General features: G+C 33.8%; 56 protein-coding genes (2 of these 56 cut by a window edge). 21 read left to right on the top strand and 35 right to left on the bottom strand.

The window, feature by feature from the left end; all coding sequences use genetic code 11:
• The 9 genes from dnaJ to EV145_RS08575 form a co-directional block, all read left to right on the top strand.
• On the top strand, positions 1-897 hold the 3' portion of the coding sequence (gene dnaJ / locus EV145_RS08615; RefSeq protein ID WP_133524806.1) for a molecular chaperone DnaJ. Its footprint begins 213 nt before the window's first position; only the last 897 of its 1,110 coding nucleotides appear in the window; the start codon falls outside the window, past its left edge; its stop codon occupies positions 895-897.
• Positions 898-1,059: 162 nt separating this feature from the next.
• On the top strand, positions 1,060-1,980 hold the full coding sequence (locus EV145_RS08610) for an ABC transporter ATP-binding protein (protein WP_133524805.1): 921 nt from the start codon (positions 1,060-1,062) through the stop codon (positions 1,978-1,980).
• 90 nt (positions 1,981-2,070) lie between these two features.
• The gene (locus EV145_RS08605; RefSeq protein WP_133524804.1) at positions 2,071-3,387 is read left to right on the top strand and encodes an ABC transporter permease; all 1,317 of its coding nucleotides are present in this window, start codon (positions 2,071-2,073) and stop codon (positions 3,385-3,387) included.
• 99 nt (positions 3,388-3,486) lie between these two features.
• Positions 3,487-4,650 carry a sigma-54-dependent transcriptional regulator gene (locus tag EV145_RS08600; RefSeq protein ID WP_133524803.1) on the top strand — a complete coding sequence of 388 codons (1,164 nt, stop codon included), beginning with the start codon at positions 3,487-3,489 and terminating at the stop codon, positions 4,648-4,650.
• Between the two features lie 101 nt (positions 4,651-4,751).
• The gene (locus tag EV145_RS08595) at positions 4,752-5,414 is read left to right on the top strand and encodes a DEAD/DEAH box helicase (protein ID WP_133524802.1); all 663 of its coding nucleotides are present in this window, start codon (positions 4,752-4,754) and stop codon (positions 5,412-5,414) included.
• An 82-nt stretch (positions 5,415-5,496) separates the two neighbouring features.
• Positions 5,497-6,306, top strand: a complete 810-nt coding sequence (locus tag EV145_RS08590; protein WP_243739226.1) for an alpha/beta hydrolase — start codon at positions 5,497-5,499, stop codon at positions 6,304-6,306.
• Between the two features lie 20 nt (positions 6,307-6,326).
• Positions 6,327-6,545 carry a putative signal transducing protein gene (locus EV145_RS08585; protein ID WP_026727963.1) on the top strand — a complete coding sequence of 73 codons (219 nt, stop codon included), beginning with the start codon at positions 6,327-6,329 and terminating at the stop codon, positions 6,543-6,545.
• A 130-nt stretch (positions 6,546-6,675) separates the two neighbouring features.
• On the top strand, positions 6,676-7,479 hold the full coding sequence (locus tag EV145_RS08580) for a Cof-type HAD-IIB family hydrolase (RefSeq protein ID WP_133524801.1): 804 nt from the start codon (positions 6,676-6,678) through the stop codon (positions 7,477-7,479).
• 6 nt (positions 7,480-7,485) lie between these two features.
• A complete protein-coding gene (locus EV145_RS08575) occupies positions 7,486-8,013 on the top strand; it encodes a GNAT family N-acetyltransferase (protein ID WP_133524800.1) in 528 nt (175 codons plus the stop codon).
• A 76-nt stretch (positions 8,014-8,089) separates the two neighbouring features.
• Here the strand turns inward: EV145_RS08575 and EV145_RS08570 are convergent, their stop codons facing one another.
• Positions 8,090-8,608, bottom strand: coding sequence for a hypothetical protein (locus EV145_RS08570; RefSeq protein ID WP_133524799.1), 519 nt, complete (start codon positions 8,606-8,608; stop codon positions 8,090-8,092).
• 473 nt (positions 8,609-9,081) lie between these two features.
• Here EV145_RS08570 and mtaB point away from each other — a divergent pair, with 473 nt between their 5' ends.
• The gene (gene mtaB / locus EV145_RS08565; RefSeq protein WP_133524798.1) at positions 9,082-10,416 is read left to right on the top strand and encodes a tRNA (N(6)-L-threonylcarbamoyladenosine(37)-C(2))-methylthiotransferase MtaB; all 1,335 of its coding nucleotides are present in this window, start codon (positions 9,082-9,084) and stop codon (positions 10,414-10,416) included.
• A 102-nt stretch (positions 10,417-10,518) separates the two neighbouring features.
• Here the strand turns inward: mtaB and EV145_RS08560 are convergent, their stop codons facing one another.
• The 9 genes from EV145_RS08560 to EV145_RS08520 form a co-directional block, all read right to left on the bottom strand.
• Positions 10,519-11,028, bottom strand: a complete 510-nt coding sequence (locus EV145_RS08560) for a hypothetical protein (protein ID WP_133524797.1) — start codon at positions 11,026-11,028, stop codon at positions 10,519-10,521.
• A 68-nt stretch (positions 11,029-11,096) separates the two neighbouring features.
• Complete coding sequence (locus EV145_RS08555) at positions 11,097-11,813, bottom strand: 3-ketoacyl-ACP reductase (protein WP_133524796.1); 717 nt, start codon at positions 11,811-11,813, stop codon at positions 11,097-11,099.
• 112 nt (positions 11,814-11,925) lie between these two features.
• Positions 11,926-12,513 carry an LURP-one-related/scramblase family protein gene (locus EV145_RS08550; protein ID WP_133524795.1) on the bottom strand — a complete coding sequence of 196 codons (588 nt, stop codon included), beginning with the start codon at positions 12,511-12,513 and terminating at the stop codon, positions 11,926-11,928.
• Between the two features lie 50 nt (positions 12,514-12,563).
• Entirely contained in the window at positions 12,564-14,738 is a 2,175-nt protein-coding gene (locus EV145_RS08545; RefSeq protein ID WP_133524794.1) for a vWA domain-containing protein, read from the bottom strand.
• Between the two features lie 70 nt (positions 14,739-14,808).
• Positions 14,809-15,771 (bottom strand): hypothetical protein, encoded by a 963-nt coding sequence (locus EV145_RS08540; RefSeq protein WP_133524793.1) that lies wholly within the window; start codon positions 15,769-15,771, stop codon positions 14,809-14,811.
• A gap of 2 nt (positions 15,772-15,773) precedes the next feature.
• Positions 15,774-16,274: an RNA polymerase sigma factor gene (locus EV145_RS08535; RefSeq protein ID WP_133524792.1), complete on the bottom strand. Its 501-nt coding sequence runs from the start codon at positions 16,272-16,274 to the stop codon at positions 15,774-15,776.
• Positions 16,275-16,441: 167 nt separating this feature from the next.
• Positions 16,442-17,119, bottom strand: coding sequence for a CPBP family intramembrane glutamic endopeptidase (locus EV145_RS08530; RefSeq protein WP_133524791.1), 678 nt, complete (start codon positions 17,117-17,119; stop codon positions 16,442-16,444).
• A gap of 83 nt (positions 17,120-17,202) precedes the next feature.
• Entirely contained in the window at positions 17,203-18,039 is an 837-nt protein-coding gene (locus tag EV145_RS08525) for a DUF6929 family protein (RefSeq protein ID WP_133524790.1), read from the bottom strand.
• A gap of 16 nt (positions 18,040-18,055) precedes the next feature.
• Complete coding sequence (locus EV145_RS08520; protein WP_133524789.1) at positions 18,056-18,529, bottom strand: hypothetical protein; 474 nt, start codon at positions 18,527-18,529, stop codon at positions 18,056-18,058.
• Between the two features lie 245 nt (positions 18,530-18,774).
• Here EV145_RS08520 and EV145_RS08515 point away from each other — a divergent pair, with 245 nt between their 5' ends.
• The 3 genes from EV145_RS08515 to EV145_RS08505 all read left to right on the top strand — a co-directional run bounded on the left by EV145_RS08515 (position 18,775) and on the right by EV145_RS08505 (position 23,177).
• Positions 18,775-19,656, top strand: a complete 882-nt coding sequence (locus EV145_RS08515) for a PPK2 family polyphosphate kinase (protein ID WP_133524788.1) — start codon at positions 18,775-18,777, stop codon at positions 19,654-19,656.
• Positions 19,657-19,847: 191 nt separating this feature from the next.
• Positions 19,848-21,299 carry a hypothetical protein gene (locus EV145_RS08510; RefSeq protein ID WP_133524787.1) on the top strand — a complete coding sequence of 484 codons (1,452 nt, stop codon included), beginning with the start codon at positions 19,848-19,850 and terminating at the stop codon, positions 21,297-21,299.
• 93 nt (positions 21,300-21,392) lie between these two features.
• Positions 21,393-23,177 carry a cytochrome-c peroxidase gene (locus tag EV145_RS08505; protein WP_133524786.1) on the top strand — a complete coding sequence of 595 codons (1,785 nt, stop codon included), beginning with the start codon at positions 21,393-21,395 and terminating at the stop codon, positions 23,175-23,177.
• Between the two features lie 244 nt (positions 23,178-23,421).
• Here the strand turns inward: EV145_RS08505 and EV145_RS08500 are convergent, their stop codons facing one another.
• Positions 23,422-23,940, bottom strand: coding sequence for a hypothetical protein (locus EV145_RS08500; protein ID WP_133524785.1), 519 nt, complete (start codon positions 23,938-23,940; stop codon positions 23,422-23,424).
• A gap of 190 nt (positions 23,941-24,130) precedes the next feature.
• Between EV145_RS08500 and EV145_RS08495 the strand changes: the two genes are divergently transcribed.
• The 3 genes from EV145_RS08495 (at position 24,131) to EV145_RS08485 (ending at position 28,058) form a co-directional block, all read left to right on the top strand.
• Positions 24,131-25,516: an MATE family efflux transporter gene (locus EV145_RS08495; protein WP_133524784.1), complete on the top strand. Its 1,386-nt coding sequence runs from the start codon at positions 24,131-24,133 to the stop codon at positions 25,514-25,516.
• A 158-nt stretch (positions 25,517-25,674) separates the two neighbouring features.
• Positions 25,675-25,902, top strand: a complete 228-nt coding sequence (locus EV145_RS08490; protein WP_056196313.1) for a hypothetical protein — start codon at positions 25,675-25,677, stop codon at positions 25,900-25,902.
• Between the two features lie 224 nt (positions 25,903-26,126).
• Positions 26,127-28,058 carry an LTA synthase family protein gene (locus EV145_RS08485; RefSeq protein ID WP_133524783.1) on the top strand — a complete coding sequence of 644 codons (1,932 nt, stop codon included), beginning with the start codon at positions 26,127-26,129 and terminating at the stop codon, positions 28,056-28,058.
• Positions 28,059-28,200: 142 nt separating this feature from the next.
• On the opposite strand, the gene meaB is transcribed toward EV145_RS08485, so the two are convergent.
• The 3 genes from meaB to EV145_RS08470 all read right to left on the bottom strand — a co-directional run bounded on the left by meaB (position 28,201) and on the right by EV145_RS08470 (position 30,665).
• Positions 28,201-29,295 carry a methylmalonyl Co-A mutase-associated GTPase MeaB gene (gene meaB, locus EV145_RS08480; protein WP_133524782.1) on the bottom strand — a complete coding sequence of 365 codons (1,095 nt, stop codon included), beginning with the start codon at positions 29,293-29,295 and terminating at the stop codon, positions 28,201-28,203.
• 263 nt (positions 29,296-29,558) lie between these two features.
• A complete protein-coding gene (locus EV145_RS08475; protein WP_133524781.1) occupies positions 29,559-30,200 on the bottom strand; it encodes an NAD(P)-dependent oxidoreductase in 642 nt (213 codons plus the stop codon).
• Positions 30,201-30,257: 57 nt separating this feature from the next.
• A complete protein-coding gene (locus EV145_RS08470) occupies positions 30,258-30,665 on the bottom strand; it encodes an RrF2 family transcriptional regulator (protein WP_133524780.1) in 408 nt (135 codons plus the stop codon).
• 241 nt (positions 30,666-30,906) lie between these two features.
• Here EV145_RS08470 and EV145_RS08465 point away from each other — a divergent pair, with 241 nt between their 5' ends.
• Positions 30,907-31,818 carry an AEC family transporter gene (locus EV145_RS08465; protein WP_133524779.1) on the top strand — a complete coding sequence of 304 codons (912 nt, stop codon included), beginning with the start codon at positions 30,907-30,909 and terminating at the stop codon, positions 31,816-31,818.
• A 111-nt stretch (positions 31,819-31,929) separates the two neighbouring features.
• A complete protein-coding gene (locus EV145_RS08460) occupies positions 31,930-32,568 on the top strand; it encodes a peroxiredoxin (RefSeq protein ID WP_133524778.1) in 639 nt (212 codons plus the stop codon).
• Positions 32,569-32,704: 136 nt separating this feature from the next.
• Here the strand turns inward: EV145_RS08460 and EV145_RS08455 are convergent, their stop codons facing one another.
• The 4 genes from EV145_RS08455 to EV145_RS08440 all read right to left on the bottom strand — a co-directional run bounded on the left by EV145_RS08455 (position 32,705) and on the right by EV145_RS08440 (position 38,966).
• Positions 32,705-34,957, bottom strand: a complete 2,253-nt coding sequence (locus tag EV145_RS08455) for a cation:proton antiporter (protein ID WP_133524842.1) — start codon at positions 34,955-34,957, stop codon at positions 32,705-32,707.
• 237 nt (positions 34,958-35,194) lie between these two features.
• Positions 35,195-36,541, bottom strand: coding sequence for an adenylosuccinate lyase (gene purB, locus EV145_RS08450; RefSeq protein WP_133524777.1), 1,347 nt, complete (start codon positions 36,539-36,541; stop codon positions 35,195-35,197).
• A 214-nt stretch (positions 36,542-36,755) separates the two neighbouring features.
• A complete protein-coding gene (locus EV145_RS08445; protein ID WP_133524776.1) occupies positions 36,756-37,451 on the bottom strand; it encodes an SIR2 family NAD-dependent protein deacylase in 696 nt (231 codons plus the stop codon).
• A 207-nt stretch (positions 37,452-37,658) separates the two neighbouring features.
• The gene (locus tag EV145_RS08440; protein ID WP_133524775.1) at positions 37,659-38,966 is read right to left on the bottom strand and encodes a BNR repeat-containing protein; all 1,308 of its coding nucleotides are present in this window, start codon (positions 38,964-38,966) and stop codon (positions 37,659-37,661) included.
• Between the two features lie 217 nt (positions 38,967-39,183).
• Here EV145_RS08440 and EV145_RS08435 point away from each other — a divergent pair, with 217 nt between their 5' ends.
• Positions 39,184-39,819: a hypothetical protein gene (locus EV145_RS08435; protein ID WP_133524774.1), complete on the top strand. Its 636-nt coding sequence runs from the start codon at positions 39,184-39,186 to the stop codon at positions 39,817-39,819.
• Entirely contained in the window at positions 39,812-40,474 is a 663-nt protein-coding gene (locus tag EV145_RS08430; RefSeq protein WP_133524773.1) for a TrmH family RNA methyltransferase, read from the top strand. The genes EV145_RS08435 and EV145_RS08430 overlap by 8 nt, the downstream gene beginning before the upstream one ends.
• A gap of 185 nt (positions 40,475-40,659) precedes the next feature.
• Here EV145_RS08430 and EV145_RS08425 read toward each other — a convergent pair whose 3' ends face one another.
• The 11 genes from EV145_RS08425 to EV145_RS08375 form a co-directional block, all read right to left on the bottom strand.
• The gene (locus tag EV145_RS08425; RefSeq protein ID WP_133524772.1) at positions 40,660-41,571 is read right to left on the bottom strand and encodes a YARHG domain-containing protein; all 912 of its coding nucleotides are present in this window, start codon (positions 41,569-41,571) and stop codon (positions 40,660-40,662) included.
• Positions 41,568-42,134 carry a DUF2306 domain-containing protein gene (locus EV145_RS08420; RefSeq protein WP_133524771.1) on the bottom strand — a complete coding sequence of 189 codons (567 nt, stop codon included), beginning with the start codon at positions 42,132-42,134 and terminating at the stop codon, positions 41,568-41,570. The genes EV145_RS08425 and EV145_RS08420 overlap by 4 nt, the downstream gene beginning before the upstream one ends.
• Before the next feature lie 167 nt (positions 42,135-42,301).
• A complete protein-coding gene (locus tag EV145_RS08415) occupies positions 42,302-43,261 on the bottom strand; it encodes a transporter (protein WP_133524770.1) in 960 nt (319 codons plus the stop codon).
• A gap of 322 nt (positions 43,262-43,583) precedes the next feature.
• The gene (locus tag EV145_RS08410) at positions 43,584-44,624 is read right to left on the bottom strand and encodes a cytochrome-c peroxidase (RefSeq protein WP_133524769.1); all 1,041 of its coding nucleotides are present in this window, start codon (positions 44,622-44,624) and stop codon (positions 43,584-43,586) included.
• 158 nt (positions 44,625-44,782) lie between these two features.
• Positions 44,783-45,586, bottom strand: a complete 804-nt coding sequence (locus EV145_RS08405) for an MbnP family protein (protein ID WP_133524768.1) — start codon at positions 45,584-45,586, stop codon at positions 44,783-44,785.
• Positions 45,587-45,703: 117 nt separating this feature from the next.
• Positions 45,704-46,048: a hypothetical protein gene (locus tag EV145_RS08400; protein WP_166638426.1), complete on the bottom strand. Its 345-nt coding sequence runs from the start codon at positions 46,046-46,048 to the stop codon at positions 45,704-45,706.
• 284 nt (positions 46,049-46,332) lie between these two features.
• Positions 46,333-49,674 (bottom strand): preprotein translocase subunit SecA, encoded by a 3,342-nt coding sequence (gene secA / locus EV145_RS08395; RefSeq protein WP_133524766.1) that lies wholly within the window; start codon positions 49,672-49,674, stop codon positions 46,333-46,335.
• Between the two features lie 89 nt (positions 49,675-49,763).
• Positions 49,764-49,985 (bottom strand): DUF2795 domain-containing protein, encoded by a 222-nt coding sequence (locus EV145_RS08390; RefSeq protein WP_007138072.1) that lies wholly within the window; start codon positions 49,983-49,985, stop codon positions 49,764-49,766.
• Positions 49,986-50,204: 219 nt separating this feature from the next.
• The gene (locus tag EV145_RS08385) at positions 50,205-50,774 is read right to left on the bottom strand and encodes a cob(I)yrinic acid a,c-diamide adenosyltransferase (protein WP_133524765.1); all 570 of its coding nucleotides are present in this window, start codon (positions 50,772-50,774) and stop codon (positions 50,205-50,207) included.
• 46 nt (positions 50,775-50,820) lie between these two features.
• Complete coding sequence (locus EV145_RS08380; RefSeq protein WP_133524764.1) at positions 50,821-51,327, bottom strand: hypothetical protein; 507 nt, start codon at positions 51,325-51,327, stop codon at positions 50,821-50,823.
• A 64-nt stretch (positions 51,328-51,391) separates the two neighbouring features.
• On the bottom strand, positions 51,392-52,099 hold the full coding sequence (locus EV145_RS08375) for an ABC transporter ATP-binding protein (RefSeq protein ID WP_133524763.1): 708 nt from the start codon (positions 52,097-52,099) through the stop codon (positions 51,392-51,394).
• A 304-nt stretch (positions 52,100-52,403) separates the two neighbouring features.
• Here EV145_RS08375 and EV145_RS08370 point away from each other — a divergent pair, with 304 nt between their 5' ends.
• Positions 52,404-53,063: a DUF6565 domain-containing protein gene (locus tag EV145_RS08370; RefSeq protein WP_133524762.1), complete on the top strand. Its 660-nt coding sequence runs from the start codon at positions 52,404-52,406 to the stop codon at positions 53,061-53,063.
• Positions 53,064-53,111: 48 nt separating this feature from the next.
• Here EV145_RS08370 and EV145_RS08365 read toward each other — a convergent pair whose 3' ends face one another.
• The 6 genes from EV145_RS08365 to EV145_RS08340 all read right to left on the bottom strand — a co-directional run.
• Positions 53,112-53,891, bottom strand: coding sequence for an O-methyltransferase (locus EV145_RS08365; protein WP_133524761.1), 780 nt, complete (start codon positions 53,889-53,891; stop codon positions 53,112-53,114).
• A gap of 22 nt (positions 53,892-53,913) precedes the next feature.
• A complete protein-coding gene (locus EV145_RS08360) occupies positions 53,914-54,384 on the bottom strand; it encodes an FKBP-type peptidyl-prolyl cis-trans isomerase (protein WP_133524760.1) in 471 nt (156 codons plus the stop codon).
• Between the two features lie 110 nt (positions 54,385-54,494).
• Entirely contained in the window at positions 54,495-54,860 is a 366-nt protein-coding gene (locus EV145_RS08355; protein WP_133524759.1) for a four helix bundle protein, read from the bottom strand.
• 95 nt (positions 54,861-54,955) lie between these two features.
• Positions 54,956-56,818 carry an ABC-F family ATP-binding cassette domain-containing protein gene (locus EV145_RS08350; RefSeq protein WP_133524758.1) on the bottom strand — a complete coding sequence of 621 codons (1,863 nt, stop codon included), beginning with the start codon at positions 56,816-56,818 and terminating at the stop codon, positions 54,956-54,958.
• 143 nt (positions 56,819-56,961) lie between these two features.
• Positions 56,962-57,201, bottom strand: coding sequence for a hypothetical protein (locus tag EV145_RS08345; RefSeq protein WP_133524757.1), 240 nt, complete (start codon positions 57,199-57,201; stop codon positions 56,962-56,964).
• 465 nt (positions 57,202-57,666) lie between these two features.
• Positions 57,667-57,671 carry the 3' end of a thiopeptide-type bacteriocin biosynthesis protein gene (locus EV145_RS08340; protein ID WP_133524756.1) on the bottom strand. Its footprint extends 853 nt past the window's final position, so only the last 5 of its 858 coding nucleotides appear in the window; the start codon falls outside the window, past its right edge — the gene reads right to left on this strand; it ends in the stop codon at positions 57,667-57,669.

The following is a 57,671-nucleotide window of genomic DNA, read 5'->3' as shown; positions in this document are numbered from 1 at the left end:
GCTTTTGATGGTTCTGGCGGATTTGGCGGTGGTCATGGTGGTATGAATATGGACGACATTTTCAGCCAGTTTGGTGATATTTTTGGTGGAGGATTTGGCGGATTTGGCGGAGGCGGAGGCGGTCCTCGTCGCGCTAAAGGAAGCAATCTTCGAATTAAAGTAAAGTTGACTTTAGATGAGATTGCAAATGGAGTTGAGAAAAAAGTAAAAGTAAAACGTAAGGTTCAGGCTAAAGGCGTGACATACAAAACTTGTTCGACTTGTAATGGTCAAGGTCAGGTAATGCGTGTTACAAACACAATTTTGGGAAGAATGCAATCAGCATCAACTTGCCCTACTTGTGGTGGTTCTGGACAAATTTTAGATAAAAAACCTTCTGAGGCAGATGGTCAGGGTATGGTGGTAGAAGACGAAACAGTTTCTATCAAAATCCCAGCTGGCGTTGTTGACGGTATGCAATTAAAAGTTTCTAATAAAGGAAACGATGCGCCAGGAAACAGTATTCCAGGTGATTTAATTGTAGTAATTGAAGAAGTTGAACACGAATTTTTAAAGCGTGAAGGTGAAAATATTCACTATGATTTATATATTAGTTTCCCAGAAGCAGTTTTAGGAGCTTCAAAAGATATTGAGGCAATCAACGGAAAAGTTCGTATTAAACTGGAAGAAGGAATTCAATCAGGAAAAATATTAAGATTAAAAGGTAAAGGTATTCCAAGCATCAATGGTTACGGAAGCGGAGATTTATTGGTTCACGTAAATGTTTGGACACCAAAAACATTAAACAAAGAGCAAAAACAATTCTTTGAAAATGCTTTAAACGATGAGCATTTTGTACCGAGTCCTGAAAAATCAGAAAAATCATTTTTCGAAAAAGTAAAAGATATGTTTTCATAAGCTGAACTTTTTAAAAAATGTTTAAATAAATATAAAACCCATTCTAACATAAATTTAGGATGGGTTTTTTGTGTATTAGTACTCAGATTCGCCGTGAATTATTTACTTTTACAGGCGCAAAGCCACAATAGTCAAATTGACGCAGAAAATCTAAAAAATCGCATGAGCAACTTACTCGAAGTACATAAAGTCGTAAAAAAATATGGCGATTATGTAGCGCTTAACGAAGTTTCATTAAATGTGCCAAAAGGCAGTATATATGGACTTTTAGGTCCTAATGGAGCTGGAAAAACTTCCCTTATCCGAATTATCAATCAAATTACACTGCCTGATAGCGGTGAAGTGATTTTAGATGGTGAAAAATTACAGCCAAAACATGTACAGACTATTGGTTATCTTCCTGAAGAAAGAGGGTTGTATACTTCAATGAAAGTGGGAGAACAATGTTTGTATTTAGCACAGATGAAAGGACTTTCTAAAGCCGAGGCGAAACTGCAATTAGAATATTGGTTTGATCGTTTGGGAATCCAAGGTTGGTGGAACAAGAAAATTCAGGAACTTTCTAAAGGAATGGCACAGAAAATTCAGTTTGTGGTTTGCGTTTTGCACAAACCTAAATTATTGATTTTTGATGAACCTTTTTCGGGTTTTGATCCCGTAAATGCAAATGTCATTAAAGACGAAATTTTGGCATTGAAAGAACAAGGAGCAACCATTATATTTTCAACGCACCGAATGGAAAGCGTTGAAGAACTTTGCGATCATATTGCTTTAATTCATAAATCGAATAAATTAATCGAAGGAAAAGTAAGTGATGTAAAACGCCAATTTAAAACGAACAGTTTTGAAGTTGGAATTTTGACTGACAATGTTGAAGGCTTAATGTATGATATTACACAGAAATTTACTGTTGCACCGGCAAATTTTAAATCTTTGAATGATGATTTAAAATTAGACATCCAAATAGGAAATGCGACACCAAATGAATTGCTGCATCTTTTGACACAAAGAGGGCAAGTAACTCATTTTGTAGAAAAAATTCCGAGTGTAAACGATATTTTTATTCAAACAGTAACTGGATAGATCTTTAGATCGTTAGAATGGTTTAGATCTTTAGACTATGCCAACAATCTAACAATCTAAGAAGTCTAAAAATCTAACAATCTAAAATAAATGAGTATAATTTCATTAATTATAAAAAGAGAATTTATTGCCAAAGTTCGCAATAAATCTTTTGTTGTCATGACTTTTTTGAGTCCGCTTTTATTTGTGGCGATAGCTGTTTTTATCGGCTATTTGAGTTCAATGAAGGCTGAAACAAAACGTATTGCAATTCACGATGAAACCGGACTATTTGCCAATGATTTTGTAAAACAAAACAAGAAAAACGGAGAGTATAAATATCTGAATCTATCTGAAATCGATATAAAAGCCTTAAAAGACAGTATTACAAAAGAAAATTTCAGCGGTTTAATTGTGATCCCGAAAACAAATAGTTCAAAAGATTTAGAAAGTAAAATTGAATTTATTTCCAATAATAGTCCGAGTATTTCTTTTATAGAAAACACGCAGGACATCATCGGAACAAAAATTACAAAGTTAAATCTCGAAGAAGCAAAACTAGATACTTTAGCTATTCAAAAAGCGCAGTCAAATGTAAACATTCATTTGGTTAAAGCTTCGGGAGAAGAAAGCTTAAAAGGTTTAAATGAAATAAAAATTGGAATAGGCGGCGCATTTGGTTATTTGATTATGATGTTCATTATTATCTACGGAAATATGGTAATGAGAAGTGTAATTGAGGAAAAAACAAACCGAATTATCGAAATCATTATTTCATCTGTAAAACCATTTCAATTAATGATTGGTAAAATTGTCGGAACTTCATTGGCCGGAATTTTACAGTTTATGATTTGGGCAATTATTGGTTTAGGATTAATGTTTGCGGCTTCGGCATTTTTTGGCGTAAATGTTGGACCAACAGCGAGAATTTCTCCAGAATTAATGCAATCTGCTCAACATGAACTTTCAGGTTCAGCACAAATGTATATTGCCGAATTATGGAATCTGCCAATTGCCAGTATTATAATTGGTTTCGTAGTTTATTTTATTGGAGGCTATTTTCTATACAGTTCATTTTATGCCGCAATTGGAGCAGCGGTTGACAATCAAACAGATTCGCAGCAGTTTCTTTTGCCAATATTAATGCCTTTAATTTTAAGTGTATACATCGGATTTTTCACGGTTGTAAATGATCCGCACGGAACTGTTGCAGTTGCATTTTCAATGATTCCGCTTACGTCGCCAATAGTTATGTTAATGCGTATTCCGTTTGGCGTGCCGTGGTGGCAAATTGCAATTTCGGTATCATTATTGTTTGCTACCTTTTTCCTTGTGGTTTGGTTCGCTGCAAAAATTTACCGAGTAGGTATTTTAATGTACGGTAAAAAACCAACTTGGAAGGAATTGTATAGATGGCTTAAATATTAACCTTAGAGATTCTAAGTTTCTAAGATCCTGAGATGCTAAGATTTTAGCTTAAAAAAACTCAGAATCTCAGGGTCTTAGCATCTTAGTATCTTAAAAAAAATGAGTAAAATACTAATTATTGAAGACGAAGCAGCGATCAGACGCGTTTTGGTAAAGATTTTATCAGAAGAAAATGATTCGTATCAGGTAGATGAAGCAGAAGATGGTGTTGCCGGACTTGACAAAATAAAAAACAACGATTACGATTTGGTTTTGTGCGACATCAAAATGCCAAAAATGGATGGTGTTGAGGTTTTAGAAGAAGTAAAAAAGATAAAACCAGAAATTCCTATGGTCATGATTTCGGGTCATGGCGATATGGAAACGGCAATTCATACCATGCGCTTAGGGGCTTTTGATTACATCTCAAAACCGCCAGATTTAAATCGTTTATTAAATACGGTTCGTAATGCTTTAGACAAAAAACAATTAGTTGTTGAAAATAAAATTCTGAAGAAAAAGGTTAGCAAAAATTACGAGATGATAGGTGAGAGCGAATCTATAAATCATATTAAAGTGATGATTGATAAAGTAGCTCAAACCGAAGCCAGAGTTCTAATTACAGGGCCAAACGGAACTGGAAAAGAACTAGTAGCGCATCAATTACACGAAAAAAGTGAGCGCGCTAACTTTCCTTTAATCGAAGTGAACTGCGCGGCGATTCCGAGTGAATTGATCGAAAGTGAATTGTTTGGGCACGTAAAAGGTGCTTTTACATCGGCTGTGAAAGATCGCGCTGGAAAGTTTGAAGCAGCTGATAAAGGAACTATTTTCTTAGATGAGATTGGTGATATGAGTCTTTCGGCGCAAGCAAAAGTTTTACGTGCGCTTCAGGAAAGTATGATTACCAGAGTTGGTGCCGATAAAGATATTAAAGTTGATGTACGAGTAGTTGCCGCGACCAATAAAGACTTAAAAACAGAAATTGCCGAAGGTCGTTTCCGTGAAGATTTATACCATCGTTTGGCTGTAATTCTAATAAAAGTCCCACCTTTGAATGAAAGACGCGATGATATTCCGGCTTTGATCAGACATTTTGCAGAGAAAATTGCTTCGGAACAAGGAAATGTAATTAAGGTATTTTCGGCGCAAGCCATACAATTATTGCAAGAATACGATTGGACTGGAAATATTCGTGAACTTCGAAATGTTGTTGAAAGATTAATCATTTTAGGAGGAAACGAAATCTCAGAAAATGACGTAAAAATGTTCGCAAGCAAATAATGCTTCGCGCTTTAAGCTATAAGCTTTAGGCTTTAAGCTTTTGTAGAAACTAAATAATTTTGGCCTAAAGCTTATAGCCTAAAGCCTAAAGCTAAAAAAAAATGAAACTAAAAAAAATAAACGAGAAACTACAGGACGGACTAATTGAAAATGGTTTAACAGAAGCAAATGTTTTGCAGATGGAAACTTTTTCGACTATAAAAAGTGGTGCTGATTGTATAATTATTTCTCCTGAAAAAAGCGGAAAAAGTACAACAATTGTATTAAATGTGATTCAGCAATTAGCAGGAAAAACAGAAGAATCTCCGCGTGCTTTAATTATTGTTGAAGACAAAGAAAAGGTGTTGGCAATGGAAGAACTTTTTGAGAAGTATGGAAAATATACCAATCTAGAAGTTTATGGTGTTCATGACAAAGGTGATATGGACTATGATAAAAACTATATTTCAACAGGAATTGATGTTTTAATTGGAACACCAATTAAACTAAACGACATGTTCAGTACGGCTGGTTACAATGTAAATCGTCTTAAAATGTTTATTTTAGATGATGCTGATCCTATTTTGAAATTACGTCATGATACTAAAATTATGCGTATTTCGAACAGTATTGCAAAAACACAGCGAATTATTTTTGCTGAAACGCTGACAGAAAGAATTGAAATTTTGGCAGATAAAATGCTGGTCGAACCTTATTTATTTGATATGGATGAAGAAGGTGAGGAAGAACTTGATGAAGAGGAAGAGGACGTAGAGGAGGAATAAGTTGTCAGTCGCAGTCTCAGTTTACAGTGCTGGACTGAACACTGAAAATGGAGACTGGAAAAACTAATCTGGATGTATATAAATGATAAAAACACTTAAATTTTTGACGATTGCACTTCTGGTATTTTTCGCAATAATTTATGTAATTATAGTTTCTTACGTATATTTTAATCAGGTTGGAATGGTTTTTCAGAATACAGCGCTTCCAAAAGAATATAAATTTGAGTATGAAAGTCCATTTGAAGAACTGAATGTCAAATCTTTCGATGGCGTAAATTTAAATGGCTTGTTGTTTAAGGCTGAAAATTCGAAAGGTCTTGTGTTTTATCTTCATGGAAATGCCGGAACACTTGAAACTTGGGGTAAAATTGCGAAAACCTATACCAATTTAGGATATGATATTTTTATTTTAGATTATAGGAGTTTTGGGAAAAGCGAAGGCGAAATTGAAAACGAAGAACAGTTAAATAAAGATGTTGCAGCAGTTTATAAAAAATTAGCTGAAAGGTATCCCGAGAATAAAATTATTATTGCGGGTTATTCTATTGGTTCAGGATTGGCGGCTATTTTAGCTTCAGAAAATAAACCGAAAGCACTAATTCTTCAGTCTCCTTATTTTAGTTTCACGGAATTATCTCGAACTCGAGTTCGATTTTTTCCTGATTTTATGAAAAAGTTTCATTTAGAAACCTATCAATATCTTCCAAAACTCAAAGCGCCAATTTATATTTTTCATGGATTAGATGATCAATTGATTCCAGTTCAAAATTCGGTCAGACTAAGTAAAATTTTAGATTCTAAAGGTCATTTGTATCTTTTAAAAGGGCAAGGTCATATTGGAATGAATGAAAATGAAAGTTTTCAAGAACAATTAAAAGTAATATTACAATAAATAATAAAAAATATAATGTCATGGGATTAATGAAGGTGTTTTCAGGAAGCGAAGTTTTAGCAATTGCTTTGCAAGAAAGATTAGAAGAAGCTGGAGTAGAAACAGTAAAAAAAGATAATATTCAATCAGCTCGTTTAGGAGGTTTTGGCGGAACAGATTTAGCCGTTGAGGTTTTTATTCAAGAAACCGATTTTGCAAAAGCAAATCCGGTTATCGAAGATTTCAGAATGAGTATTTAGGAAAGTCTTCAGTCTCAGTTTTCAGTCTCAGTACAGAAAACCGATTGATGTAAAGTAAGTAAAAGTAATCAGTCTTAGTTAACAGTTGCAATACTGTCAACTGAGACTGCGACTGAAAACTAAAAAAAATATGCAATACAAAATGTTAGTGCTCGACATGGATGATACCTTGTTGACAGACGATCATAGAATTTCAGATTTAAATAAAAAAGTATTATTAGAAGCTCAGGCAAAAGGAGTTTATGTGGTTTTAGCTTCTGGCCGGCCAACTTCGGCAATGACAGCTTATGCAAAAGAGCTTGAACTGGATAAAAACGATTCGTACATGATTTCGTTTAACGGGGCAATTATCAGCCGCGTAAAAGATGATCTTGTTTTATTTGAACAGAAATTAACCGTTGAACAAATTCACGAATTGTATGATTACAGCGTGAAAATGAATACACATATCATCACCTATTTAGACGATGAAATTATTAGTGAAACCGATTCTGAATTCATAGAAATTGAAAAAGAGATCACCGGTATGCCCCATTTGATGGTTTCTAGTTTTAAGGATTATGTAGACCGGCCAGCTGTAAAATGTATTTTGTTGAAAGAACCTTCTGAATTAAAGGAATTAGAAAATGATTTGAAGGCTAAAATGCCACATTTAAGTGTTTCAATGTCAAAACCTTTTTTCCTTGAAGCGGCACAGCAAGGAATTGATAAAGCAGCAAGTTTGAAACTTCTGGCAGATAAATTAGGGATTCTTCAAGAAGAAATTATTGCTGTTGGAAATGCAGGAAATGATTTGACAATGATCGAATATGCAGGCCTTGGCGTTTGGGTTGATAATGTAACACCCGAATTGCGCGACAGAGCAGATTTGATCGTAGCCTCAAATAATGATGATGGAGTTGCTGAAGTTGTACAACGCTATATTTTAAATTAATTTTTGATGAAAAATCCAATCGAAACAGAACGTTTGTTATTAAGAGAAGTACAGATGTCTGACGTTGATGGAATGTTCGAATTGGATTCTAATCCAAATGTTCATATTTACCTCGGTAATAAACCCGTCACCACTATTAAACAAAGTGAAGAATACATCGAAAATCTTAAGCAACAATATAAAGATTTTGGAACTGGGCGCTGGGCAGTTATTCTAAAAAACACCAATGAATTTATTGGATGGTCAGGTATAAAATTCATTACTGATGAGGTTAATAACCATCAAAACTTTTATGAAATTGGTTATCGCTTTATTGAAAAACATTGGGGTAAAGGTTATGCTACAGAAGCCGGAAAAGCTTTTATAGACCATGCATTCAACGAAATGAAAGTTGAAGCCGTGTATGCCTACGCAGATGAAGGTAATCAAAATTCAAGAAAAATTCTCGAAAAATTAGGTTTACAGTTTGTAAACTCTTTTGAATATGAAGGAGAAATGGAAGTTTGGTACGAAATCAAAAATCCAAACTTATAATTATCTAAGAAATCCGTTCCAAATCTTTGTAAACTTTAAAAAGATTGCAAAGATTTGGAAAACGTAGTTTCTTAAATTATTTTTTAGCTACAGAAACGAAATATTTATTTCCGTCACCCATTGTTAGTTTTACGCGCTCGTCACAAAGATCGATTGCATAAGCAGCACTTTCATAGCAGCTACAAGTTGTGTTTTTGTCTTTAGACATTTCTGTTTTACAGTTGTTGTTTTTGAAAGTTGCTAATTGCGGTGTGTACAAACTAACTAAATCTGTAGAAGCTGTAACTAGCGAAATAATACTTGCAGAATTATTATTTGTAATTCTGTAAACAATTCTGTCCGTATAATTTACTTCATTTACTGTTACTTTACGAATGTAAGTATAAGCAGTTGATTCTGCACCTGGTTCTTTCACTTCAAATTTAAAACCTACACCACGAATGGCAACATCAAATTGCTGCTGAGAGTTTAAACTTGCCCAAGTCGTTAAAGTACTAATTGATGGAAATGGATTTGTTGCTGGAGCATTAGTTTGCGCTTGTGAGCTAAAAATGGTTAAGAACATCAAGCAGATTGTGGGTAAAAATGCTTTCATAAAGTGTGGTATTTGTATTTTGATTTTGCCTACTCTCTTTGGTTTTCGGCTTTCCCATTTCATTTTGTAACACAAAACAACAACATAACGATTGAAATTCAAAATTGTTATGTCTGATTTATTATTAAATTAATCAACACGTTCTATGATTTCTAAATTAACTTAAATTCTAATGAAGAATCAAGTCATAGTAAATGTAAGATTTTTTCAATTTAAATTGCAAAAAAATGTATTTAATCGATAAAATTTGCACTTAATCGATATTTTTGTCATTTAATTCTTATTGAATTGTATAATGTAAAGTTCGAAAAAAATATTGTTTATCAAAATATTTACAAACTTTATGTACATTTTATTTTTAATAAGGACAAATTGTTGAAACGAAGTCGATTATTGATTTTCTTTTACAAATATTGTTTGTAAATTTGCAGCCTTAAATTTTTTGACAACGATTTCATTAATTTAAGAAAATTATGGAAAATAGAAAGAAAGTTGCCTTTTATACGCTGGGTTGTAAACTGAATTTTTCAGAGACTTCTACAATCGCCAGAAATTTCAATGACGAAGGTTTTGACCGCGTCGATTTTGAAGAAGTTGCCGATATTTATGTAATAAATACTTGTTCTGTAACTGATAATGCTGATAAACAATTCAAACAGGTTGTAAAAAAAGCCATGAAGCTTAATGACAAAGCTTTTGTCGCAGCGGTTGGTTGTTATGCGCAGTTAAAACCAGAAGAATTAGCAGCTGTTGATGGTGTCGATTTGGTTTTAGGAGCGACAGAAAAATTTAAAATCACCGATTATATTCATGATTTAAGCAAAAACGATATGGGTGAAGTTCACTCGTGCGAAATTGCTGAAGCCGATTTTTATGTTGGAAGTTACTCTATTGGTGACAGAACCCGTGCTTTCTTAAAAGTTCAGGATGGATGCGATTATAAATGTACGTATTGCACAATTCCACTGGCAAGAGGAATTTCTAGAAGTGATGCTTTAGAAAATGTTCTTAAAAATGCCAAAGAAATTTCAGCTCAAAATATTCGTGAAATTGTTTTAACCGGTGTAAATATTGGTGATTACGGAAAAGGAGAATTTGGTAATAAAAAACACGAACATACTTTTCTGGATTTGGTTCAGGCTTTAGATAAAGTGGAAGGAATCGAACGTTTAAGAATTTCGTCGATTGAGCCGAATTTATTAAAAAATGAAACCATCGAATTCGTTTCTAAAAGTCGCACTTTTGTACCGCATTTTCATATTCCGCTACAATCAGGAAGCAATGATATTTTAAAATTAATGAAACGCCGTTATCTGCGTGAAGTTTATATTGACCGAGTAAATAAAATTCGTGAAGTAATGCCTCATGCCTGTATTGGTGTTGATGTTATTGTTGGTTTTCCTGGTGAAACAGATGAGCATTTTTTAGAAACCTATCATTTCTTGAATGATTTGGATATTTCTTATTTGCATGTTTTTACGTATTCAGAAAGGGATAATACAGAAGCGGTTGAGATGGATGGAGTTATTCAAGCAAATGTTCGTGCAAAACGAAGCAAAATGCTTCGTGGCTTATCAGTTAAAAAACGTCGTGCTTTTTATGAAAGCCAATTAGGAACTAAAAGAACGGTTCTTTTTGAAGGAGAAAATAAAGAAGGATACATTCACGGTTTTACTGAAAATTACGTAAAAGTAAAAACACCTTGGAATCCAGAATTGGTAAATACTTTACAAGAAATCAATTTAACTAAAATTGATGAAGACGGAAGTGTTCGTATGGAGTTTGTAAATAAATTAGCGGAAGCTTAATTTTTAAGGTATTCTGAAGTTACCATATAGTTTGTCATTCCTCGGAATGACAAAAAGCGTATAATTTTTAAAAATTATACGCTTTTTGTTTTTAGAAGAAATCTATTTCTTGTCTTCAGAAACTACTAATTTCAAAGAATTAATATAATCGGTATCAAATTCAATTACCCTGATTTTCTCCGGATTAAAGCTCAATTCTCCTCCAAACTGACCTTTGATGTCTAGAAAGTCAATCAAAAGTTCTTCATCTGTCAGTGAAAGCAATTTTCCTAAATAGGCAGATTTAGCCGATTTTTTAGCAATCTGAAAAATGCCGTATTTGTTGCTGATGTAGTTTAAAATCGATTCCAAATCTCTAATCGGGATAATATCTTCAGAATTGATTTTTAAGCCTTTTAACCGAATTACTTTTTCGGTAAAAGCCAAATCGTGATCTCGATTAACCGCCAGAATGTTTTTGTTTTTCAAAATCACAAAACCATCCAAAATAAAATCAACTGGATTATTTCGAAGTAAAATCCAGTCATCAGAATAGTCAATTAGAAATCCGGTAAAAATCTGTTTTTTATCTTCAAATTCTATTTCGACTAATTGTCTTAAATATTGTTCCATTTGATGTCTTTTTGCTATTTTAATTTTGCTAACGTTTCAAACTTTGAGAAAGTTTTAAAGATTAGGTTTTAAGGATTAGTAGACCAGATACTGCTGTTTTTAATAAACACTCTTCGGTTTAATTTTAACTGCGCAATAATTAAATCAGCCATATCTTCAGACTGCATTACTTTTTCAGGATTTCCGTCTGTCAGATTTAGGTCTTTGGCCATATCAGTTGCTACTGTGCTTGGCGTTAAAGCGGTAATTCGAATATTGTGTTTTCTCATTTCCTGCATCAAAGAATCGGTTAATCCTAAAACGGCAAATTTTGAGGCACTGTATGCACTAGTCAATGCGTTTCCGTTTAAACCGGCAGTCGAGGAAATATTTATGATGTCGCCAGTTTGTCTTTCAATCATATTTGGAATAACGGCGCGAGTCGTGTAATACGTTCCCATTAAATTTACCTGAATGATTTTTTCCCAATCGCTTGGTTCCAATTCTAAGAATTTCCCAAAAGAAGCTATTCCGGCATTATTAATTAAAATGTCAATGTTTTTAAATTCGGCTAAAGCTTTTTCAACAGCTGCGTTTATCGAATTCATATCCGAAACATCTGCCGCTAAAGCCAATGATTTTACGCCTAAGTTAGTAGTTTGATCTGCAAGCTGGTCAACATCGGCCTGAGTTCTTGCAATTAAAATTAGATTTACACCTTCTTTAGCCAGCGCAATTGCAATTGCTTTTCCAATTCCTTTTCCTGCTCCGGTAATTAAGGCGGTTTTATTTTTTAAGTCTGTCATGATTGTATTTTTTTGAAATGCAGAAAGCATCATTTGAGTTACACAAAAATACAGTTTTTGCTTCCTAAAATGATGCTTTAAATGCTTTCTTAATCTAAGTTTAACACCTTTTTTATTCCTTCAGAACCATATCAATGCACATTACGGCTCCTAAGATTAATTGTCTCAGCGAACTGTCAGCTGCTACGGTATCTTCAATTTGCAGAACATAATTATCAGCACTCGTAAAAAACTCTTTTCCTAAACCAGCCCATTTTTTACTCACTTGAGCTAATTGCTTGTTTTCGTGTGTGAATTTAAAATCCCAGCCGGTCCATTTTCCTTGCAACGTTGCAACTGGTTTTTCGTTTTTATCTAAAATTTCAAATCGGCCGCCAATTGAGAAAATCTTTTGTTTGAAAGTTCCAATCAGTCTGTCTTTTTCGTCCAGAACTTCGACAGTTGATCTGAATATGGCAATTCCTCTTTTTACGGTAATTAATTTTTCTCCAGATGCGGTTGTGATTTCAACATTAAATGGAGTAGCTCTTTTATAATCTGTAAAGCGAAGCATTTTGGTAAAAAATCCCAGATTATTTTCACGGCAATTCATGATAATTTGGTTGTTTTCTGGATTATAAATATCGTAATTGTTTGATGCTTTAAACATTCCGACGTGCTCTTTTACTAAAAATAGATTTTGGCTTAAAATTGGGTTCATATGCGTGTAAAATTGATTTTTAAATGAGCCCAAATGTAATATAATTTTGATTAATTATATTGCTTAGAAGTTTCAACCAAACGAATAAATTCAGCTTTATAACCTTCGCTGTCATTTGAATTTCCCTTCTTTGCCAGTTTTACAATTTCTTCTGAAGATTTGTCCTTGATCAATTTTGAATCTCTCAATTTCAATCCAAACCAAGCTACTGCAGCACTAAATTTCATATCATCGCTGGATTTTTCCAAAGCAACGGATTTGTTTGCAATTACCTGAACCATTTCGATACTTTTATCGCCGTCAGGTTTTTTGTAACGGAATTTTATTGTTGCCAATTCGTTGCTGTAATTGTTTGTACTGGCTTCAGTTTTAGTGTATTTTAAATCATCTGGCTGTTCGGCTAAATAATCGCTTTTTATTCCGGCTGGAATAATTTCATACAAAGCCGTAACGGTATGATTGCTTCCTAATTCACCCGCATCAATTGCGTCATTTTTAAAATCTTCTGGACGAAGTTTTCTGTTTTCATAACCAATCAAACGATATGCCTGAACTTGCTTCGGATTAAATTCAATCTGAATTTTTACATCTTTCGCGATAGCAAACATCGAACCTTTAAATTCTTTTCCTAAAAAACGATTCGCTTCTTGAATATTGTCGATGTAAGCATAATTCCCGTTTCCTTTATCGGCAAGGATTTCCATTTTGCTGTCTTTGTAATTTCCCATTCCGTAGCCTAAACAAGTCAGGAAAACGCCTGTTTTTCTTTTTTCTTCAATCAATTTTTCCATATCAGCGTTTGAAGCACTTCCTACATTAAAATCGCCGTCTGTTGCTAGAATTACACGGTTGTTTCCATCTTTAATAAAATTTTCTGCAGCAATTTTATAGGCCAGTTCAATTCCTGCACCACCTGCTGTACTGCCACCAGATTGTAATTTATCTAAGGCGTCAATAATTGTTTTTTTCTCGTCTCCAGAAGTTGGCGGTAAAGCCATTCCTGCTGCGCCAGCATAAACGACAATCGCAACTTTGTCTTTTGGACGTAATTCGTTTACCAATATTTTAAAAGATTGTTTTAATAAAGGCAGTTTGTTCATTTCGCTCATTGAGCCTGAAACATCAATTAAAAAAACAAGGTTTGAAGCTGGCAAATCATTTGTTGGAATATTTTTTCCTTGTAAACCAATTTTGAGGATTTTATTATTTGAATTCCAAGGAGAATCGCTCACTTCTGTATTAATAGAAAACGGATTTTCATCTTTTGGTTGCGGGTAGGTGTATTTGAAAAAATTCACCATTTCTTCAACACGCACTGCATCTTTAGGAACTTGTTGTCCGTTATTTAAAAAACGTCTGATATTTGTGTACGACGCATTGTCAACGTCAATAGAAAAAGTAGAAAGCGGTGCTGTTTTTGGACTTTCAAAAGCATTTTCTACAAATGAATCATAATCTTCCTGGGTAGGTTCAGCCGGAATTGGCGTAATGATATTTAATTTTTTGTCTAATTCTTTTTCTGAAAGGTTTTTGTAGATTTCATTTTTGGTAGAAATTACAATAACGCCATTTAAAGCTTTGTTTCCATAAATAGAAGTGGCAGCTGCATCTTTTAAAACCTTTAAATCTTTAATGTCATTTGGATTGATTTTAGCCATTTGATTGGCTTTTGCAGGAACTCCGTCAATGATGTAAAGAGGTTCGTTTTTTGGAGAAAGCGATGCATTTCCGCGAATCACGACTGTTGGACTTGAACTTGGAGCAGCAACATATCCCACATTATTTTGAACCTGAACTCCAGCGACTTTTCCTTGAAGCGCTTTGGAAATCTCTTTCTTCTCTTTTCTTCTTTCTGCACGGGCATAACTTCGATCTTCATATTCTGAATTGCTTGTGCCGTAACCAACTACAACTACTTCAGATAAGGTTTGGCTTGCGGAAAAAAGTTGAATATTAATTGTGTTTGAATTTTGAACCTTTTGCCTTTGAGTTTTGTATCCAATATATTGAAAAATAAGCATGTCTCCTGTTTTCGCCTGAATGCTGTATTGGCCGTCAAAATTAGTTACAGCAGCTGCTTTTGAGGTTTGATTGATAATATTAGCGCCTGGAATTGGCAGTTTTGTTTCATCTGAAACAATTCCAGTGATAGTTCTTTCTTGTGCCATGGTTACGAAACATATAAGCATAGCAATGGCTGATGAAATAAGTTTTAGACTTTTCATGATAATTAGTTTTAAAATTAATGTTCGGGTTTTGCTTTGTCAAAGCTGCAGACTTTGACAAAGCTTAAGATTATTTCTTCGGAGTTGGTTTTCCGGTTTTTGTGGTAATTATTACAACTCCTTTTTTGCCTTTTTCGCCATATTTTTCAGTAGCTTCAAGGTCTTGTAAAATAGTTATCGTTTTTATATCCTGCTGATTTAACGGCGCATATGGACTCGTTGGGTTTTTGCCGAATAAATCATTTTCTGAATAATATACGCCATCAATAATATAAAGAGGTTCGTCGAGAATTACTAATGATTCTACATTTTCAGGCTCTAAATTTTTCATTTCTGCCTGCATCATTTTGTCTCTTTTCACGTCATCATTATGCGCCATTGCATTGCCGTTCAAGATCACCAAAGGCGCACTTTTTTTTGCTTTCGACGTTTGTTTGTCAGCAAAAGCAACCCTTGCAGCTTCTTTTTCGGGATAACCGATATAACCAACTTGTGAATTGTTTTCTTTTTTTGAAAGCGCATTGTCACTTTCTTCTTCATTGATTTCTTCATTTGCAACTACCGTTACAGCTTGGGTTCCAACGCTTATTGGCATGGATACTTCCGCTGAACTATTTGAAGTTGTTATTTCCTGAATTGCAACGCTTTCTTTATGTTTTATCTGATTTTCTAAAATTGCTGTACCATCTTCTTTTGTTACTAATTGCGAATCTGATGAAGCTGGTGCACTATTTTTTTCTGCCGAATTGTTTTCAATTGTTTCGTCTTTTGTTTCATTGGTTACCACTTGGTCAGCGTTTTTTATACTTTCATTTTTATCTGTTTTCAGAAATTGATAACCTAAAGAGATTACTAATAAAAGTGAAGCCGCAACTGCAATTTTTTTCCAAAGAGAAATGGTTTTTTTGTCTTCTTTTTTGTCGAGTTTGCTTTCAACGCGTGACCAGACTTTTTCCATTCCCGGAAAATCTTGGGCTGGCGCATTTTCAGCAGCTTCTTTAAATTTGTCGAATATTTTATCTTGATTGTCCATGACTATTTTGCTTTTTGATAATACAATTTGTTAACCAGATCTTTTAGTTTGGTTTTCGCGGCGTTCAATTGTGATTTCGAAGTGCCTTCTGAGATGTTCAGCATTGCCGCTATTTCCTTATGTCCAAAACCTTCAATAACAAAAAGGTTAAAAACAGTTTTACAGCCATCCGGAATATGGTTTAATAAATTGAGTAGATCTTCTTCTTCCAGTGTGCTCATTTCATCTGTAAAAGGCTGTGAAAGCATTTTTACATCATCAAGATACATATTGAAATTGGTGTTTTTCTTGATGGTTGCCAAACAGTGATTAACCGTAATTTTTCGGGACCAGGCTTCAAAAGCTTTGTCTTCTTTAAGTTGGTCCAGTTTCGTGAAAATAGTGTAGAAAGCGTCGGCTAGAGCTTCTTCAATTTCTTCTTCTTTCTTAAGGTATCGTTTGCAGACGCGATACAATTTTGGAGCCATATGCTCATAAACCTGACGCTGGGCGTCGCGGCTCATTTTTTTGCAGTTAGAAATTAGCGTTTCGTTTATCACAATGTTGGTCTTTATTTATAAAGAGAACTAAAAAGATAAAAAGGTTGGGACGAAGATGAAAGAAATATAAAAATAATTTAAAATGTTTTGTAAACGACTGTTTTTGTGGGTTTTATTTTTAGTTCGCTTTTTTATGTTTTTGCCGTCAAAAGTAAAAGATCCCATAAAAAATGACAGATAATAAGGATTTTAATATTTCTGTATTTCTTGTACTGAATCGCAAATACAAGTCCGATAACAATTGGGCCAATCACATTCAGCAATGTTCCGTAACCAATATGAAGCAATCCAAACAGAACACTGGAAATGATTATAGCCGGAATTTTGTTTTTAAAAAGCAGTTCTAGTCTTGGCAACAAATAGCCTCTAAAAATTAATTCTTCGGTAATGCCTGCAGTGACGCACGTGAAAAAAAGCAGTAAATAACTCTTTTTAAAAAGAGCTAAAGCTTTTTCCAGTACCACACTTTCTGCGGTTACTTTAAATAACATAATTAAAAGACTGGTAATATAAACCGCGACAAATAGTTTTACGAATGTTTTGAATAATGCGATTGCAAAATCAGTAAAGGAATATTCGGTTTCTTTCCAAAGCAAAAAGGGCTGTTTTTCTATTTTTGCAGCATATAATAACAGCAACAAAAGCGAAGCCCAAATTGCAAATCTCGAAATGTAAAATTGAATTTCACGACTGATTCCTAGGTTTTTGAACAATAAGTGAGAATAAAGAGCTAAAACCGGAAGAAGCACAGAAACTATAATGCTGATAATTAAAGATGGTTTCTTGGCGGAGTTTGAAATGTTGAGCATTTATTTTGGTTGTAGGTTTAGGGTTTTAGGCTAGTTTTATTGGCTTGCATTTGTAACTTTTCACAAAAAATGCGTTTAAAAAATTATTTTATCGGCAAAGTCAATTTAAAAATCTTAGTTTCTAAAAGATCTGTATCATTATCCTCGCAAAGCAAAAATTCGATTTTGTTGTTTTCTTTTTTATAGAAAGTCAAACCTTCAAATTTATTCGTTGAGGTTATTTTTTGAGTAAAATCGATTTTCATGGTTTTGAGATCTATTCTTCCAATGAAACTTCCTAGGATTTCGCCATCGTCATAAGTTGATTTTGTGTCTTCGGCAGTGGAAAGGAAATAGATTTTGTCTTCTACCAAAACTGCATCGGTAAAACTGGAACGTACGCCTTTTATTTTTGGCAGTTTATAATTCACAGCAATTAAAGCAAATTCTTCGGAGAGACTTTTGGCATGAATCGTAAAAATGGTGTTTTTGTTTGAAACGCCGTTTCCGCGGTTAAATAAATACCAGTTTTCGCCATCAAAAATAGCGCCTTCCAAATTGAAATCTTCTGGTTTTATTTCGCCAAAACTTTGCATTAAACCATATATGTCAACTAAATTATTTTTTTGTAAAACCTTTTTTGACTTAAGGTCGAATTCAATCATTTTATTTCGGTTTTCGGTGGAGCCGGAACCAAAAACATAAAGCGTGTCATTATGATGCGTAATAGATTCAAAATCAGGTTTTACATTTTTTGCAATGTTTTGCGCTGGGGTGTCAATTAAAGGATGCTGATTTAATTGCTTATTCTGCATATTGTATTCGTACAGAAAGCCGCTGTTGTCGCCAATAACATAAAGCGCATCATTATTATAAAACAATCCTGATGCAGAACCGATTCCGATGATTTGAAATAATATTTCTAATGTGAATTTTTCCATGAAAAAAGTTAAGTTTTTATTTTTTAGATTTTATAAGTCTTGTTGTTTCATTATTTACGGCTTCTTGAATTCTATCCAGGGTGCTAGATGAAATGCATTCCGCGACACTTATATACATTAATTTATTGTCATCATTTAAGTTTGCATTTTTTATCAGTGCTTTATCCGAACTATTCATTCCGCTTATTAAATATATTGGTGTTTCGTTCTTATAAAGTAATCCAGCGATTTCAACAGCTCTTTTTAAAATTGCATTTTGGATTTTCTCTTCATATTCTACATACTGTATGTAACGAACGCATTGATATAAACTGCAAAATGGTATTTTATTTAATTTGTCTCTATTTTTAACTTCAAGAAGTGGCTTGACCTGTGAGAAACATTTTCCAAAAGTCTCAACATAAATTTGATCATCAAGAGAATCAGTTTCATTTTGACAAAAACCTTGAATTCCTAATAAAAGTAAAAGTATTATAAAGTTTTTTTTCATTGTCTAAATATAAATTCTAAAAATTAGAGGCAGAATTGTTCTTTTGAAAAACAATACCTAGCCCTGATAGCAATGGATACTTTGAGAAAAAATTGTATTTTTTCCTGACAGACCAAAGCGACCAGTTGAAGCTCTTGTTATGGCTTTGGAAAAAAGCAATTTATTGAAAAAGTATTGCAATGAGCAGTCCCGATAGCTATCGTGATTCGTAAAATTAGTATATTTATATTACAAAAATTGAAAATATGAAATCAATAGACCCGAAAGATTTTAAAGTTACAGATAAAATAAAACTGAGCAAGATTCCTACTTTATTAAATATTGATGCAGATGATGATGAAAAGGAAGAAAAACTAGATAAGGTACAGCAGAAACTGAGCGATTTGCAGGATGTAATGTATGCGCACAATAAATACGGTGTTTTAATTTGCCTTCAGGGAATGGATACTTCGGGAAAAGACAGTTTGATTAGAGAGGTTTTTAAAGAATTTAATCCGCGTGGAGTAGTGGTGCATAGTTTTAAAACGCCAAATTCGAGCGAATTAGAACATGATTATTTATGGCGCCATTATGTTGCGTTGCCTGAAAAAGGAAAGTTTGCGATTTTTAATAGAACGCATTATGAGAATGTTTTGGTAACGCGCGTGCATCCGGAATTTATTTTGGCGGAAAATTTACCCGATATCAAGTCGGTTGATGATATTACGCCAAAATTCTGGGATAAAAGAATTCAACAAATCAATAATTTCGAAAAACATATTGCCGAAAACGGAACAATTGTAATGAAATTCTATTTGCATTTGAGCAAAGAGGAGCAAAGACAACGATTGTTGCGACGTTTGGAAGAAGGAAAACACAATTGGAAATTTTCGCCCGGCGATTTGAAAGAACGCGAGCATTGGGATGAATATCAAAAGTATTATGAAGAAGCGATCAATAAAACAGCAACAGAATATGCGCCGTGGTACATTGTTCCAGCCGATGATAAAGAAATGGCGCGTTATATTGTAGCCAAAATTATTTGGGAAGAAATGCAAAAGCATACGGATATTAAGGAACCGGAATTAGATGAAAAAATAAAAGCGAATTTTGAGCTTTATAAAAAGCAATTAAAAAAAGAGTCTTAAAGTAAGGCTCTTTTTTTTGTTTGAATGTTACTGAAAGTTTATGAGTATTTTGTATTACTAATTTATTGTTAATTTTTTTGATCATATAACCTTCTTGTGGTAAAAGTCTTGTTTTTTTGATAATATCAAAATCATTTTCAGTTAAAATGGTGGGATTTACTTTGTAAAAAAATAAAAAACCATTTTAGCTCATGAAACGAATTATTCTACCTTTAATTATTTTAGGTTCGATGGTTACTTCTTGTAACAACGATTCTAAAGATGACACTGTACCAACAAGTGTTGTATTGAAAGACCAATCTGTAACGCCAAGTTTATTGAAAGCGCAGGCAGGATTTGAAAATTTAAAAATTTATTCTCTTTTTGGTTCCGATGACGTTTTTCCAGACAGCCCAAGTTTTGTTTTTGGAGGTTCGGCAGATGGTTCTGGTTTATTAAAAAACAGCGATGGAACTTTTACATTTTTAGTAAACAACGAAGATAATTTTGCGGTTTCAAGAATTACTTTAGACAAAACCTTCAAGCCTACAAAAGGTGAATATTTATTGAATTCAAGCGGAGGAACTTGGAGATTGTGCGGCGCAACTATGGCGACACAGGCAGAACATGGTTTTGGACCAGTTTATTTGACTTGTGGAGAATCTGGTGAAGAGTCTCGTACACACGCTTTAGATCCTTATGCAAGTGCAGGAAATGCTTCGGTTTCAAAAGAATTGGCTGGTTTTGGACGTTTAAGTGCCGAAAATGCTTTGCCATTGCGTTCTAGCGCCTACAAAGGGAAAACAGTTGTTGTAATTGGCGATGACGATTCTGGAACTTATGGAGGTCAAGTTTTTATGTATGTATCAAATACTGTTGGCGATTTGGCTAATGGTTCATTGTACATGCTGAAAAGAAATGACGACAATCAAAGAGAGAAAGATATGGAAGTTAGCAAAACGTATCCAGTTTCTTTTGTAAAAATTGATAATCACACAACGCTTACAGGTGCTCAAATTAATGCTGCAGTAAATACTTTAAAAGCAATTAAATTTGGACGTGTTGAAGATTTGGATTACAGAAAAGGAGGAAGCAATGCAGATAGAGAATTGTATTTTAACGTAACGGGACAAGCAACTACAGGAACAAATGCTGATGGTTCAAGAACGAAATACGGTCGAGTTTACAGATTAAATCTAGATGCTGCTGATCCGTTAAAAGGTACTTTGGAAGTTATTCTTGACGGAGATAACAGAAGTGGCATTGCTGGTAAATTTCAAAATCCAGATAATATTTGTGTGACTAAAAACTACGTTTACGTACAGGAAGACGCAAATGGATACGGAGACGAAACACACGATGCTTATATTTATCAATACAACATTGCTACAAAAGATTTAAAAGTTGTAGTGGAATTAGATCACCGTCGTACTGCTGCTGATGCTGCAAAATACAATGTGGGCGGAATTTCAAAATTTGGAGATTGGGAATATGGCGCTTTGATCGACGTTTCTGATCAGGTTGGAATTGCAGATACTTTTATGTTAAGTGTTCAGCCACACACTTGGACTGGCGCAAAATATAAAGGAGTTGATGGCGGAACAAATCGTCCTAACGAACAGCAGGCAAGTCAAATCGTTGTTATTAAAGGTTTAGCGAGATAAATTTAAATTCTTAAAACAGTTATCCACTATTTCATTTTTGAGATAGTGGTTTCTGTTTTTATGATTATACCTCTTTTTAATTGTCATAAAATCATGAAAAAAATATATGGTCTGCTGTTCTTGGTACTGTTTGCTAGTTGCGGACAAAAAAGCAAACATCAAGAAATAAATGAATTATTCAAGGCAGATATTACTTTGTTAATTGAGAAAGTAGCCAAACTAAAATATTCTGTGCAGGAAGATTCGACTGAAGCACAAATTCAGAGACAGTTTCTGGAAGCGCATCAAAGCTACAAAAAGGTCGAAATGATAAGTGAGTATTATTCGCCTGCCGTTTCAAAATCGATTAATGGCCCTGCGATAAGTGAGTTTGAAGAAAATGATAAAGTAACAGTACCACCAGAAGGATTCCAGGTTATTGAGGAATTGGTTTTTCCAAAATACAGCAAAGCCAGTAAAAAAGAATTAATTCAGGAATTAGGGGTTTTATCGGCAAATTTAGTTCGGTTAGAAAAAGTTTCAAGTTCCAATGAATTAACTGATGCTCACGTTTTTGACGCCATGAGATTAGAAGTTTACCGAATTATAACTTTGGGAATTACAGGTTTTGATTCGCCAGTTGTTTTTAATTCGCTTCCTGAAGCCAAGGTTTCATTAGAAACAATTGAAAAATATTATCGCGTTTATATTGAAAATCTAAATTCCAAAGATTCAAAACAAGTACTTCAGATTTTAGAAAAAGGAAAAAAATATTTAAAATCGAATACTAATTTTAATGCTTTTGACCGTGCTTATTTTATAAAAGAAATTTTAAATCCGTTAAGCAGAGGGCTTTTTAAAACGCAGTCAGCATTAGGGATTCCGTTAATGAAAGAACAGCGTGGTTTAAAAGTTACAGCTCAGACTTTATTTGATAAAGATGTTTTTGATGCCGAAGCCTTTTCGGGATTTCCGGATTATAAAACAACACCAGAAAAAATTGCACTCGGCAAAAAGTTATTTAACGATCCAATTTTATCTGGAAACTATACCCGTTCCTGCGCGTCCTGTCATCATACAGATAAAGCATTTACAGACGGATTAGAAAGAGCAGTTTCGTTAGACGGAAAATCGATGATTCAGCGCAATACACCAACGCTTGCAAATATTGCTTTTCAGCGTGTGTTTTTTGCAGACTCTAGAGTCAGTTATCTTGAAGATCAAGCCGTGGCAGTTATTAAAAATGAAAATGAAATGCATGGATCGCTGGAAAAATCAGTTTTGGCAATCAAGAAAAATGAAGTTTATGTGCAGTCTTTCAAAAAAGCTTTTCCGAAAGGAGAAATAAACGAATTTGCAATTAAGAACGCTTTAGGCTCTTACATACGTTCGTTGAGTCATTATGATTCTAAATTTGATCGCGTGATGCAAAACAAAACAGCTTTCACTCCTGATGAAAAAGCAGGATTTAATTTATTTGCCGGAAAAGCTAAATGCGCTACATGTCATTTTATTCCGCTGACAAATGGAACTGTTCCTCCAAATTTTGACCGATCTGAAAGTGAAATTTTAGGTGTTCCCAATAAAAATAAAAAACTCGATGGCGATTTGGGCAAATTTGTAATTACTCAGGCAGCGATTCATAAAAATTCGTTTAAAACGCCCACTATTCGAAACATTGAACTTACTGCGCCTTATATGCATAATGGTATTTATAAAACGCTGGAAGAAGTGATAGATTTTTATAATGAAGGTGGCGGACTCGGTTTAGGTTTAGAAGTTCCTAATCAGACTTTGCCTGAAGACAAATTAAATTTAACAGATAAAGAAAAAAAACAATTAATTGATTTTATGAAGACTTTGACGGATACGCGGTATTTAGTAAAGAGTGAAGAGTAAAGAGTGAATAGTGAATAGTGAATAGTGAATAGTGAATAGTGAAGAGTGAAGAGTAAAGAGTGAAGAGTGAAGAGTTTTGTTTTCATATATCGCTTTGCGAACTTTTTGACTTTCTAAATTTTATGACTTGCGTTCTTTGCGGTTAATTTTTGCCCAAAGCTGATGATATAAAACACCAAACCCGGCAGACTGTGCAATCTGCCGGGTTCATACCAAAAACAAAAAATAAATTAAACCTTAATTTTTATAAGTCAAAACCATACGCAACACGTAATGCTACCTGATTGGTTTTGAAATCGTGATAATCTTCGTAACGTACGCTCAAATCGATATATTTATTAGCGTATCCAATTCCTGGTGCCCACAAAAAAGTAGTTTTGTCATAACCATTTGTTACTGCAAAACCCGCACCTACTTCACCTAAAACATAAAATTGGTCTTCCCAAACGAAGGCTTTAAAACCAGCTTTAGCCGGAATAAATCCAAGATCTTTGATGTCATTTCCAAGATCATCTTTGCCCATAAACAAGTTGGTGAAACCCGTTGTTAAGGTTATTGAAGTTCTTTTTGACAAATCGTACTGTAAGCGAACATCGCCTCCAAGTGACCAGTCATAGTCATTATCGGTCGGGATTCCTCCGTTTAAACCAAAACCTAATCTAAAACCTTGATCGTAATTTGTTGCTGCGTTGTCTTGTGCAAAAGTTGTGTTAGCGTATAAAAAAGCGAATGCAGCTAGGCATATAAACTTTAATTTTTTCATGGCTTATATATTTGAATTATTAATAATGTAAAAGTATAATGAAGGACTTTTGGGCTTGTTATATAATTTTTAAAAATCGTTACATAATATTAGGGTACACTTAATTTTGCCTTAAAAAGGGGATATATTTTTATTGATAGGACAGAATTCATCCCTTCTGATTATCTTTGCCGACTAAATAAAAATAGAAGTGAATTTAAAGCAGTACACCAAGGAGTTTTCGTATAATTTAAAACTGGCATATCCTGTAATTTTAGGAATGGTTGGGCATACTTTAATTGGTATTGTCGACAATATTATGGTTGGAAAATTAGGAAGTACCGAATTGGCTGCAGTTTCATTGGGAAACAGCATGATTTTTATTGCGATGTCTTTAGGAATTGGCTTCTCAACTGCCATCACGCCAATTGTTGCCGAAGGAGATGCTGAGAAAAATGATGTCAAAATTCGTTCTGCATTTCATCACGGATTATTTTTATGTACGATTTTAGGATTGTTTCTTTTTGGTATAATTGTTTTGGCAAAGCCAATAATGGAAATGCTGGATCAGCCTGCGGATGTAATTACATTGGCAAAACCCTATTTAGACTGGGTTGCTTTTTCATTGATTCCATTGATTGTTTACCAAGGCTATAAACAATTTGCCGATGGATTATCGCTTACCAAATATTCGATGTACGCCATGATTATGGCAAATGTGCTGCACGTTGGAATAAATTATATGTTGATTTACGGAATTTGGATTTTTCCTAAAATGGGAATTATCGGTGCGGCACTTGGAACTGTAATTTCAAGAATATTTCTCGTAATGTTTATGCATATTATGCTTTCAAGACGAAATGATTTGAAACGATTTTTCAAAGATTTCAGCTTTAGCGAAATAAAAAAAACAACCATAAAAAAAATAATAAGTATTGGGTTTCCATCTGCTATGCAAATGCTTTTTGAAGTGGTATTGTTTACGGCGTCAATCTGGCTTTGTGGCAATATTGGAAAAACTAGCCAGGCAGCAAATCAAATCGCGCTGAGTCTGGCATCGATGACTTTTATGTTTGCAATGGGATTAAGCGTAACTTCGATGATCAGAGTTAGTAACCAAAGGGGTTTAATGGATTATAAAAAACTCGTAGTTGTGGCAAGATCTATTTTCTTGCTTGCGGTGATACTCGAAACTGTTTTTGCAATTTTGTTTATCACTTTCCATCAATATTTGCCTTTCATCTTTTTAAATATGGAAAATACAGGACAGGTTCTGGATAATAACGAAGTAATCAGTATTGCATCAAAATTACTTTTAATTGCTGCGGTTTTTCAAATTTCTGACGGAATTCAGGTTGTGGTTTTAGGTGCATTGCGCGGTTTACAGGATGTAAAAATCCCTATGTATATCACTTTTGTAGCTTATTGGGTTATTGGTTTTCCAATTTCGTATTATCTGGGAGAACATACAGAATTGAAAGCGCAAGGAGTTTGGATCGGACTTTTAGCCGGTTTAACAGCTGCAGCTATTTTTCTGTACATTCGTTTTCATTACTTAACAAAGAGATTAATCACTAATTCAGATTCAAATAACTAAATTTGAAACGTAAAATTATATTTTCCACAGATTCCATAGATTAATACTGATTAAGTGTTGAACTTTTTAAATAAAATCCATTTAATCTGTGGAACTTGTGTCAAAAAAACTAGTCTGCGCAGCAGGCAATTGTAAAATCTAAAATAAACTTATATAAAATGGAATTACCTAAATTTTTACTTGGAGACAATACTGATTTTCCAGATGATATTTTCATCGTTCACCTTGATTATCCGCGATTTATTATCAATTTAAAAGATGATGAGGTTGAATTTTTAGAAGAAGCCGAAGATCTTGATGAGGCCGAATTAAATGCCGAAATGGAAGGCTTGATCGAGAAAGCAAATGAGTTTTACGACAGAGAGATAAACCGTTACGAAGAATAAGGACACACGTGTAATGGCGCATAACAGTGTGTCTATTATGTGCATAAGATTTTAAAGTCTTTTTATTTGACACCGAAAATTGATCGTAAAGTCGCAGAGTCGCAAAATTTTATTTCAAAGACGTAGAACAAAAAAGCTTTGCGATTTCGCGACTTTACGAGATTAAATAAACTTTGTGATTTTACGTATCCAATGTTGCAACCAAAAAAAATGCAAATCATCTAATGAAAAAATTAAGTTTTTTAAAACCTATTTTCAATTTTATATTAATCGGATTACTGATTACTACCTTAAGCCGAATTTTTTTATTTTTCCTTTTTAAAGAAAGAGTAGAGCAAACCCCAGATTTCTGGTATATTTTCCCAATCGGTTTGCGAATGGATTTGATTTTACTTTGTTATTTATCATTTCTGCCGGCTGTTTTAATTACTTTTCTGCCAAATAAATGGTTGAAGTTCACTAATAAATTTTTAGTTGTTTACAGTTTCTTATTTCTGTTTCTAATTCTTTTTGTAGAATTGGCTTCACCAGATTTTGTAAAACAATATGATACACGCCCCAATAAAATTTTCTTAGATTATCTTATTTATCCAAAAGAAGTTGTTGGAATGCTTTTAAAAAGTTACTTGACTTCAATCATTGTGACTTTTTTAATTCTTGGTCTTGTGATTTATTTTGCCTTTAAAAAAGGTAAAAAATACTTCCATACGACAAGTGCCGAATATAAATTTAAATTAATGGTTTTTCCATTGGTTGCTTTTTTATTGTTTTTTGGAGCGCGTTCAAGTCTTACTTCTAAGCGCCCTATTAATGCTAGTAATGCTGTTTTTTCAACAGATCAATTAACCAATACTTTAGGGTTGAATTCTTTTTACACTGTTGCTTTTGCCGCTTATTCAATTAAGAACGAAGGAAACACCAAAATGTACGGTAAAATGGAGGAAGCTGAAGCTATTGCGCGTGTAAAAAAATACATGATCGCTGGCCCAAATGATTTTACCGATGCTGAAATTCCGTTTCTTCATGTGCAGCAACCTGATTCTGTTCTGAAAAAGCCATATAATTTGGTTATCTTTTTACAGGAAAGTTTAGGAGCTGAATATGTTGGAATTTTGGGCGGAAAACCACTAACTCCAGAATTTGATAAATTATCAAAAGAAGGTTTATTGTTTACCAATTTATATTGTACAGGAACCAGAAGTGTTCGCGGAATTGAAGCTGTTGTAACCGGATTTTTGCCTTCACCTTCAGAAAGTGTAGTAAAGTTAGGAAATTCACAACAAGGTTTTTTTACACTTGCCGATGCTTTAAAACATAAAGGTTACGATACCAGTTTCATTTATGGCGGAATGGCCAATTTTGACAATATGGCTTCATTTTTCAACGGTAATGGTTTTACAGATATTGTAGATCAAACCGATTTTGAATCAGACGGAAACAAATATGCTTTCAAGGGAACTTGGGGTTATTCTGATGAAGATTTGGTGACAAAAGCCAATAATTATTTCAAATCAAAAGGCAACAAACCCTTTTTCTCTTTGATGTTCTCAACTTCAAACCACGAACCATTTGAATATCCGGAAGGAAGAATAAAACCGTACGATAAAAAGCCGGCAACGGTAAACAACGCTATGAAATATGCCGATTTCTCAATTGGAAAATTCTTTGAAATGGCTAAAAAAGAAGCGTACTTCAAGAATACCATTTTCATTGTAATAGCAGATCACAATACCAGAACATACGGGAAAAATTTAGTGCCAATAAATAAATTCCATATTCCGGCATTCATTATGGGGCCAGGAGTTTCAAAAGGAGCCGTTTACGATCGATTAGCAAGTCAAATTGATATTCCGCCAACGTTATTAAGTTATTTAGGGATTCCGTTTGAAACGCCAATGGTCGGCAGAAATCTAAACAAATTAGATCCAAAAGTGCAAGGAAGATCTATTATGCAGTTTAATGATATCAATGCTTTTAGAGTTGAAAACCAAGTTGTAATTATGCAGCCGAATTTGAAACCTTTGCAATTTGAAATCAAAAACGATACAACTTTAATTCCGGTAAAATTAAACGAAGAATTAGCAAAAGATGCTTTGGCACATGTAATTACAGCTGGAAATTTATACAGAGAAAACAAGTATAAACTAAGACGCTAAGATTCTAAGATGCTAAGGTTTTAAGTTTTTAATTTAAGTACTTGTCCAACGTTGTCACATTGAGCGAAGTCGAAATGCTTTGCGGTTTCTCGACTTCGCTCAAAGTGATAATAGTGAGGAAAAATCTTAGAACCTTAGTATCTTAGCGACTTTTATCAAAATAAAATCTCAATAACTCAGAAGCAGCTGCAAAAGGTGAAATTTCATCATTTTGCACTGCTTTTTTGTTTTGTTCTAAAAGCGAAATAATTTCAGGCTTATTGAAGAAGTTTGATTTCAATTGTTCATTGATAGTTTCCATCATCCAGAAATGATTTTGTTCATGTCGTTTTTCTTGAAAGAAACCCGTTTCTTTAGTCATTTCAAAATACTCAGAAATTGTGTTCCAGATAGCTGAAATTCCATTTTTAGTAATGGCACTGCAAGTTGTCACTTTTGGTTGCCAGTTTGATTTTTTTTGAGGGAACAAATGCAAAGCCCTGTTGAATTCCAATTTCGCCTGATTCGCTTTTTTAATATTGTCTCCGTCGGCTTTATTGATTACAATCGCATCCGCCATTTCCATAATACCGCGTTTGATGCCTTGAAGTTCGTCGCCGGCGCCTGAAATTTTTAATAGAAGAAAAAAGTCAACCATACTGTGAACTGCAGTTTCACTTTGGCCAACACCAACAGTTTCTATAATTATCGTATCAAAACCTGCAGCTTCGCACAAAATGATTGATTCACGGGTTTTGCGGGCAACGCCTCCTAAAGTTTCTCCAGAAGCACTTGGCCTAATAAAAGCATTCTCATCTTTTACTAATTCTTCCATTCGAGTTTTATCGCCTAAAATACTTCCATGCGAAATAGAACTGCTGGGATCAACAGCCAGAACAGCCACTTTTTTTCCTAATTGCGTTAAATAAGTTCCAAAAGCTTCAATAAAAGTACTTTTTCCAACTCCGGGAACTCCAGTAATTCCTATTCGGATAGATTTATTTGCGTGAGGTAAACAACCTTTTATAATTTCGTCTGCTTTTGCAGTATGCTCAGGATTTGTGCTTTCAATAAGCGTAATGGCACGGCTTAATGAAGTTCTGTTCCCCGAAAGAATTCCGGAGATTAATTCGCTGGCAGAAGGCTGTTGTCTGCGTTTGTTTTTAATGTCATTTATAGCCGAAACATTGGTGATTTCAGGAGATGAAATTCCAGCTTTTTCAGTTAAACTGCTCGACTGTTTCTTTAAATTTGACAAAATACTGTTTTAGTAATGTAAAAGTACTGAAAACAAAAACAGTTTCAAAAAGTTAGTTTGCCACGAATTACACGAATTACACGAATTTCCTGCCGTATTTTTGTCTCCCTGAGCGAAGTCGAAGGGCACGATAGAAACTCCGCAATCAAAATTGACAATCTTTGTCGAGCTGCTTGCGTGTCCTTCGACTTCGCTCAGGATGACATCGAGAACTAATTAAAAAAATAATTAGCGAAAATTAGTGTAATTCGTGGCAAAAAAAATTAGTAAGCAGCTGTAAATCGAACTTGATGGTGTTTTGGATTTCCTACTTCATCAGCAATAACAACCGCTAGATCTTCTACAGATAAAATACTTCTTTGCTCGTCGTTAAACACAGGATTCTCTAAGCCTAAACGGTATTTTCCAGTTCTTCCTGTTGTAATTCCCTGATGCATTTCAAAAGCCGGACTAAAAAATGCCCAGTCTAATTCTTTTTCTTCTTTTAAAATATTTAAATAATCTCTTGCTGCAGTCGCGCCGGCGTAATATTCTTTTGGAAAATCTGGAGTATCAACTGCCTGTAAACCTGGAGCGACAAATAAACTTCCTGCGCCACCGATTGTAATAAAACGTTTTACGCCCGATTTTTTTACGGCTTCTTGAATTGCTTTTGATCCGGCAATAAAATCATCATAAATATTAGGGTTTGTCCATCCAGAATTATACGCATTGATAACAGTGTCATTTCCTTTTAAAATTTCTGCCAATTCGTTAAAATTAAAAATATCAGCGCTTTTCCAGTTAATGCCAGCAGTATCTTTTGGATTTCTGGCAATTGCCGTAATATCATGTTTTCTGTCTGCTAATTCGTTTAAAATTGCTGTTCCAACGAAGCCTGTAGCTCCAATAATTGCGATTTTCATAATATAGTAATTTATTTAGTAATAAAAAATGTTACAGTTTTGTGCAAAAAAATAGTTTTAAAATTTGTTCGAAAAATCTTCTAAAGATATTGCTTCCAATTGTGCACTTACTTTTTGATTCATTTCGCTATACAAAGCATCTAGATTTTGATTTATTTTTTTCCCTACCGGACAATCTGGATTCGGCTGATTTTTAGCATAACCCAAATTAATAGTTTCAAAAGTCATTTCAAAAATCTCTTTTAATGTCAATTTAGAAGAATCTACTGCCAGTTTTGTTCCGCCATTTTTTCCTTCTTTACTTTCTACAATATGATGCGCTTTTAGGTTTGCAATTTCTTTTCGAACCAAAACGGGATTTAAATTAATGCTTCCCGCAATATACTCCGATGACAAATAATCATTTGGGAATTTATTGAGCAAAGTAAGAATGTGAATCGTTATGGCAAATTTACCTGAAAGCATACTGTAATAAAATATATTACAAATATAATGACTTTTTTTATATGATGGAGCAATTTTAGGTTTTTTTTAATACATAGTGATTAGTCCTTAGTGATTAGTTTCTGGAGTTAGCTTTTGTAGAATAAGTAATTTGTTACGGATTTTTTTCCAGAACTAAATGAATATATCTTTGCGTGAAATCACTAAATACTAGCCATTAGAAAACTAAGAGCTAAGGACTAATCAATAAGGACTAAAAAACATGAACAACTTTATTATAATATTTTTCTTTTTGTTTTTGGGATTGCTTTTGCAGCATGTAAAGCGATTTCCGACTAATATTTATAAAACAATCAATAAAATTGTTATTTATATATGTCTTCCTGCGATAACTTTATATCATATTCCGAAGATAAAATGGAGCAACGAATTGCTGTTTCCAATAGGAGCGGGCTGGATTAGTTTTTTCCTTGCTTTTGTATTTTTTCATTTTTTAGGGCGAAGATTAGGCTGGTCAAATAAGCTGATTGGTTGTTTGGTTTTGACGGCCGGCTTAAGTAATTCTTCATTTCTAGGTTACCCAATTGTAGAAGCTTTATTTGGAAAAAAAGGTTTAGAAACTGCTGTTTTGGTTGATCAGCCTGGAACTTTCGTTGTGGTTTCGACCTTAGGCGTTTTTGTTGCCGCTTTTTATTCAAAAGGAAATCCAGATTTTAAAAGTATTGCAAAAAAGATAATTTTCTTTCCTCCCTTCATCACCTTTGTTGTTTCGTGCTTAATGAATGTTTCGAATTACGATCTAGATGTAAATATTCAATCTTTGTTATTGAAGTTAGGAAGCTTGGTTACGCCTTTAGCTTTATTTTCAGTGGGATTGCAATTGACATTTGATCGAAAAAGCAAGCATTGGAAATTCTTGCAGCTCGGACTTTTATTTCGGCTTATCGTAACGCCGCTTATCATTTTCATTTTGTACGTTTTTATTTTTAACCAGCATTCTGAGGCGATAAAAATTACGATTATAGAAATTGCCATGGCTCCTATGATTACGGGTGCGATTCTAGCTTCGACTTATGGTTTAAAACCAAAATTAAGCAGTATGATGATTGGTTTCGGGATACCAATTTCTTTTATAACCCTTGCTATTTGGTACTTTATAGTTGGTTTTATTTGAAATAAAATACTAACTAGATAGAGAATGTAGAATTTTAACTTTTTTTTAATTCTTACGTGTTTTCTAAGTGTATTTTTTAGTTAATTTTAGAGGAACTAAAAAATATAAATTATGTCAACATTAAGATTAGGCGATATAGCTCCAGATTTTCATGCAGAAACCACGCAAGGACCAATTAATTTTCACGAATATTTAGGAGATTCATGGGGCGTTTTATTTTCGCATCCAGCCGATTTTACTCCCGTTTGTACTACCGAATTGGGAACTGTAGCGAACTATGTTCCGGAATTTTCTAAAAGAAACACGAAAGTTATTGCTTTGAGTGTCGACGGTCTGGAATCACATAAAGAGTGGATTAAAGACATTAACGAAACTCAAAATACGGAGGTTAATTTCCCAATTATTGCTGATGAAGATAAGAAAGTAGCTAATTTATACGATATGCTTCACCCAAATGCAAGCGATAAATTTACAGTGCGTTCGGTTTTTGTTATCGGACCTGATAAAAAAATCAAATTAACATTGACTTATCCAGCTTCGACAGGAAGAAATTTTGACGAATTACTTCGTGTAATTGACAGTTTGCAATTAACTGCAAATTATAGTGTGGCCACTCCGGCAAACTGGAAAGATGGAGAAGATGTGGTAATTGCGCCAGCGATTCCAGATAGTGATATTCCTGCAAAATTTCCAAAAGGACATACGCCAATTAAACCTTATTTAAGATTGACTCCTCAGCCAAATAAATAGGAGAGATTCTAAGATACTAAGGCGCTAAGGTTCTAAGTTTTTATTGTAGAGGGTTATACTCTTAATAACTTAGAAGCTTAGCGCCTTTTTTTGTTTCTGAATAATTATATTGACAAAGCTAGAAAACCTTAGAATCTTAGCCTCTTAGAACCTTAGTTCCTTTCGTTAACTCATTCATTTTTTTTCTGTCTCCTACAACCCAGATAATATCATTTTTACCCAAAATAATATTAGATTCAGGATTTAAGATTCGGTTTCCGTTTCGTTCAATTCCAACGACCAGACCGCCGGTTTTTCCTCTAAATTGACCAATACTTTTTTGAATAAATTCTTCTTGAGAAACCTCTAACTGACGCAATACAATATCAGATTGTTCAACTGCAGTAGAGGGTTCAATTTCATTTTGATCTAAATATTTGGCAAATTCGGTTACCTGAGCATCGGTACCAATTACGCAAATTTCGTCACCCGGAAACAAACGTTCGTTTTTAGTTGGAATAGGAATGGTAATATCGCCTCTTTTTATTTCGGCAATATTAATCCCGAGCTGTTCGCGAATTTTTAGTTCTTCAAGCGTTTTACCTGCCAAGTTTGATTCTTTTCCAATATCAAAAAACGACATGTGACCGTCCCACGGCATTAAATTAGCGTAGCGTCTGTCGATTTTTTTGTTCTCGCGATCGTTCAGGTTTTTCAGAAAGTGATTTTCAATTTTATGATATTGTTCGTTTAATTTTTTCGGGAAAATCTGGTACGCTCCAATGGCAATGATCAAAGCGACAAAAGCTACTAAAGGCGAGAAGAAAATATTCAATAAAAATCCAACGAAAAATAAACCAAGGCTCATTCTAATTAAAATCAGCATTAAAAGGGCACCACGATATTTACGTTCTTCCCATAAAACTTCGACTTCATCAACTTTTACTCTACGCAGCGAAAGTGCCCATAAAAAAGGTGCGATTATCACTAAGGTTATTAAAGCGGCTAGTGTGTTTCCAAATCGGGTATCGGCTACTAAAGGCGCAACAAATTTTGATGATAACAAAATTATCGCCGTAATAATTATGGTATGCAGTATAATTTGTGTGATTGATGCTCTCAAAACAATTTGCCAAGTGCTAACAGATTTAATTGCCTGCGCGTTCAAGCTGTAACGGTTAATGTTTTTGACCCATCTTTTAGGCATTTTCTGTTCTAGAAATAAAGCAAAAGATTCAGAATATTTAATTAAAAACGGAGTTGTAAATGTTGTAACTGCTGAAACCGCCACGATTATTGGATATAAAAAGTCACTTGTAACTTTCAGCGTCATTCCGAGCGTTGCAATAATAAAAGAGAATTCCCCAATTTGCGCTAAACTCATTCCAGTTTGTACAGATTGTTTCAACGGTTGTCCAGACAATAAAGCTCCTGTTGCAGAACTTAGTGCTTTTCCAAAAATAGTTACCAAGGTGATAATTAACACCGGAAGAGCAAAATCAACTAAAGTTACTGGATTGATCAACATTCCGACAGATACAAAGAAAACAGCTCCAAATAAATCTTTTACAGGCTTAATCAAATGCTCAATTTTTTCCGCCTGAGTCGTTTCGGCAATAATAGAGCCCATTATAAAAGCGCCTAGTGCAGGCGAAAAACCAACATTAGCAGCAAACATTACCATCATTAAACACAATGCAAGCGAAATTATAAGCAACATTTCGTCACTTAATAAATGCTTTGCTTTTTTTAGAAGAGTAGGAATAATAAAAATCCCGCCTAAAAACCAAATGATCAAAAAGAATACTAATTTTAAAACAGACTGCAATAATGCTGTCCCAGAAATTTGATCGCTAACCGCAATTGTTGACAATAAAACAAGCATTAAAATGGCAACAATATCTTCGACAATTAATGCGCCAAATACAATTCCAACGAACTTTTTTCCCTTTACGCCCAATTCATCAAAAGCCCGAATAATAATAGTTGTGGAAGAAATTGAAAGGGTCGCGCCAAGAAAAATACTGTCCATTTTTCCCCAGCCCATCCATTGGCCAACTAAATAACCAATCAAAGTCATAAATATAATCTGGGTGATGGCGGTGACGGACGAAGTGCCTCCAACTTTCATCAGTTTTTTAAAGCTGAATTCGAGCCCTAAACTGAAAAGCAAAAATATAACCCCAATTTCGGCCCAGACTTCAACACTTTTCATATCGGTTATGGAAGGAAAAAAATCGAAATGGTTTCCGGCCAAAAATCCTGCAATCAGATACCCTAAAACTAACGGCTGTTTCATTTTTTTAAATAGGAGCACAGCAATTCCGGCAGTCATCAGGATTAATCCCAAGTCACTGATTAAAGGTTGTAAGTGGTGTGTAGTTTCGGCAGCGGCGTTTAAGGCAATCATATAAAAAGTGGTATTTTTTTCAGGAGCTGATCCAGCTTTCCATTTCAAGCTTTTGTTCAAAATGCCTATTTTTTAAGCAGTTCCAGGAGCTTCCGCTGGTCGCTCTGTACCTGCAAAAAAATATGGCTTTTTTCACAAAAGGCTTTTCATTTCAATCTGGGCTAATGACTCCGGGTTAAATAAAAAAAGCTATCTCGATAAAGATAGCTTTTTTTGGGAAAATATTTTAGGATTTCTTTAAATTCCTGTGTAATTGCTAGGAGTTATTTGCATTAATTCAGCTCTTACGGCATCAGAAACTTCTAAAGTCGCAATAAAATTATGAATTGCGTTTTTATCAATAGCTTCATTTGTTCTTGTCAAACCTTTTAAGGCTTCATAAGGATTTGGATATGCTTCACGACGCAAAATAGTTTGAATAGCCTCTGCAACAACTGCCCAGTTTCTCTCTAAATCTTCAGCAAATTTGCCTTCGTTCAAAAGCAATTTATTTAAACCTTTTAAAGTTGCTTCAAAAGCAATGATGGTGTGTCCAACTGGAACACCAATATTTCTTAAAACAGTACTGTCAGTTAAATCACGCTGTAATCTTGAAATTGGCAATTTGGCCGCTAAATGCTCAAAAATAGCATTTGCAATTCCTAAGTTTCCTTCAGAATTTTCAAAATCAATTGGATTAACTTTATGTGGCATTGCCGATGAACCAATTTCTCCTGCTTTGATTTTTTGTTTAAAATAATCCATTGAAACATACGTCCAGATATCACGGTCTAAATCGATAATGATATTGTTGATTCTTTTTAAACCATCAAAAAAGGCAGCAAAATGATCGTAATGCTCAATTTGTGTTGTTGGAAAAGAATGGTGTAAACCTAAATCAGTTTCAACAAATTTAGTTCCGAATTGTTTCCAGTCAATTTGTGGATACGCTACATGATGCGCATTGAAATTTCCAGTTGCACCGCCAAATTTAGCTGCAAACGGAATGTTGAACAACAAACGCATCTGCTCTTCTAAACGCTCAACAAAAACCAAAATTTCTTTTCCTAAACGAGTAGGAGAAGCCGGCTGTCCGTGCGTGCGCGCCAACATTGGAATATCTTTCCATTCTACACTTAATTCTTTCAATTTAGAAATCAAAGAAATTAGTGAAGGCATATAAACCTGCTCAAAAGCTTCTTTTGTAGAAAGCGGAATAGCAGTATTATTGATGTCTTGAGATGTTAATCCGAAGTGAATGAACTCTTTGTATTGTGATAAGCCTAATTTTTCAAAAGCGTCTTTAATAAAGTATTCAACCGCTTTTACATCGTGGTTGGTTACTTTTTCAGTTTCTTTAATCCAAAGCGCATCTTCAGTAGAGAAATTTTTATAGATATTTCTTAAGCTGTCGAATAAATCTGAATTTACACCAGAAAGTTGTGGCAATGGAATTTCGCATAAAGCAATGAAGTATTCCACTTCAACCAAAACACGGTATTTTATTAAAGCTTCTTCAGAGAAAAAAGGTGCTAAATTTTGAGTTTTATTTCTATATCTTCCATCAATTGGCGATATAGCATTCAATTCGTTTAGAGTAGTCATTGTTATGTTGTTTTTCGAAAGGTGCAAATATAAACAGAATTTGCGGATTTAAAGTAATCAGAAAGTCAATTGAATACATTTTAAAAGGGAAAAAAAGAGGACAAAACACAAATTTCACGAATTAACACGGATTTTTCTTTGCTGCTTGATAGCTAACTCAAAAGATTCGTGCTAATTTGTGAAATTTGTCTTCAATGATTGTGTTCAATAAATTCTATTTATAAATCGATTTTAATTTTTCTCTTAAATCGGCAACACCTTCTGATGCAAATTTGGCAATCGTTTCGACTTTATTTCGAATATTCGGAATCGCAATTGGTTTTGGATCAATATAAAAAACAGGAGTTGTGCTTGGAGCATAAGCAATCAAGCCCGCAGCCGGATAAACTTGCAATGAAGTGCCAATTACAGCAAAATAATCTGCCGTTTCTGTAATGTCGATGGCTTCTTCTAATGCTGGAACTTCTTCGCCAAACCAAACAATATGTGGCCTCAATTGATGGCCGTTTGCATCAAAATCGCCCGTATTTAAATCTTCAGTCCAATCTAAAATCAGATTTTTATTTTGTACGCTTCTCACTTTTAGTAATTCGCCATGCAAATGCAAAACGTTGGTACTTCCGGCGCGTTCATGTAAATCGTCAACATTTTGAGTAATAATATAAACATCAAAATCTTTTTCTAATTCGGCTAAAATAATTTGACCTAAATTGGGTTTTACTTCTTTTAGCTGCTGACGTCTTTTGTTGTAAAAATCCAGAACTAATTCTTGATTTTTATGCCAGCCTTCCGGAGTTGCAACTTCCATAACATCGTGGCCTTCCCATAAGCCGTCGCTGTCACGAAAGGTTTTTATACCGCTTTCAGCACTAATTCCAGCACCGGTTAAAACGACAAGTTTCTTTTTCATTTTTCTAATATTGTATTATTATTCGTTGCGTATTTTTATTTAACACATAGAAACATAGATTTTATTTGTAAAAAAGAGAGCAAAAAGAAACATGTTTCTCTAACATAGCCAGCTATGTTCATTTTGAATAAGTGAAACGCCTTTTTTGAGTGCCATAAATCTATGTTTCTATGTGTTGGAATTAATTGCGCACATTGAATTGTTTTATTATTGAGGCAAATTATTCATTTCTAAAACCCTTACCATTGTCGGTTCTGATTTTGCCAGACCTTCGCCGTCAACCTGATTCACATTTTGAAGAAAGATATGAAGTTTTTTTTGTTTTTCCCAAAGCGAGATATCATAATTCGGTTCCCATTCACCTATCGATGCTGTGGTTAAATCGATAACTTTCCATGCTGTGTTATTGCTTAAATTGGTGTAGACCATTGAAACCTTATTTTCTCTTTCGCTGTCTCTAAAAAGAAGATATAAACTGCGGATTTTACCTTTTTCTTGAATTACCAAATCAGGTCTTGAAATCGGAATTTTCTTTGTGCCTCCGCCTCCTAAAGAAAAAGAGGTTTTTCTGAATGCTGTATTTGTTTTTTTCCAAACGCCATTTTCCAAATACACAATCTGGAACTGCGGAATGTTGTTTTCGTTCCAATAGTTGGCAATGTAGGGATTCCCATTTTCATCAGCGGTCATCGAAGTCTGATTAATCAAACTTGATTTTTCTGGGATTTTCCATGCAATTTCTGCTGTAGCAACAGTTATAGGCAAACTGTATTTTTCTCCGTTTGATTTCTTCCAGGTCAGACCGCCATCTTCTGAACGGGCATAACAAATATCATGATTGGTAGAAACATCCCAGCTTTCTCTCCATGTCCATGAAAGGTGTACAGTACCTTTTTTATCTACTTTAGCCTGCCAATAAGCGCTTCTTTGATCTTCGCCATTTAATAAATTGCTTTGGAGCTGTGACCATTTTTTGTCTTTTACTGAATAAGAATTAATAATCATATTTCCTCTTCCCGAAGCGCCAGAGCGGTAAAAGAACAACAGGTTTCCATTTGGCAAATTATGAAATTCAGGATAGGTTACTTTTTGCTCGGCATTTCCTGTCATCGATTCTTCTTTTCCTAAATCTAAACTTAAAGGCAATTTGCTTTTTGCATATCGAAGTTTGGTGTCATGATGATCCCAGCTTAGATGTAAAAATCCTTCTCCGTCAACAGCAATACTAATAGTGTTGTGGGCATCTTTTATATTTCCTGTAAAAGGAGTTTTTACGAGTTCCCAGTTTGTGGATTTTAATTTTCTTTTGCCTAAAATCACATAACCATCATTATCGTAATAAGCTAAAAACTGAAAATTTTTGAAAGTGGTCAAGGCGTTTTTTCTAAACTTGACCGTATTGACAGAATTGCTGCTCCAGCCATAGCCAACAGGAATTTCGACATTATGTTTTGTTGCGCATGAAAATAGACTCAGCGCTATAATTAGTAAAATTTTGTAAAAATGCGGTTTCATTAAAAGGTTGGTTTTTTGATAGTAGTTAATAAGAAACAGAAAATGTTTTTAATTTATTTCCTGAGCTGGTAAAAATAACCGATTAAAGCATAATGACAGTTTAAACCATACCAGTTTAAGATTGCTAAGAGAACGAATTTAATTCACATTCAGAGATTATCAAATTATAAAATATTCAAACTAATACTTATTTTAGCCGATACTAAACAATATTAACTTGGAAGCGGAACGACAATTAAATATTAAAAGAAGTTTATTAGACAATTATGAAAGAGAACTTCATCTTCATGCCGATTTTATTAAATTCGAAGATAAAGATCTAAGAAATAATGGTTTTACATCTTTTAAAACTGATGAAATTAAAGAGTTTTGTTTCGGTACGACTTTATATCAATATCGAATTGTTTTTGGACGAGAATATCAAATATTGGTAAAGAATTTTGACAATGAAATTCTAGACATAAAGTTTAAAAGTTATTTTGGAATTAAGAAGTATAAATCTCATGAGCTTTACGTAGAAATAGTTAATGCCATATGGGATTTGTATTTTACGAAGCAAGTTTATTCTTTTATTAAAGAATTTGAAGCAGGAGAATCTTTTTATATTGGAGAAGTCAATATAAATCCCGAAGGAGTAGTTATTTTTGTATCGAGACTTTTAAAACAAGAGAAAAAATTGATTCCGTGGGAAGATGTTGCGCTTAGAAAATACAGTTCTTATGTGTCGATTTATTCTAGTAAAAATCCTTTAGACTTTAATCGTGGCTATTCCTATAAAAAGGATTGGAATACTTTGGTTTTATATAATGTAATTAAAAATATACTTGATAATAAAAAAATAAATAATGATTGATTTAGATTACCTGGCTTTTCTTGAAAATATATTAACCGACAATCGTAAAGAAAGATTTTTAAATGTATTAGGCAATCGTACAAAGCATTTTACTATTGCGGTCGAAGACGTTTTTCAAATGCATAATACAAGTGCCGTAATGCGTAGTTGTGAGGTATTTGGAATCCAGGAATTGAATGTGATTGAACAACGTTACGGAAAAAAAATCGATAAGGAAATTGCAATGGGTGCTCAAAAATGGGTTGATATCAATCAATATGATTCTATTACAAAATGCGTTTCTACTTTAAAAGAACAAGGCTATCAGATTATTGCAACGACGCCTCATGAAAATGATTGTTTGCTGGAAGATTTCGATATTACAAAACCAAGTGCTTTGTTCTTCGGAACAGAAAGAGACGGCTTGTCAGAAGAAATTATGGAAAACGCCGATGGTTTCTTGAAAATCCCAATGGTAGGTTTTACAGAAAGTTTGAATATTTCTGTTTCCGCTGCAATCATAATTCAAAACCTGACAAACAGATTGCGAAATTCTGATATCAAATGGCAATTGTCAGAAGAAGAAATTCTGGAAAAACGCTTGTCGTGGGCAAGAAATTCAATTAAAGATATTAAACGAATTGAAGCAAGATATTACGAGGAGAATCCGAGATAAAGTTTTTGCTTCTAAGATTCTAAGATTCTAAGATGATGAGATGCTGAGATGCTAAGTTGTTAAGCATCAAAAAAAACTCAGCTAGACACACTGCAGTAGGTCTAGCTGAGTTTTTTTTATAAAACAATGTTTGGAGAAATCTTAGAATCTTAGCACCTCAGAATCTTAGAAACTTTAAAAAAAAATTACCTTCCAAAAGTATCGTAATTATCTGTAGCGTATTTCTCAAAACGTTTTAATATTGCTATGTTTTGTTTTTCTGTTTCGGTCAATTGATTGTCAACATTTTCTGAAATTGGAACATACCAATAAACAAAATCAAAAAATTGTCGAATGGTTTCCGATTTAAAAGCATAACCATGTCGGGCAAATATGGTATTTCTCAGAATTTCTAAATCCAGTTTCTTTAAATTCTTTAATTGACTTTCTTTCAGTTTTGTTGTTGAAGAATTAATTGTAAAAATAACATCTGATGCGGCTCTAAAAAGTGCACCGCTGGATTCATCTTCACCTTCATACTCATCGATTGTGTCGTTTTCGATTTTTTCAACCTGATTTTCTGCCTGTTCCTGCGCTTTAGGATTTACATAATCAATGTACAAATCTCCTTGCGGAAGCATAGCATTTGGGTCATATTTAAATTCTCTTTTTGTAAGCGTAAATTTTCTTTTTGTCACTTCTTTTTTGGGATCGTTTGCTTGCCAAGTTCCTTTTAGTAACGTGTCTTTTTGTATTTCAAAAGTAAAGACGCCATCATTTTTATCATCGCCAGGTTCTTTAAGGGTAAAATAAAAGGTATTCCCTGTTTTTTTCATGGAACCTTTAATTGGTCTGCTTTTTCCGTCTATAATTCTTTGACCAATTACTTCTGATTCTGTAATTTTCTTAATTAAAATATTAATTGTGTTTACATTCTCAACAGCAGGTCTTGTAGTATCTCGCTCTTCAATCATAAAATATCCCACATACGATCCGTATAAGTAGGTTCTTATTTCTTTGTTTTCGGCTAAAAGCTTTGTGTTTTTTGGACTTTCTTTCTCTTTTGAGTTACAAGAAAATAATAATACAACTAATAGGAAACAAAAGAGTTTTTTCATTTTTTAGATTGATTAAAAAGATAATATTCAATGATTAATAAATTCGGAATCCAGCCAATCCAAGCAATGATCTGATAGACATCCATTGGCGAAGGCTGAAACAAATATACAAGAATAACCTTCCAAAAGCGTAAAGTTATTGCTGAAAATGTTAAGGCAAAACTTCGAAGCATAAAAGCTTTATGAAGCGTAATGTTTTTATTTTTAATGGTTAAAAAACCTTTCAATGTAAAATAAAACCATAAAACAGATAAGGTGACAAAGGAGACTTTTGAATAAAAACCTCCATTAGCAAAAATGCCAATAAATAAACCGGAAGGAGCGCTTAAAAACAATACAGTAAATACATATAATTTCCCGATATTTCTATGAATAACCGGCTTTTTCTTTAATAGACCTGAATTAAACTGAGTGAATCCGGCAAGCAAAACAAAGATAGCCGAATAGACATGTAAGTAAAAAAAAGTAATGTAAAAGGGGATTTGTGTAACCTCTGTTTGTTTTATTTGAAGAAAAGCGACATCACTGCGAAATGGAATGTATTGCCAAGTCAGCTTAATCATTAAAATGAAAAAATAGCTAAAAATGGTAATCCAAATAAAAGGTAAAAATGATTTTTTTATCAATTGCAGGGTCTGAAATTTATGCGGTTTCAAATATAAGAAAAATCCCTCGCTACGATAGTAAAGAGGGATTTTTTTATAAGCTTATTTGTTTTGCAAATAGTTTTTTACAAAGTATAATTTAAGTTGATACTCCATCTATAATTGGCTTCCATATTACCGCTTGATAAATTTTGAGTAATGGGCAACATTGCATTTACACCAATCGAAAACTTATCTTTTCCGGCTTCAACGCCAAATTTTCCAAATAAAATATCTCCAGCAGTATTAGGCAAATCAAGATTATGTTGTTTGTTAGTTTGATAAACTTCTCCAGCAAGACCCGCTTGCGGAACAATCTGAAATTTGTTGGCATCAAATAAATAAAAGAATGTTCCGGCATAATTAAATTGATCGCCATACTGATAATTTTTACTGTTTTCTGTTTTAAAAATGTAATTTAAAGTTGTGTTTAAACCCAAATTTTTATGCTTTATAACATATTCAGTAACTAGGGGAAAATCCCAGCTTCCAGTTCCCAACTGAAAACTCTGGTTGATAGTTCCTAAATTATTAATCTCTTTAAATTTTCCAGTTGGCATTTTAACTCCACAGCCAAGATTCAGTTTGTGTGTAAAAAACGTACTGTCTTTTTTAGTTTCATAAATGGTATAAAGTCCCATAATTGTAATATCTCCCAAGCCTTCAATACTTTGAGTTCCGGTAGTCAGTTCTCTTTCATGAAAATGATACGGAACTAAAGCTGAAATCTGGATTTTCTCTGTTATCGGAATTCTTGACCAAGCCTGAATCGTGTTGAAATTTTCGTCAATCCATGGCGAATTGGCAAAAATTCCATCACGGCTTGTGTAACTCTGTTTGAAATAACGAAGTCCTACAAAATTATTGTTCAACATCGAACTAAATCCCATACTTCCGCCACTTGCAGAGCATCCGCAGGCATCGCAGTCAAAATCTTCCATCATGGCCAAACGCTGAAAAGTGAATGCCGAAATACTGTCTTTTACCGTGAAACTAAAGGCTGAAAATCCAACCAAAAAAGTACAAACTACTATTATTTTTTTCATTTTAATTATTTTTAGGAGCTAATCCCGCTATTCGTTGCAATCTTTTATGTCTCGTTTTTTGGAACGAGACACAAAAGGATTTTCACTACTATCAGGGCTAAGGCACCTGTTTTCATAAGATTATTAATCCTGATTTATTACATTTTTTATCGTAGAGGCGCGCAGCAGTGCGTCTACAGAAAGGTTATCCACAAAACTTTAGACGCACTGCAGTGCGTCTCTACGGACATGCTTTGTGTTGTAAATTTTAGACACAGGTTTCAAGGATTTTCAATTGTCTTTAATCGATGTTTATCTTTTCAATCTGTGGCAAAATATTTTTTTAATATTCCGAGAAACGTTTATCCGTTAAATATTGATTATCAGTCAACGTTTTTAAGAATGCTATGATTTGTTTTTTATCATTTTCAGAAAGCGAAATCCCGAATTTTCCATTCTGCTTCAAAATCGGATCAAGTGTTGGAGAATCTTCAATTCCGCTGGCATAATGATCTAGAACGCCTTCGAGAGTTCCAAATCTGCCATCATGCATATACGGAGCAGAAACTTCTACATTTCTTAAACTTGGTACCTTGAATTTGTAATAATCGCTGGCCAATTCAGTTACTTTATAACGGCCCACATCATTTACCATGGGATTTACAGCCAAGCCATTATTTCTAAATGAATTGTCTGTCTGCAAATCTGTGGCGTGACAAGAAGCGCATTTAGATTTGAATAAATCGTAACCTGCCAATTCATCAGAAGTGAATGTTCCACCAGTTTCGTTTCTTCTGTATTTGTCAAACTTAGAATTTGATGAAACGACCATAACCATAAACTGCGAAAGTGCTTTCAGCATGTTTTCGGTTGTGATGGCGCCATCTTCAAAAGCTTGACCAAATAATTTTTGGTAGTCTTTGTCGGCTTTCATCATCTTTAGAATGGCATTTAAATCGCCATTCATTTCGATAACACTCTTAAGCGGAATTAGTGGCTGTAAGTCTAAATGATCTGCCGCTCCGTCGTACATAAATACAGTTTGATAAGCCAAATTTTGAATTGATGGCGTATTACGTGTGCCTTGAGCATTATCGACGCCATGGCTCACAGTATGCCCGTGATGCGTAAAAGCATTGGCTTGAATATGGCAAAAGCCACAAGAAACTACTCCGTCTGACGCTAAACGTCCGTCATAAAAAAGCTTTTTCCCTAATTCAAATCCTTTTTCTGTTGGCGGATTCAATGCAATATTATAGGCTAAATCAGGAAAGTTTGACGGGACTTTAAATTCTAATGGAACATTTATATATTCGTCATCTTGATCTGTACAACTCCATAATAATGGGATTATCAGCCAAAGAAAATATTTAATTTTCAACATGATTTTTTGTTTTGTTAGAAGTACAAAAGTTCTCGTTTAGCCCCGGTAGAAGTGGCATCCTTTTGTGTCTCGTTCCAAAAAACGAGACACAAAAGATACAGCGGATAACGGGACGTCACGTCTGTGGAACCTTGACTCTTGTGCTCCAGAAAATTAATTTAGTCGTTGTGTACGTGATCTACTCTAAACATTGCAACGATGTTTTGAGTAATTAACGGCAAATTAGTACCGCCCATGATCATCGCGCCCATGCCGCCCATGTTGTTGTCAGAAAGTTTAATTTTGTTTTTACCGTCAATGATTTTTGAAAGATCTGTAATTAGGTGAACTTCAGGAGTAATTGTTGTGCGAACCAATGCTTTTGTTGGCATATCAAGTGTAACTTCAGTATAGTTGTAGTCTGTTCCTGTTTTACCAGTGTGAATCATAAAAGGTGTTGCAGCAGTAACAGTTGGCGAAGTAAAAGTGCCTTCGAAAGCAAGGAATTTATATCCTGCAGCCCAAGACCACATCATTCCGGCAGCGTCGGCTTTTGCAAGAAAATCTCCTTGTCCAGCAGCTCCTAATTTCCATTGGTCTTCATCAACTCCAATCCCGAATTTTACTTTTACGTAATCTCCAGCAGGAATGTCGGTAAGTTCGAATTCATGACCGTCTGCAGAACTTTCATCAGCAATAAAATAACTTTTGCTTTTTGGGTAAACGAAAGTAGTTCCGTCAGCTTTTGTCAGAACCACATTGCTTACAATATATTTAATCAAGCTCACTTTTAAAACTTCATTGTTTGAAGTTGTGTTTCCTTGAGTATTTAGAATAAGATCATTAGCTCCATATGCATTGTCGAATTCTAAAACAAGTTTTCCGCTTCCAGAAACGTCATTGCTGTTGTCGTCGTTTGAACAAGAAAATAAAGATATAGATAGTGCTACAAGAGCTAAGGCTTTGTAAAAAGTATTTTTCATTTTATGAATTTTATATAATTTGATTTTAAATTTTTGGATGTGTACAGACACGTTCTCATTGATTTTTAAACAATGAAAATTGATTTCAATTAGAAAATTGAAATCGTATTTAAAAAATTATATAAATAGGGAAGGCGGGTGGAATGCAGCATTCGAAACCGAAATAGGCTTTTTGTCTAAAGCAGCAAAGTTTTCTGTTTTAGATTCGATTGGTGCAATTAAATTATATTGAGCGGTAATTGTATTTTGAATGTAGACAATTTCTGATTTTTCTTTCAGGTTGTTGTCCATTTTCTTTTCGTTATCAGCGTATTTTTTCAGACTTTTTTGAAGTTCGCATCGACCATTACAATTGTTAAAAACCTGTTTGCGCTGCACACAAATTGTTTTTGAAATTTCTTCTTGATTTATTTTGAAAGATGCATAAACAAAGAAATTGCCAAAAGATGGCACTAATAGCATACAAGAAAGTAATATGATAAAAAACTTCTTCAAGAGTTGATTTCGTTGTTTCGATTGCAAAAATACATTTTATTATTTTTAATTATTATGATTTTGATCATTTAACAGAAAAAAGTTTTCTAGTCCCAGTCCCGGTGGCGGTCTCAGTCTCAGTTTTGAGTCTGTGGAAACTGGAAACTTTTTAAATAGACAAACCCGACAGGTTTTAGAAACCTGTCGGGTTTGATATGAAATTTAAGTACTAGTCTGAAAACTGAAAACTTCGACTAATACTAAAAAAAATATTATTTAACCAAAACCCAAGCTCCTGAAGCTAATAGCGTTTCTGCTTTTTTGAATTTCATTTCTTCAGTTTTGCCTGTTGCAACTTCCTGTATAGTAACGGTATCATTACGGTTGATTTTTGGCATATCTCTTACAATCGTTTCTGTAACCTGACGTTGTTGTGTTTCTCCAGCTTCACGGTTAATTTCTTCGCTGTTTGGAATTTCGTCTTTGCTTAATTTAAAGTTTTCTGCTTGACGAACTTCTCTTGCTTCGTGAATTTCAGGAACGTTTTGAGCAGGCAAATCACCTTTGAATAAGAATGAAATAACTTCTTTGTTAACGTTGTCTAACATTCCTCTAAACAAATTGAAAGCTTCTAATTTGTAAATAAGCAATGGATCTTTTTGTTCGTGAACAGCTAATTGAACAGATTGTTTCAATTCGTCCATTTTACGTAAGTGCTTTTTCCAAGCTTCGTCAACAATAGAAAGTGTGATGTTTTTCTCGAAATCAGCAATTAGTTGAGCTCCTTGGCTTTCATATGCTTTTTTCAAATCTGTTACTACATTTAAAGTCTTGATTCCATCTGTAAAAGGAACTACGATTCTTTCAAAATGATTATTTGGTTCTTCAAAAACACCTTTAATAATTGGGAAAGCTTCTCTTGCGCTTCTTTCTGTTTTTTCTGTATAGAAAGCTAATGCTTCTTTATATATTTTTCCTGTAACTTCAATATCAGTTAATTTTACAAAATCTGCTTCAGAAATAGGAGAAGTGATTCCGAAATAACGAATTAAATCAAATTCGAATCCTTTAAAGTCATTAGCTATTTTAGTATTGCTTACGATTAATTCGCAAGTATCATAAAGCATATTAGCGATATCCAGTTTCAAACGCTCACCAAATAATGCGTGACGACGACGTTTGTAAACTACTTCACGTTGCGAGTTCATTACGTCATCATATTCTAATAAACGCTTACGAACACCAAAGTTGTTTTCTTCTACTTTTTTCTGAGCACGTTCGATAGATTTAGTCATCATAGAATGCTGAATAACTTCACCTTCCTGTAGTCCCATTCTGTCCATAACTTTAGCAACTCTTTCAGAACCAAATAAACGCATTAAGTTGTCTTCAAGAGAAACATAAAATTGAGAACTTCCTGGATCTCCCTGACGACCAGAACGACCACGCAACTGTCTGTCAACACGACGTGAATCATGACGTTCTGTACCAACGATTGCTAAACCTCCTGCAGCTTTTACTTCTGGAGATAATTTAATATCAGTACCACGACCAGCCATGTTTGTTGCAATAGTTACAACTCCTGCTTTACCAGCTTCTTCAACGATTTGTGCCTCTTGCTTGTGCATTTTAGCATTCAATACATTGTGTGTGATTCCTCTCATTTTAAGCATACGGCTTAATAATTCTGAAATCTCTACAGAAGTTGTTCCAATCAATACAGGTCTTCCAGCTTTTGATAATTCAGTAACGTCTTCAATAACAGCATTGAATTTCTCACGTGTAGTTTTATAGATATAATCTTCTTTGTCAATTCTTGAAATGCCACGGTTAGTTGGAATTTCAACGACATCTAATTTATAAATCTGCCATAACTCTCCAGCTTCTGTAACCGCTGTACCTGTCATACCTCCTAATTTGCTGTACATTCTGAAATAATTCTGTAATGTAACTGTTGCAAAAGTTTGTGTCGCAGCTTCGATTTTTACATTTTCTTTAGCTTCGATCGCTTGGTGTAAACCGTCAGAATAACGACGACCGTCCATGATACGACCTGTTTGCTCATCGACAATCATAATTTTGTTGTCCATGATAACGTATTCTACATCTTTTTCAAAAAGAGCATACGCTTTTAAAAGCTGTGTCAAAGTGTGGATACGCTCGCTTTTTACTCCAAAATCTTGAAATAATCTTTCTTTAGCTTCTGCTTCAGAATCTTTATCTAATTTTTGTTTTTCGATTGCAGCGATTTCTGTTCCAATGTCTGGTAAAACGAAGAAGTCTGCATCAGTATCTCCAGATAAATATTGAATACCATTGTCAGTCAATTCTACCTGATTGTTTTTTTCTTCAATCACAAAATATAAAGCTTCGTCAACTTTGTGCATTTCGCGATTATTATCCTGCATGTATTGATTTTCAGTTTTTTGAAGCAATTGTTTGATTCCTTCTTCACTTAAAAATTTAATTAATGCTTTATTTTTAGGTAAACTTCTGTAAGCTCTTAATAATAAGAATCCACCTTCTTTAGTATTTCCTTCTTTGATTAATTTTTTAGCTTCTGCCAAGAAACCATTTGCTAACTGACGTTGTTGTGCAACTAAGTTTTCAATTTTTGGTTTCAATTCATTAAATTCATGACGATCTCCTTGAGGAACTGGTCCTGAAATAATAAGCGGTGTTCTAGCATCATCAATTAATACAGAATCGACCTCGTCGACAATTGCATAATTGTGTTTTCTTTGAACTAAATCGCTTGGCGAGTGTGCCATATTATCTCTTAAGTAGTCAAAACCAAATTCGTTGTTGGTTCCGTAAGTGATATCAGCATCGTAAGCTTTTTTTCTTTGTTCTGTACTCGGTTGGTGATTATCGATACAATCAACAGATAAACCGTGGAATTCGAATAATGGTGCTTTCCAAGTACTATCACGTTTTGCCAAATAATCATTCACAGTTACTAAGTGAACACCATTTCCAGTTAAAGCATTTAAGTAAAGTGGAAGCGTAGCAACTAAAGTTTTACCTTCACCTGTTTGCATTTCGGCAACTTTACCTTCGTGCAAAACCATACCACCAATCAACTGAACATCATAGTGAATCATGTCCCATGTGATATCTTTACCAGCGGCATTCCATTTGTTAGCCCAAATCGATTTTTCACCGTCAATCGTGATATATGATTTTGTTGCTGAAAATTCGCGGTCTTTTGGAGTTGCAGTAACTTCGATAAAAGAATTTTCTTTAAAACGGCGCGCTGTTTCTTTTACTACAGAAAACGCTTCTGGAAGAAGTTCCAGTAAAGTTTTTTCAGAGATTTCATAAGCTTCTTTTTCAAGAGCATCTATAGCATCATAAAGGTCTTCTCTTTTGTCGATGTCTTCGATGTTTTCTACTTCTGCTTTAAGCGAAGCAATTTTAGCATCTTTGTCAGCTCTGGCTTCTTTTATTCTGTCTTTAAAATAAACGGTTCTAGCTCTTAATTCGTCGTGAGACAAAGCCATTAAGCTGGTTTCGAATGTTTTAATTTTGTTTAAGTAAGGTTGTAAAGCTTTGACATCTTTTTGTGATTTATCACCTACAAAGACTTTAATAATACTGTTTATGAAACTCATGATTTATTAGTATTTCTTTATTATATAATGTTGTAATTTGAACCAAAAAAAAAGTCTCTGTGATGAGACTTTTTCCTTTGGTTTATTTTTTAATATTCATCCTCATTCCAAAGATAATCTTCGTCTGTTGGATAATCAGGCCAAATTTCTTCCATTGATTCATATATCTCGCCTTCATCTTCGATTGACTGAAGGTTTTCTACTACTTCTAATGGAGCACCAGCTCTAATAGCGTAGTCAATAAGTTCATCTTTGTTAGCAGGCCATGGCGCATCACTTAAATAAGATGCTAATTCTAATGTCCAATACATCTGTTATCTGTTTAGTTTGTGCAAAAATAAATTTTTTACTGAAAAAGACAAGTAAATTTTGATTTATTTTAATAAAATTTAAGAACGTCCCTACTAGTACTCCGTTTTTAGTGGCAGTTTTAAGTCTCGAGACTTAGATTTGCAACTAATTACTTCCTAATTTTTAGTATTCAGTTTCGGTATTCGTTTACGTTTTGAAAACTGAAAACTGTGACTGTTTTACTTCCTCGGAATCCATTTCACTTCCTCCGCTTTTAAGTCTGACGACAACTTCCGTGCCAAGACAAAAAGATAGTCAGAAAGTCGGTTTAAGTACTTGATTGCTATTTCAGGAACGTGTTCATTATGGCTTAAATGTACTGCCAAACGCTCTGCGCGACGGCAAATGCAACGTGCTATATGACAATGTGACACAGTAGGATGGCCGCCGGGTAAAACAAAATGCGTCATTGGCGGAAGACTTTCTTCCATTTTATCTATTTCGTTTTCGAGTAATTCTATATCTGAATCAATTATCCCAAGATTTTTTAAACGAAGTTCACCGTTTTTTAGAACTTCTTTTTCCTGCGGAGTTGCCAAAATGGCACCAACTGTAAAAAGGCGGTCCTGAATTTCGATTAAAATGGTTTTGTAATGGGAATCCATTTCTTGATCACGGATCAATCCGATATACGAGTTTAATTCATCAACAGTTCCATAACTGTCAATCCTGATATGATCTTTAGGAACGCGCGTGCCTCCAAAAAGTGCTGTTGTGCCTTTGTCGCCTGTTTTGGTATATACTTTCATTTTTTTTAAGATGCTAAGGTTCTAAGGTGCTGAGATGCTAAGTTTTTTAGTTTTCTTTGAAACCGAGTTCGTCATGCAGTTTGGTTATTTTTTTAACAGCTTCGTTATTGAGATTGCCATCAGCTCCATCAGCAAGAGCAGCGGAAGAATGAAGCTGGTTACAGCTCAAACAAATTTGTGTTTGGCAAATAACCGTGTCGTTTTTAAAATATATAAATGCAAGTCTTGGTTCGTAACAAGCTGCTATGTTTGGATTTTTATATGTTTTTTTATTTCCAATGATTTTGTTTAATCTTGAAATCTGATTCTGATTTAGTTTTTTTGTTTGACTAATCGTATTTATATATTTTCCTTTTTCATTTATAGGATAAAAAAAATGTTCGCCCGAAAAACCGATGTAATTTACCCCGAGCACAGAGTCACATTTAATATCTTTAGAATAGGATAGAGTACGGTCTATTTTTATGTTTGCTGTTTTATCGTTTAGCCAAAATATTTTTATTCTCGGTGGTTTGGGAGGTAATTCAGGATAATTATACTCTTTTTTTGACATATTTTTACATGATGTCAAAACCAAAAACATAAGCACAAAACATTTTATGATTCGCATTTGTTTTCTAAATCTTATTTGATTGCAATTCCTTTGAAGTATCACTTTCAATTACTCCATCTCGTAAGCGAATAACGCGATGTGCATACGCTGCAATATCTTCTTCGTGCGTTACTAGAATAACTGTGTTTCCTTGTGCATGAATATCTCCAAAAAGCTTCATGATTTCTACAGAAGTTTTACTGTCTAAGTTTCCTGTCGGCTCATCGGCTAAAATAATTGAAGGTTTGTTGACCAAAGCACGAGCAATGGCAACACGCTGGCGTTGTCCTCCAGAAAGCTGATTCGGTTGGTGATCCATTCTGTCGGCAAGATTTACTTGTTTTAAAACTTCAACTGCTCTTGCATTTCTATCAGATTTTGAATATCCGGCGTAAATCATTGGCAATGCAACATTGTCTAAAGCTGTTGTTCTTGGTAAAAGATTAAAAGTTTGAAAGACAAAGCCAATTTCAGTGTTTCTGATCCCAGCCAATTCATCATCACGCATTTGGCTGACATCTTTTCCGTTTAAAATATATTGTCCAGAAGTTGGAGTGTCCAAGCAGCCAAGCAAATTCATCAAAGTTGATTTTCCGGATCCAGAAGGTCCCATCAATGCAACATATTCTCCTTTGTTTATTTCTAAATTAATTCCTTTTAAAACATATACGATTTCATTTCCAAGTACAAAATTTCGCTTTATGTCAGTTATCTTAATTAATGGATTTGCCATTTCGTTTTACAATTTTGGTTTTAAAAGTACAAAACACTTTTCAATAAAATTGATAAGTAGTACATTATTGGTTTTTGTTACAAAAAAACTCTTTTGTTTTAAAATGCATTTATATAACCAAAACTATATATGTTTTAGAAAGTAAGCTGTTATATTATTTTAAATAAATATTACATTATTATCATTATTTTTTATTTTTTACAGTTTTATTATGTTTTTTATTTTTCAAAGATGATAATAATGTAATTTATTGCAGTAAGGTTTAGGTACATTTGTTAATGTATTAATTAAAATAATCAGAATTATGAAAAGCATACAATTATTATCGGGAATAGCATTAATAGCTTTAAGCTTTACATCGTGTAAAGATGAGAAACAAGAAAAAGCTCAAAAAACCGTAGATTCTTATGTAGCCTACGTTGATTCAGTTAAAAATGTTGCAGCGGAAGATTTGAAAGCCGACTGGAAAAGCGTTGACGCTGAATATGACAAAAGAGCGCAGGAAGCTGAATTAGCTTTAGCAGATCTAAAAGATAAAACAGCTGCAACTGAAAAAGTAAATACGAGTAAAATTAAATACGAAGAATTTAAAAAGGAAATGACCGCCGTTTTTGCCCCGCCAGCTCCAAGTCCTAAACAACAATTGCGCAACGCTTTGTTTGGTGAAGGAAAAATTGGAGATGATATGAGTTTTTCTTGGGTAAATGCCCAAAACATTCATAGCGTTTACCAGCAATTTGTTCATACGGTAGAAAATAATAAAGACAGTTATTCAAGAGAAGACTGGGATGAAATCAAAATATTGTATGAAGCGTTGGACAGCCGAAAAAACACCGTTGAAAAAGAAGGTTTAACTGCTGAGGACAATAGAAAAATTGCCGGTTTGAAAATCAAATTTGCTCCAATGTACACTGTTAACAGAATGGGAGCGAAGTCTGAAGAAAATAAAGAAGCAAAAAAATAAAGAATGCTAAATTGAAAAAAAAGACAATCAGAAATGATTGTCTTTTTTTTATGTTCTAATTGTAAAATGTTCTTTTTCCTGTTCGTATCTGAAAAATACAAATCCCCATTGAAAAGTGTCGATTGTTACAGTCACTTTTGGATGATTTTTAATAATCTCCCATGCTTCTTCCATTTCTTGAGACCAATGAATGTCATCAAAAATCCAAACTGAATCGTTGTCTGTAGTAGGCAATAAAAGATCAAAATATTTTAAAGTTGCATTTTTCGAATGGTTGCCATCAAAGTATATTAGATTGTAAATTGTAGATTGCAGGTTTTCGGAAATTAAAAAAGACTCAAATTCTGAAATTATATTATCTACATTTTTACAATCGAATTGATTAAGTTGATTTTCGGCAATGTTTGCTGTATTTGGGCAACCTTCAATTGTAATAACTTTTGCATTTGTATTTCCAAGGGCCAATGCTGAAGTTGCTAAACCTAATGATGTTCCTATTTCAAGAATATTTTGCGGTTCAAAATATCTTGTTACTCGAAAAAGCAATTCTGCTCTTGTAGAAGAAATTCCAGCTGTTTTTGCAATTTTCGCAATTTGTCTTCTATTTGATTTGAAAACTTTTGAACCTGCGCCAAAATCGGTTACTTCAATAAAATTTCTATTTTCTAAAAGTGATTTTCGGTATTTTTTCAAAATCGCATATTCTGATTTTGGCTTCTTGTCGTAAAAACACTTCGTTAATAAATTAAATACGAATGGTGAATGGACTCCATGTTCGTTTTTAGATTTCCAAAGAAATTTTAGATAAGATTTTATTTGAAAAAGCATTTTGAAAATTATAGTTCAGAAATTAGTTTACAGAAATTAATTTAACATCAAAAAGTAAAACTGAACCAGCAGGTATGCCGGGACGGCTATAACTTCCGTAAGCTAAATGTGATGGTATCAACAAAACGCCGCTTCCTCCTTCTTTAAAGTAAGGAATGCCCTCTGTCCATCCCGAAATTACTTTATTAAGAGGGAAAGAGATACCTGCACTGCTGCTTTGATCAAAAATATTTCCATTAGTAAAGTAACCTTTGTAAGCTACAGTTACCGTTGAACTGCTTGTTGGTTGTTTACCAGTTCCTTGTTCATTAATAATGTAATACAAACCAGAATCGGATCTTTGTGCTGTTAATTTGTTTTTAGCTAAATAGTCTGTAATTTCTTTTTCGTTTTCTGCTGAATAATCTTTAGGAGGTGCATTCAAATCTTTGTCAGAACTAGAGCATGAAATAAAAAGTGTAAGAGCAAATAATGCAGATAAAAAATGTTTCATTGTGGTGTTTAAATTTTTAAAGTCATAAATATATAGAATTAGTTTTTCAGTCGCAGTTTTCAGTCTCAGTCTTAGTCTCAGTTTTCAGTCTCAGTCTCAGTTTTTAGTAGTTAGTTGCATCCAAATTTCGTTGGATTATTAATCATATAGTTAATTAATTTTCCAATTTCTATATTTTTAATGTTTAATCTATCGAAGGTCTCTTTGTTTATATATTGACATTTTAAAGAAAATTCGAGCCAAGTACTTGTTTCAGAGTTTTCAGCGTCACTATCCGTCAATTTACTTATAAAATGATTTACGTACCTTCTTTTTCTATATGATTCTGCAATGTTTGCGGTCACACTTCTTGATGAACGACGTATTTGATCAGTTAAGGAATAAGTTTCTTCTTTTGGAAAAGTTTTCGAAATTTCAAAAATTTCCATAGCCAGCTCAAATGATTTTTTATAAGCCAGTAATTCTTTAAAATCCATTTTTTATTTTTCTACAAGAATAATAAAAAAGAAGGAAAAAGTTTACTTTTATGTAGGAAAAAACTGAAAACTGAAAACTGCGACTGAAAACTAATCTACCCCTCAATTTTAGCCGAAAGCTCAAACCAGCGTTCTTCTTTAGCATCAATTTTATTTATGATATTTTGAAGTTCATTCGCTTTTTTCTCAATATCAGCATCAGCAACTTTTCCATCAGCGAATAATTGTTCGATTTTAGTTTTTTCAATTTCTAAATCTTTAATTTCTCTTTCGATTTTCTGATATTCTTTTTGTTCGTTGAAACTTAAATTTCCGGTTGGATTATTTTGTTTCCAATCTTTCTTTTCAGCTTTGTTTTCTTCTTTTTGAGCAACATCAGCACTGTCTTCGTAAGCTCTAAAATCAGAATAATTTCCTGGGAAGTTTTCAATTTCGCCCTGTCCTCTAAAAATAAATAAATGGTCGACAATTTTATCCATAAAGTAACGGTCATGCGAAACCACCAATAAACATCCTGGATAATCTAAAAGGAAACTTTCCAGTACATTAAGCGTCACAATATCCAAATCGTTGGTTGGCTCATCCAGAATTAAAAAGTTTGGATTCTGAATCAAAACGGTACATAAATACAAACGCTTTAATTCACCTCCACTTAATTTTTCGACATAATCGTATTGTTTTTTGGCATCAAAAAGAAAACGTTCCAACAATTGTGAAGCCGAAATGATTTTTCCTTTTGCCAACGGAATATATTCTCCATATTCCTTAATAATATCAATAACACGCTGACCTGGTTTTGGATTAATTCCAGATTGTGTGTAATAACCAATTTTAATTGTGTCACCTTTTACAACTCGGCCACTGTCTGGCGGAATTGTTCCTGTCAAAAGATTAAGGAAAGTAGATTTTCCAGTTCCGTTTTTCCCAATAATTCCGATTCTTTCGCCACGCTGAAAATCAAAACTAAAGTTATCCAGAATAACACGATCCTTGAATTTTTTAGAAAGTTTGTGAAGCTCAATAATTTTGCTTCCCATTCTTTCCATATTGATTTCTAGCTCCACTTTATTTTCTTTACGTCGGCTTTGTGCTTTTTCTTTAATTACATAAAAGTCATCCTGACGCGATTTCGATTTAGTTGTTCTTGCTTTTGGCTGGCGGCGCATCCATTCTAATTCTTTTACAAATAAGTTTTTAGCTTTGTCAACGCTGGCATTTTCAGAAGTTATTCGCTCTTCCTTTTTCTCTAAATAATAAGAATAATTTCCTTTGTATTGGTATAATTTTCCGTTGTCTAATTCGATAATTTCATTACAAACGCGCTCTAAAAAGAAACGGTCGTGCGTTACCATAAACAAGGTAATATTTTCTTTGGTAAAATAACTTTCAAGCCATTCGATCATTTCAAGATCTAAATGGTTGGTTGGCTCATCCAAAATCAATAAATCTGGACGATTGATTAATATGATAGCCAAAGAAAGACGCTTTTTTTGACCTCCCGAAAGATTTTTTACTTTAAGTTTAAAATCTTCCAGTTTTAATTTGAATAAAATTTGTTTGTACTGCGTCTCGAAATCCCATGCATTATGCTGATCCATTCCATCAAAAGCTTTTTGATAAGCTTCTTCATCGTTTGGATTTTCTAGCGCTTTTTCATAAGCTTCGATTATTTTAAGCGTTTCATTATCAGAAGCAAAAATACTTTCTTCAATCGTTAGTTCATCCTGAAGATTATTGTCTTGTGAAAGAAACGCCATTCTGATTCCTTTTCTCAACACTACTTGTCCCGTATCTGGCTCATCTAAACCATTAATAATACTCATAATGGTTGTTTTACCAGAACCATTTTTAGCAATAAAAGCAATTTTTTGGTCTTTATTGATTCCAAATGAAATGTTGTCAAAAAGGACTCTTTCGCCAAATGACTTTGATATATTTTCTACAGATAAGTAATTCATTTTGTAAATTGTTTTAAATCAGATGATTACAGGTAATTTTTACTTATAGGTCTCTAATTAAGTCTCTAGTGTTAAAAGACTGTTTTTTTTATTTTGGTGGCAAAGATACCCTTTTGAACGTAACAAAAAAAGATAGCACTAGGCTATCTTTTACTTTGTAATTTTAACAGTTCGCTGACCTTATATCTCTTTCGATTGCTAAAAGGTCTGTAGGCTTTAATTTTGCCTTCGGTTTCATATTTACCGATTGTAGTTTGGCTCTTAATTCCTAAAATAATCATTGCTTCCCTTGTACTCACAAATTGGTCATTTTGCATAGCTAGTAAATTTAAGCTACTCTTGACATTTGTTTTTCTAGATAAATCTTTTCTCTCTGTTTTCATCTTCCTTCCTTTACATTAAAAAAAGACCTGTTCAGGTCTTTTTTTGTTCTACATCATTCGATTTATAAAGATATAAATATTTTTTAATTGATCATAGTTAAAATTTAGCTATGATATTTATGATTTTAAAAGAGGATTTGATATTACTTCCTAAAGTATAAAAAGTAAGCTAATTTATTGTACACAAGTAATAAAGTGCGCATAATGACCTAAACTCGTGCCTCGTTTTGTCACCCTTCGGGACTTATAGCACTTTGTTGCTTATTTGTCCAATTTTAAATTGCTTTCTTTTTTTTCTTTTTTTCTTTTGAAAAGTGATTTGTCTGTTTTAAAAAAAATCGTAGATAGATTTTGAGGTTCGAGTCCTGTTCCCGCTATTATAAGAAAAACAGTTCTTGAAAAAATGGTATTTTTTTAATACTTTATTTGGTCCTAAATTAATCAGCTACTCCTAAAAATTAATAATTATT

It is taken from the genome of Flavobacterium sp. 245, assembly GCF_004362055.1.
Classification (GTDB): Bacteria; Bacteroidota; Bacteroidia; order Flavobacteriales; family Flavobacteriaceae; genus Flavobacterium.
Note: the sequence above shows the minus strand (reverse complement) of the source record. Positions and strands in the feature narration are given on the sequence as shown.

Excerpts from the sequence above, each read along its gene's own strand:
- EV145_RS08345 (WP_133524757.1), bottom strand. The coding sequence starts at position 57,201 with ATGAAAACAGAGAGAAAAGATTTATCTAGAAAAACAAATGTCAAGAGT.
- EV145_RS08600 (WP_133524803.1), top strand. The coding sequence starts at position 3,487 with ATGAGTAAAATACTAATTATTGAAGACGAAGCAGCGATCAGACGCGTT.
- EV145_RS08475 (WP_133524781.1), bottom strand. The coding sequence starts at position 30,200 with ATGAAAATCGCAATTATTGGAGCTACAGGCTTCGTTGGAACAGCAATT.
- EV145_RS08575 (WP_133524800.1), top strand. The coding sequence starts at position 7,486 with ATGAAAAATCCAATCGAAACAGAACGTTTGTTATTAAGAGAAGTACAG.
- EV145_RS08405 (WP_133524768.1), bottom strand. The coding sequence starts at position 45,586 with ATGAAAAATACTTTTTACAAAGCCTTAGCTCTTGTAGCACTATCTATA.
- EV145_RS08515 (WP_133524788.1), top strand. The coding sequence starts at position 18,775 with ATGAAATCAATAGACCCGAAAGATTTTAAAGTTACAGATAAAATAAAA.
- EV145_RS08400 (WP_166638426.1), bottom strand. The coding sequence starts at position 46,048 with ATGCTATTAGTGCCATCTTTTGGCAATTTCTTTGTTTATGCATCTTTC.
- EV145_RS08605 (WP_133524804.1), top strand. The coding sequence starts at position 2,071 with ATGAGTATAATTTCATTAATTATAAAAAGAGAATTTATTGCCAAAGTT.
- EV145_RS08500 (WP_133524785.1), bottom strand. The coding sequence starts at position 23,940 with ATGAAAAAATTAAAGTTTATATGCCTAGCTGCATTCGCTTTTTTATAC.
- EV145_RS08385 (WP_133524765.1), bottom strand. The coding sequence starts at position 50,774 with ATGAAAGTATATACCAAAACAGGCGACAAAGGCACAACAGCACTTTTT.
- EV145_RS08355 (WP_133524759.1), bottom strand. The coding sequence starts at position 54,860 with ATGGATTTTAAAGAATTACTGGCTTATAAAAAATCATTTGAGCTGGCT.
- EV145_RS08510 (WP_133524787.1), top strand. The coding sequence starts at position 19,848 with ATGAAACGAATTATTCTACCTTTAATTATTTTAGGTTCGATGGTTACT.
- EV145_RS08430 (WP_133524773.1), top strand. The coding sequence starts at position 39,812 with ATGATTGATTTAGATTACCTGGCTTTTCTTGAAAATATATTAACCGAC.
- EV145_RS08465 (WP_133524779.1), top strand. The coding sequence starts at position 30,907 with ATGAACAACTTTATTATAATATTTTTCTTTTTGTTTTTGGGATTGCTT.
- EV145_RS08375 (WP_133524763.1), bottom strand. The coding sequence starts at position 52,099 with ATGGCAAATCCATTAATTAAGATAACTGACATAAAGCGAAATTTTGTA.
- EV145_RS08390 (WP_007138072.1), bottom strand. The coding sequence starts at position 49,985 with ATGTATTGGACATTAGAATTAGCATCTTATTTAAGTGATGCGCCATGG.
- EV145_RS08520 (WP_133524789.1), bottom strand. The coding sequence starts at position 18,529 with ATGAAAAAAAACTTTATAATACTTTTACTTTTATTAGGAATTCAAGGT.
- EV145_RS08460 (WP_133524778.1), top strand. The coding sequence starts at position 31,930 with ATGTCAACATTAAGATTAGGCGATATAGCTCCAGATTTTCATGCAGAA.
- EV145_RS08470 (WP_133524780.1), bottom strand. The coding sequence starts at position 30,665 with ATGCTTTCAGGTAAATTTGCCATAACGATTCACATTCTTACTTTGCTC.
- EV145_RS08535 (WP_133524792.1), bottom strand. The coding sequence starts at position 16,274 with ATGAGCCGCGACGCCCAGCGTCAGGTTTATGAGCATATGGCTCCAAAA.
- EV145_RS08530 (WP_133524791.1), bottom strand. The coding sequence starts at position 17,119 with ATGCTCAACATTTCAAACTCCGCCAAGAAACCATCTTTAATTATCAGC.
- EV145_RS08610 (WP_133524805.1), top strand. The coding sequence starts at position 1,060 with ATGAGCAACTTACTCGAAGTACATAAAGTCGTAAAAAAATATGGCGAT.
- EV145_RS08370 (WP_133524762.1), top strand. The coding sequence starts at position 52,404 with ATGAAAAGCATACAATTATTATCGGGAATAGCATTAATAGCTTTAAGC.
- EV145_RS08440 (WP_133524775.1), bottom strand. The coding sequence starts at position 38,966 with ATGAAACCGCATTTTTACAAAATTTTACTAATTATAGCGCTGAGTCTA.
- EV145_RS08540 (WP_133524793.1), bottom strand. The coding sequence starts at position 15,771 with ATGGACAATCAAGATAAAATATTCGACAAATTTAAAGAAGCTGCTGAA.
- EV145_RS08550 (WP_133524795.1), bottom strand. The coding sequence starts at position 12,513 with ATGAACCCAATTTTAAGCCAAAATCTATTTTTAGTAAAAGAGCACGTC.
- EV145_RS08545 (WP_133524794.1), bottom strand. The coding sequence starts at position 14,738 with ATGAAAAGTCTAAAACTTATTTCATCAGCCATTGCTATGCTTATATGT.
- EV145_RS08360 (WP_133524760.1), bottom strand. The coding sequence starts at position 54,384 with ATGAAACATTTTTTATCTGCATTATTTGCTCTTACACTTTTTATTTCA.
- EV145_RS08350 (WP_133524758.1), bottom strand. The coding sequence starts at position 56,818 with ATGAATTACTTATCTGTAGAAAATATATCAAAGTCATTTGGCGAAAGA.
- EV145_RS08455 (WP_133524842.1), bottom strand. The coding sequence starts at position 34,957 with ATGATTGCCTTAAACGCCGCTGCCGAAACTACACACCACTTACAACCT.
- EV145_RS08505 (WP_133524786.1), top strand. The coding sequence starts at position 21,393 with ATGAAAAAAATATATGGTCTGCTGTTCTTGGTACTGTTTGCTAGTTGC.
- EV145_RS08365 (WP_133524761.1), bottom strand. The coding sequence starts at position 53,891 with ATGCTTTTTCAAATAAAATCTTATCTAAAATTTCTTTGGAAATCTAAA.
- EV145_RS08425 (WP_133524772.1), bottom strand. The coding sequence starts at position 41,571 with ATGAAAAAACTCTTTTGTTTCCTATTAGTTGTATTATTATTTTCTTGT.
- EV145_RS08445 (WP_133524776.1), bottom strand. The coding sequence starts at position 37,451 with ATGAAAAAGAAACTTGTCGTTTTAACCGGTGCTGGAATTAGTGCTGAA.
- secA (WP_133524766.1), bottom strand. The coding sequence starts at position 49,674 with ATGAGTTTCATAAACAGTATTATTAAAGTCTTTGTAGGTGATAAATCA.
- EV145_RS08525 (WP_133524790.1), bottom strand. The coding sequence starts at position 18,039 with ATGGAAAAATTCACATTAGAAATATTATTTCAAATCATCGGAATCGGT.
- EV145_RS08490 (WP_056196313.1), top strand. The coding sequence starts at position 25,675 with ATGGAATTACCTAAATTTTTACTTGGAGACAATACTGATTTTCCAGAT.
- EV145_RS08580 (WP_133524801.1), top strand. The coding sequence starts at position 6,676 with ATGCAATACAAAATGTTAGTGCTCGACATGGATGATACCTTGTTGACA.
- EV145_RS08560 (WP_133524797.1), bottom strand. The coding sequence starts at position 11,028 with ATGGAACAATATTTAAGACAATTAGTCGAAATAGAATTTGAAGATAAA.
- EV145_RS08595 (WP_133524802.1), top strand. The coding sequence starts at position 4,752 with ATGAAACTAAAAAAAATAAACGAGAAACTACAGGACGGACTAATTGAA.
- EV145_RS08410 (WP_133524769.1), bottom strand. The coding sequence starts at position 44,624 with ATGTTGAAAATTAAATATTTTCTTTGGCTGATAATCCCATTATTATGG.
- EV145_RS08590 (WP_243739226.1), top strand. The coding sequence starts at position 5,497 with ATGATAAAAACACTTAAATTTTTGACGATTGCACTTCTGGTATTTTTC.
- EV145_RS08570 (WP_133524799.1), bottom strand. The coding sequence starts at position 8,608 with ATGAAAGCATTTTTACCCACAATCTGCTTGATGTTCTTAACCATTTTT.
- EV145_RS08380 (WP_133524764.1), bottom strand. The coding sequence starts at position 51,327 with ATGTCAAAAAAAGAGTATAATTATCCTGAATTACCTCCCAAACCACCG.
- EV145_RS08555 (WP_133524796.1), bottom strand. The coding sequence starts at position 11,813 with ATGACAGACTTAAAAAATAAAACCGCCTTAATTACCGGAGCAGGAAAA.
- purB (WP_133524777.1), bottom strand. The coding sequence starts at position 36,541 with ATGACTACTCTAAACGAATTGAATGCTATATCGCCAATTGATGGAAGA.
- EV145_RS08485 (WP_133524783.1), top strand. The coding sequence starts at position 26,127 with ATGAAAAAATTAAGTTTTTTAAAACCTATTTTCAATTTTATATTAATC.
- mtaB (WP_133524798.1), top strand. The coding sequence starts at position 9,082 with ATGGAAAATAGAAAGAAAGTTGCCTTTTATACGCTGGGTTGTAAACTG.
- EV145_RS08420 (WP_133524771.1), bottom strand. The coding sequence starts at position 42,134 with ATGATTAAGCTGACTTGGCAATACATTCCATTTCGCAGTGATGTCGCT.
- EV145_RS08415 (WP_133524770.1), bottom strand. The coding sequence starts at position 43,261 with ATGAAAAAAATAATAGTAGTTTGTACTTTTTTGGTTGGATTTTCAGCC.
- EV145_RS08585 (WP_026727963.1), top strand. The coding sequence starts at position 6,327 with ATGGGATTAATGAAGGTGTTTTCAGGAAGCGAAGTTTTAGCAATTGCT.